This is a genomic window from Arthrobacter sp. MDT2-34-1, assembly GCF_059091365.1.
Genome location: NZ_JBNHGO010000001.1, coordinates 2094124 through 2151247, shown reverse-complemented (window position 1 = coordinate 2151247; position 57124 = coordinate 2094124). Strand labels below are relative to the sequence as shown.

Below are 57124 nucleotides of genomic sequence, written 5' to 3'. Positions count from 1 at the left end.
GGCCGCGACTACCTTGCCCTGACCGACCACTCGCCCAACCTCACGGTCGCCAACGGCCTCAGCGCGGAGCGGCTGGCCAGGCAGCTCGAGCTGGTCGAAGAGCTCAACGCTTCAGCGGACGGCTTCCGGGTGCTGACCGGGATCGAAGCCGACATCCTGGAGAGCGGCGAGCTGGACCAGTCACCGGAGATGCTCGACCGGTTGGACGTGGTGGTCGCCAGCGTGCATTCGAAGCTGCGGTCGGACCGGGGCACCATGACCCGCAGGATGCTCGGCGCCATCGAGAACCCGCGCACCAACGTGCTCGGCCACTGCACCGGGCGGCTGGTCAAGGGATCGCGCGGCACCCGCCCGCAGTCGGAGTTCGACGCCGGGCGAGTGTTCGCAGCCTGCGCGGCGAACAACGTCGCCGTCGAAATCAACTCCCGGCCCGAGCGGCAGGACCCTCCGGACGAGCTCATCCAACTGGCCCTCGACGCCGGCTGCCTGTTCAGCATCGACAGCGACGCCCACGCGCCGGGGCAGCTCGATTTCCTCCACTACGGAGCCGAACGGGCGGCCGCAAACGGCGTCCCGGCCGAACGGATTATCACGACCTGGCCGGTGGAGCGCCTGCTCGAGTGGTGCCGCGAGGGCCGGTAGCCCGCCTGCAGGGGGGACCCGGGCTTCCCCAAAACGCCGCCGGTTTAGCTATGGTCCTGAAGTATGCTGAACAATTTTTCCAAGGCGGCCTTTGCGGTGCTGGTCATGCTGCTGATGACCTCCTGCGGGCTGCAGGTGCCTGCGGACCCGGAAGGGACCTTGGACCGCATCAGCGGCGGAACTCTGAGGGTGGGTGTCTCGCACAACCCGCCCTGGACGGAAATCCGGGACGGCGCGGAGCCCACGGGCTCCGAGGCGGACCTGGTGAGGCAATTCGCGGCGACCCGCGACGCGACCATCGAATGGGCGGCGGCCGGCGAGGAATCCCTGATAGGGCAGCTGGAACGCGGCGAACTTGACCTTGTCATCGGCGGCCTGACGAAAAAGTCGCCCTGGTCGGACAAGGCAGCCCTGACCCAGCCCTACGCCGAGGGCCGGGCCCCCGACGGAGGCAAGGAAGAATACGTCATGGCGTCGAAGATGGGCGAAAATGCCTTCCTGCGGGAACTGGAAAAGTTTCTTCTTGATCGGAAGGAACAGGGATGAATACCAAATTCGGCCGCACCGAGCTGCCCGATGAGCAGGAAAAGGCCCTTCGGCGGGCCATCAAGATCCAGTGGATCACCATCGCGGTCCTGGCCGTGTCGGTCACGCTGGTCTTTTTGGTTATGGGTAATTCGCAGGCGATGAAGGCGGCCTGGATCGAAGACATGCTCTCCCTCGCCCCTCCCATTGCGTTCCTGCTGGCGATGAAGATCATTAACCGGCCCCCCAACCGGAAGTACCCCTACGGGTACCACCGGTCGACCGGGATCGCGCATCTGGTGGCCGCGGTGGCCCTCTGCACCATGGGCGCTTTCCTGGTCGTCGACTCAGGCATGGGCCTGCTGAAGGGGGAGCACCCGCCCATCGGATCGGTCCAGCTGCTCGGCCACACCATCTGGCTCGGCTGGCTCATGATCGCCGTCATGGCAGCGACCGCCGTCCCTCCGGTCCTGCTCGGCCGGGCCAAGGAAAAACTCGCCGAGCAGCTGCATGACAAGGTCCTCTATGCGGATGCGGACATGAACAAGGCGGACTGGAAGACCGCCGCCGGCTCCATCGTCGGGGTCGCCGGCATCGGAATCGGTCTGTGGTGGGCCGATGCCGCCGCCGCGCTGTTCATCGCCGGGGGAATTCTGCGCGACGGCTACAAAAACATGCGGAGCTCCGTCACCGACCTGATGGACACCCGGGCCACCACCTTCGACGACTCGGAGCCCCACCCGCTGATCGAACGCATCGATGATTATCTGCGCCAACTGGAATGGGTAGAAGAAGCGGGCTCGCGTGTCCGCGACCAGGGCCACGTGCTGCACGTTGAGGCCTTCGTCGTCCCCCGCGACGGACGTGTCCCCGCGGTCGATGTCCTCGAAGAGGCGCGGGACGGCTGCATCGATCTGCACTGGATGATCCACGACACGGTTCTGGTGCCGGTCTCCGAACTGCCCGAGGAAGCAGGCGGAGCATCGGAGCGCCAGTCCGAGAGGAACCTCTGAGCGCTCCCCGTGCGGCGCGCCCCACCATATATCGTGCAAGGAGGCCCTGCTGCCAGGGCCTGACAACATCACGACGGCGGTGCACGGCTGCCGCAAGGAGGTACAGATGCGTCTGGGGACAGTACGGCGGAACGGGACCACGCAGGCGTTCCGGCAGGATGGCGGTGCCACCGACTACCTGCCGGCCAGGGATGTCGGCGAACTGATAAGGGGTGGGGACTGGCGGACCCTGCCCGGCGAGCGGGGCCCTGCGCCGGCGGCGTCGGAGCTGGACATGCCGATCCTGCATCCGGGCAAGATCCTCTGCGCCGGCCTGAACTATTACGCGCACGCCGAAGAAGTGGGCCAGGAGGTTCCCAAATACCCCACCATCTTCACCAAGTACCCGAACGCGCTGGTCGGCCCGGTGGACGACGTGGTGCTGCCCGCGGCCAGCACGAAGATCGACTGGGAGGCCGAGCTGACCGTGGTGATCGGTTCCCGGATCCGGTACGCCGACGACGCCGCCGCGCGGGACGCGATCGCCGGCTACACGGTGATGAACGACGTCTCCGTCCGTGACTGGCAAGGCCGCACCTCGGAATGGTTCCAGGGCAAGAACTGGGACCGCATGACTCCGGTGGGCCCCGTCGTCGTCACGGCCGACGAGCTGGATCCGGAGGCGGGGCTGGCGGTGGAATGCGAGCTGGACGGCGTGACCAAGCAGTCGGGCAACACGTCGGACCTGATCTTCTCCTGCGCGCAACTGGTGTCCTACGTCAGCCAGTTCATGACCCTGGAACCCGGTGACCTGCTGGCCACCGGCACCCCGGCCGGCGTGGGACTGGCCCGGAAACCGCGCGAATGGATTCCCGCCGGGGCGCGGCTGGTGACGAGGATCGAGGGAATCGGCGAGCTGCACAACCGCTGCGTGGCCGAAGAGCCGCGCTGAAACGTCGAATTTCTCCCTCCGGCGTCCTAGGATCAAGGAGTGGCACAAACACGGCTGTTTGGGCGTGACCGGGAGGTGGCGCAGTGGCGCGACCTCGCCACTGCCGTGGAATCGGGCCGCAGCATCGAACTGACCGTCAGCGGCCCGTCCGGAATCGGCAAGACATCCCTGCTGGAGACGGTGTGCGCGGAGGCCGCCGCGCGCGGCTGGAAACTGTTGCGGGCGGCCGGTGCCGCCCGCCGTTCGCTGCCCGGATCCATGTTCTGGCAGTGGTTCGCGCCGCTGGCCCAGCAGGTGCCGGACCACGGCCCGCCCTTCGACGGGCAGGGCCGGGTGCTGCATTCCTTCCTGACCTACGCGGGCGGTCCGCTGCACAAGGACGCCCTGACCTATTCCGCCTCCTGGGTCCTGCGTTCGCTGGCCCAGGAGGGACCGGTGGCCGCCGTGGTGGACGACGCCCAGTGGCTCGACGAACTCTCGCTCCAGTCGCTGTCGGACATGGCGGGCCTGCTGATCGACGTCCCTTTGCTGCTGCTGCGCGGGGTGCGAACCGGCCGGGGCGCCGAGCGCGGCGACGGGATCCTGGCGGACTCCTTGCTGCTGGGGGCCGACGACGGCGGTGCCCGGGGCAATGCCTCCCGCGCCGACGGCCGCGTGCACTGGCCGCTGCAACCGCTGGACCGCCAGGCCGTGACCGAGTGGACGGCCAGCCGGAGGCCCGCCGCGGACCACGTCGTGGCGGCACGCATCCATGCGGCGGCCGGGGGAACGCCGTTCTACGTCCACGAGCTCCTGGAGGGCGGCGCGGGGGCAGGTCTCGATGCCGCCGGAACCGGTAAGGCCCAGGCGGAAGCCGCGGTGCTCCAAGACCGCCTCGACCGGCTCTCGGCGGACGAGCGGGCGGTGCTGGACGCCGTCGTCGTCCTCGGGGAGGACGCAAGCCACCAGCTCTTGGCGCGTATGACGGGGCTGCCGCCGGCCGACCTGACCCGGGTGTTGAAACGCCTTGCCGCCGCGCGGTTCTTCAGCGCCCTGCTTCCGCGCCCGCGGATCCAGCATGCCCTGGTGGCCGAAGCGGTGCTCGCCGCGCTGGAGCCCGAACGGCAGGCCGAACTGCACGGCCGGGCGGCTGCCGCCCTGACGGCACAGGGCAGCGAAAGCGCCGTGGTGGCGGGCCACCTTCTGGCCACCAAACCGGGCGCCGACCCTGCCTCGGCCGAAGTCCTGCTTGATGCCGCCGGGGGAGCCCGCCGGATCGGCGCAGCGGAACTCGCCGTCCGGCTCATCGAACGGGCCATGGCGGAGAACGGGCTGGCGCCGGAGCTGCAGCGCCGGATCGCGATTGAAGCGTCGCTGGCCCATCAGGCCGCCGGCCACCTCACGCAGGCGGAGGTGCTGGGACGGCGGGCGCTGGCCATGACCCACGGCACGCAGGCGCGCGTGGAGCTGCTGCTGGAGTTCGCCGAGGCACGGTATTCGATCAACCGGATAGAGGAAAGTTCGCGTTACTACAGCCAGGCCCTGAACGAACTGGACAACGACGGCGACCCGCACACCGAGCTCAGGCGGCGGGTGGTTGCGCTGGCAACAGGGGCGGGGTTCCAGCAGCTGCAGTTCTCGGAGGAGTACCGTCAGGAGCTGGCGAGCATCCTGGCGCAGGACCCGGCCCGGGACGGCCCGAGCGACCGGCTGTTGCTGGTGCAGGAGGCGCTGCGCCTGACCGTGACCGGAACCAATGCCCAGCGCAGCGGGGAACTGGCCCTGCGGGCGTGTGCCGGCGGAAAACTGCTGGCGGAGGTCGGCGCGGAATCCAACATCATTAACTACGCGACCGGTGCGCTCAACGGCTCGGAACAGGACGCCGCGGCCCTCGAGCTGCTGGACGCGGCCATCGCGGAGGCGCGGGCCAACTCCTCGCCGATGGCGAACGCCACCCTGACCTATTGCCGCGGCGCCATCCACTTGAACCGGGGTCGGCTGCGGTTGGCCCAAATGGACCTGGAAACGAGCATGCAGGCGGCAGACACCGGCTGGCGGACGTACCTGGAGGTAGCGTGCGTGACGCTGGCCGAGGTCTACCTTGCCCGGGATGACCTGGCCGCCGCCGACGCCCTGCTCAAACGGGTCCCGCTGGCGGAAGAACGCGTGCCGCTGGTCCAGGCGATGGCGCTCCAGCTGCACGGAGTGGTGGCCGCCGGACACGGCGACCACCAGCTGGCGCTGGAATACTTCGCCACCGCCATGGACCTCGACGCCGGCCTGGGCCCGACATTGAACCTGTGGACGCGCAGCGCCATCGAATCCGCCGCCCGTGCGGGGCAGACCGAATACGCCTCCGCGGTTGCCGCCGACCTGCTTCAAGAGGTCCGTTCCTTCGGCGCTCCGCGCCTGACCGGCACCGTGCTGCGGGCCGCGGCCCTGGCGCAGCCCGGGCCGAGCGCCGTCGTCATGCTGCGCGAAGCCATCTCGCTGCTCGAAGCCCACGAGGGCCGCTACCAGCTGGCGCTGGCCCTGGCCGACCTGGCCGAGATCTGCCTGCAGCCGGCGCGGGGCGACGCGCTGTCGGTGTTCCGGACGGAAGCGCTGGCGGCGGCCCGCAAGGCGCTGGTCCTGGGGAACCGGATCGGGGCCGCCGCGGTGGCCCGGCGCATGACCCGCCTGCTCGCGCAGCAGGATCTTCACCTGCCGCTGATCGCCGAGAACAAGGCCGACCGGCTGACGCCGGCCGAGTACCGGGTCTGCTCCTTGGCGGCCAGGGGACTCACGAACCGCAAGATCGCGGCCGAACTGTTCATCACCATCAAGGCGGTGGAGTGGCACCTGTCCCGGTCGTTCGCCAAGCTCGGGATTGCCTCCCGCAAGGAACTGGCGGCCGTGCTGGACAGGCAGGACTGAGCCGCGCCAGGGTTAGCGCAGCGGCACACCCTAGGTTTTCCTAACTAGGGTGGATTGATCTGGCAAACGGAAGCCGCCGGGACCATGATTGAAGGTGTCAGCAACCGGAACGGGAGACCACACCGGAGGCGGCGGCACCCCGGATCCGAGTTGGGGGGACATGCCTTAGGGCGGTGGATCCGATGCCGCACACGAAATGGCTCGAAGTGAGTTGGCTAATGGGGAGGCCTGACTTTGGGCCATTTCGTATGTCCGCGACCATGACAGACTGGATCCGTGGCCCATCTCGACGTCTCCAACATCGCCTATTTCCTGTCCGACGGCCGCCAGCTGCTCAACGGCGTCGGCTTCAAGGTCGGCGACGGTGCCAAAACCGCGCTGATCGGACCCAACGGCACCGGCAAGACCACCCTGCTGCGGATCATCGCCGGCGACATCGCCCCGGACGAAGGCGCCGTGGCACGCTCCGGCGCCATGGGCATCATGCGGCAGTTCGTCGGCCAGGTCCGGGACGGGACCACGGTACGCGACCTTCTGGTCGGCGCCGCCCCGCCGGCCCTCGCCGCCGCGGCACGGGCAGTGGATGAAGCCGAACTGGCCATGATGGAGCACGACGACGAGCCCACCCAGATGCGGTACGCGCAGGCGCTCGCGGACTGGGGCGACGCCGGCGGCTACGAGCAGGAGACCGTCTGGGACGAGGTCACCACGGCCGCCCTGGGCGTGCCCTTCGACCGCGCGCAGCACCGCACCGCATCGACGCTGTCCGGCGGCGAACAAAAGCGCCTGGTGCTGGAAGCGCTCTTCGCCGGCCCGGACGAGTTGCTGCTGCTGGACGAACCGGACAACTATCTGGACGTGCCCGGCAAGCGCTGGCTGGAGGAGAAGCTGCGGGAATCGCGGAAGTCGGTGCTGTTCGTCAGCCACGACCGTGAACTGCTGGCCAATGCCGCCACCAGGATCGTCACGCTCGAACCCGGCGCCCTTGGCGCCACCGCCTGGGTCCACGGCGGCGGCTTCGAGAGCTACCTGCAGGCCCGGGACGACCGCAACGCCCGCTTCGAAGAACTGCGCAAGCGGTGGGACGAGGAGCACGCCAAGCTCAAGGAGCTGGTGAACATGTACAAGAACAAGGCCGCGTTCCGCTCCGACATGGCCAATCGGTACCACGCCGCCCAGACCCGGCTGGAGAAGTTCCTGGAGGCCGGGCCGCCGGAGGCCGTGCCGATCGAACAGAACGTGCAGATGCGGCTCAAGGGCGGGCGGACGGCCAAACGGGCGGTGGTGGCCACCAAGCTGGAGCTGACCGGCCTGATGAAGCCGTTCAGCACCGAGATCTGGTTCGGCGACCGGGTGGGGGTGCTGGGCTCCAACGGTTCCGGCAAGTCCCACTTCCTGCGCCTGCTCGCCGGCGGCGGCACCGACCCGGAGAAAGAGCACCTGCCGGTCTCCGAGGTCCGGATCGCCCACGTGCCGCACGCCGGCACCGTCAAGCTAGGGGCCAGGATCCGTCCCGGCTTCTTTGCCCAGACCCACATCCGCCCCGACCTGCTGGGCCGTTCCCTGGTGGACATCCTGCACCGCGGCGACGACCACCGCTCCGGCCTGGGACGCGAGGCCGCGGCCGCCGTCCTGGACCGCTACGGCCTGGCCCGGCAGGCGGAACAGCTGTACGACTCGCTCTCCGGCGGGCAGCAGGCCCGGCTGCAGATCCTGTTGCTGGAACTTTCGGGCGCCACCCTGCTGCTGCTCGACGAGCCGACCGACAACCTGGACCTGCATTCCGCGGAAGCGTTGGAGCGGGCCATCGACGCGTTCGAAGGCACGGTGCTGGCCGTCACCCACGACCGCTGGTTCGCGCGCAGCTTCGACCGGTTCCTGGTGTTCGGCTCCGACGGCCGAGTCTACGAGAGCGAAACCCCGGTGTGGGACGAGGAACGCGTTGTCCGGGAGCGCTGAACCGCCCGGCGTCGGGGAGAACGTCGAGGAGGGCGAGGCCGCGAAGCGCCGGCCCGGTGCACCGCGCGGCGAGGCAAGACAGCGCCCGGCCAGCGATCCGACCCGCCCGCTCCGGGCCGCCACCTACGCGACCTTCGCCATCTTCGGGCTCAACGGGCTGGTCTTCGCCAGCTGGGCGGCCCGCATCCCGGCGGCCGCGGCGACGCTGGACATCAGCGCCGGCAGCATCGGCGCGCTGCTGCTGGCCCTCGGCCTCGGCTCGGTCATCTCGCTGCCCCTGGCCGGTCCGCTTGCCGCCAGGATCGGCACGGCCAACAGCGTCCGGGCCGGCGGGCTGATCGCGGCCGTCAGCGCGGCCGGACTCGCCGCCGCGCTGGCGTCCGGCTCCTTTCCCGCCGCCGCCGCGGCGCTGTTCTGCTACGGCGTGGGCGTGGCCTGGTGGGACGTGGCGCAGAACATCGAAGGCGCCGACGTGGAGCGGAAACTGCTGCGCACGATCATGCCGAAGTTCCACGCCGCCTTCAGCCTTGGCGCGTTCGCCGGAGCCATGGTCGGCGCCTGGCTCTCCGTGCTCGGGGTTTCGCTGGCCGCGCATCTGGCGGTGCTCGCGGTCGTGGTCGCGGCCGCCACGTGGGTGGTGCCGCGGGCCTTCCTGCCCCACCGGCCCCAGCATGACGACGACGGCGCGGCCCGCCCCGGCCGCTTCGCCGCCTGGCGGGAACGGCGCACGGTGCTGATCGGCGTCGTCGTCCTCGGGGCCGCCCTGACCGAGGGCGCCGCCAACGACTGGATCGCCCAGGCCACCGTCGTCGGGCTCGGTGCCACCGAGGCGACGGGTGCGGTCATGTTCGGGGTCTTCGTGGCCGCCATGACGCTGCTGCGCCTGGCCGGCGGGCGGTTCATCGACCGCTGGGGACGCGTGGCCGTGCTGCGGGTCAGCCTCGGCACGGCCCTGGCCGGCCTGCTGCTCTTCGTGCTGGCTCCGAACCTTCCGCTGGCCTTCGCCGGGGCCGTGCTCTGGGGCGCCGGCGCGGCGCTGGGCTTTCCCATGGGCATGTCCGCGGCCGCGGACGACCCGGCGCGGGCCGCGGGACGGGTGTCGGTGGTCTCGACCCTGGGCTATGTCGCGTTCCTGGCCGGACCGCCGTTCCTCGGCTTCCTGGGCGAACAGGTGGGCCTCCGCAACGCCCTGCTCGCCGTGGCCGCGGTGATGGTCGCCTCCCTGCTGACCGCCCCGGCCGCCCGCGAACAGCACCGGCCCCGGACCTAGGCGCGGCAGGCAGCGCAGGTTCGGCCAGCGGCCCCGGTGTGCGGATCTTCTACTGGAAATTATTCGAGCCCGGACCCATCCTTGAAGAACCCCAAAACGAGGGCCTCAATCGCAGGAGGCAAGGGCCATGAGCAATCAACCGGACAATTCGGGGATCAAGGCAAAGCACCGGGCCATGTGGGCCCTCGGCGATTATCCCGCCGTCGCCACAGAGGTGATCCCGGCGCTGGGCACCGCACTCGTCAAGGCCAGCGGCATCGGGAAGGGCGACCGTGTTTTGGACATTGCCGCCGGTTCCGGCAACGCGGCCATCCCCGCCGCGCAGGCAGGGGCACAGGTTACCGCGGCCGACCTTACTCCCGAGCTGTTTGAGAGAGGGCGCCGGTTGGCCGAGGAGGCAGGGGTTTCCGTGGACTGGCAGGAGGCCGACGCGGAGAACCTTCCGTTCGGCGATGGTACTTTCGATGCCGCGATCTCCTGTGTGGGGATCATGTTCGCTCCCAACCATCAGGCGAGTGCCGACGAGCTCGTCCGCGTGCTGCGGCCCGGCGGCACGATCGCCCTCGCCAACTGGACTCCGGAAGGCTTCATTGGCCAGATGTTTGCGACCATGAGGCCTTACGCGCCCCCGCCGCCTCCGGGGGCGCAACCACCGCCGCTGTGGGGCAAACAGCAGCACGTGCAGGACCTGCTCGGGGATCGGGCCACCGACGTCGTCGCCCGGCGCGAAAAGCTGACGGTCGAAAGGTTCGCCACCGCCGGGGAGTTCCGCGACTTCTTCAAGGCCACCTACGGTCCCACGATCAACACCTACCGCTACATCGCGGACCAACCCGACCGGGTCCAAGCCCTCGATGAGGAACTCGAAGAACTGGCCAGCCGGTACGATCTCGGCGGCGGTCGGATGGAATGGGAGTATCTGTTGTTCACGGCCCGCAAGAAGTGACCGTGCCGGACTAGCGGCCGGGAAGCAGATCGGGGCCTGAGAACCCGTTTCCGTCCCGGGATGCTGTTCGGAAACCGGTCCGGGTTACTAGACTGAGGCCATGGCTGCTGCATTGGTTCGTCCCCGGAACGGCAAGCTGATTGCCGGTGTCTGCGCCGCCTTGGCCGCCCGTTTCGGCCTGCCGAAAGTGCTGGTGCGTCTCGGGTTCGTGATCTTCGGACTGGTCGGTATCGGGGAACTGGTGTACATCGCGCTGTGGATCATGATCCCCAAGGCCCAGGTGTAGGCTTCGGGCCGCTGCACAGGCCGGGCCTGCCAGTCTTCCTCACCGGGCGGGGCTCCAGATCACCTAGAGTGGGATGGTGTCGCTTCGCTTTCCGTACCAACTTGTTCCGGCCGCTCCCTCCGTCCATGACTACCTCAAGTTGCGGACCGGCAGCGGGCTGTCACGGAGGACCCGCGAGCAGGGAGAAGCCGCGATTGCGGGTTCATGGTCGTTCAGGCATGTCATTGGTCCGGCCGGCGAGCCCGTGGGAATGGGCCGCGTCGTAGGAGACGGCGGCTGGTACTTCGTCATCGCCGACATGGCTACCCTGCCGGAACATCAACAGCGCGGCGTCGGCGGCGCCGTGCTCGATAGCCTGCTCGAAGACATCCGCACGCGCGCGCCACGCGGTGCCTACGTCAGCCTCACCGCAGACCCACCCGGTCGCAGACTCTACGAGTCACGCGGCTTTGCGGACGTCGGAGCCGCTGCCGACGCCATGCACCTCTACACCTGACGAGCGAGTTTCAGCGGGCGAGGGAGGGCGCGATGCCCAAACCGAAGCAGCTTCAGTGAGGACAGACCGCCGGCTTGCTGGCAGGTCAGCGCTACTCGACGAGCTTGCCCGCTAGCGAGTCGTCGACGTCGGCCTCGGCCAGGGACCGGAAGGAGTCCGGGGCAGGGGGCAGGGCCTCGAAGCTGACTCCCTCGGTCGGCGACCAGACGAAGTTGCCCTGCAGTGACGGATCCATCTCTGGGAAGTCCGCACGGTTGTGGCAGCCCCGCGTCTCACGCCGCTCAAGGGCGCATTCGAGCGTGGCCCGGGCCGCGAGGAGCGAGCCCAGCAGATCGTAGGCGTGCGCCAGGTCGTCGAACCCGGCGATGTCCGGGTGCGCGGTGACGTGCCGCGCGCGTTCTTCGAGGGCGGCAAGCCGTTGCAGGCCGTCCTGCAGCCCATGCCCGGTGCGCACGACGCCGGCGTGCTCGGTCATCAGGTTGCGCACTTCGCGCTGCAGCCGCCGGGCTGACTCCGTCCCGCGCTCGCTGAGCAGGGCCTGCATCTCGGCGCGGGCCGACTCGACGGCGGAGGGGTCCCGGCGAACATTGGTGCGGGAGGCCGCGTACTCTGCGGCGTGCTCGCCGGTGATGCGCCCGTAGACGAGCAGCTCGATCAGCGAGTTCCCGCCCAGGCGGTTCGCCCCGTGCAGGCCCGAGGACGCCTCGCCGATCGCGTACAGCCCGTCCACGCCGGTGCCGTGGTCCTCCGGGGCCACCCAGACCCCGCCCATGGAGTAGTGAGCGGTCGGGGCGATCTCCATCTTGGTGGTCGTGATGTCCACCATCTGCAGGTCGATCAAGGTGCGGTAGACCCGGGGCAGCTTCTGCAGGATGACCTCCCGCGGCAGATGGGACACGTCCAGATAGACCCCGCCCTTCTCCGTCCCCCGGCCCGAGGCGATCTCGGTATACCCGGCGAGGGCCACCCGGTCGCGGGTGGACAGCTCCATGCGTTCGGGATCGTAGCGCTCCATGTAGCGCTCACCGAGCGCGTTGGTGAGGATGCCGCCTTCGCCGCGTGCTGCCTCGGAGACGAGGGTGCCGGCAGCGTCGTCGGGCTCCAGCAGTCCGGAAGGGTGGAACTGGACCAGCTCGGCGTCACGGATCCGGGCTCCGGCCAGGGCCGCCAGGCGGAAGGAGTCGCCGGTGTTCTCGTCCCGCCGGGAGGAGGTGTGGCGCCAGATGCGGGTGTGCCCACCGGCGGCCAGGATCACCGCGTCGGCGTGGATCTGCACGGGCGTGCCGTCCACGACGTCGAACCCGTACGCGCCGAAGATGGTGCCGTCCGCCACCAACAGGCGGGTGATGTAGATGCTGTCGATGATTTGCACGTTCAGTTCGGCGGCGCGGCGTATCAGGGTGCGCTGGATCTCCAGGCCGGTGTAGTCGCCGGCGTAGGCAGTGCGGCGGTACTTATGGGCGCCGAAGAAGCGCTGGGAAATCCGCCCGTCTTCCTCCCGGGCGAAGGGCATTCCCCACCTCTCCAGGTCCTCGATGCCGCCGGCCGCATTGCGCGCCACGGTTTCCACAATGGCCGGATCGGCCAGGAAATAGGACTCGCGCAAGGTGTCGGCGGCGTGCTGCTGCCAGCTGTCCTCGGGATCCATGGTGGCCAGCGCCGCGTTGATGCCGCCGGCCGCCAGCGTGGTGTGGGCGTCGTGCTTGCGCCGCTTGCCCACCGCCAGCACCTGGACCCCGCGCTGTGCCAGTTCGATCGAGGCGCGCAATCCGGCACCACCGGTGCCGATGACGAGGACAGAGGTGGACATCAGCCGCTCGGCGGCGTGCTTTGGGGTCATATCTCCATGCTAGGAACGCGGGTATGATGAGTCCAATACATTATCTGAGTGAACCTGATGCAAAAAGGCTATGATGAAGCTCGAGCAGTTGTCCTCCTTTGAGGCCGTGGCCCGGAACGGCCACTTCACCCGTGCCGCCGAGGAGCTCTTCCTCGCCCAACCGTCCCTGAGCCGGCAAATCGCCGCGTTGGAGGCCGACCTGGGCACCAAGCTGTTCCGCCGCGGACCGGCCGGGGTGACACTGACCGACGCAGGCGACGTGCTGTTGCCCATCGCGCGGCGGATGCTGGGTGACGCGCGGTTCGCCCGCGAGCAGATGGACGAACTGGCCGGGCTTCGCCGCGGCCACGTCCGGCTCGGCGCCCCGCCGACCCTGTGCGTCTCACTGGTTGCCGACGTGCTGGCGGCGTTCCGGGCCGCGCACCCCGGAGTGGACCTGCACATCACGGAGGGCGGTTCGCGCTCCCTGGTGGAAGCTCTGAACGAGAACGCACTGGACCTTGCCCTGATGGTCACCCGCGGTGCCGAACCATCCGTACCCGGCACCGAGCTGATTCCCCTGCTTTCCGAGGAACTGGTGGTGATCTCAGCCGCGGGCTCCCCGTTGGCAGGACACAAGCAGGAGCAACGGGGCGGACGCGCGACCCGGGCCGAGCTCACCCTGGCGGAGCTGGCGGAGATCCCCCAAGTCGCGTTCAACCGCAGCTACGACCTGCGCGTGGCCACCGACGCGGCCTTTTCCGCCGCAGGACTTACCCCGACGATCGCCGTCGAGGGTGCGGAGATGGACGCAGTGCTCCGATTCGTGGAACGGGGGCTGGGAGTTGCCGTGGTTCCGGCCATGGTGGTCATCGACCGCCCCTCGCTGGACAGCACCCGCCTGGTGAGCCCCCAGCTGACCCGAACCGTCAACTTGGCCCGGCGGACCGACGTACCACCTTCGGCCGCGGCAGCGGCCATGCAACAGTTCGTCTTTGAAACCGTGGAGCGACTCGCCGCCCCGGGCACCGACCTCGCGCGACTCGTGACCGTGACCCCGCGTCGCGGATGAGCTCCTATCAGGCAGCAAAGCGGACTCGCTCAACGGACTCCTTCTGCTGTCCGGTGGAGCGGGCAAAGCTCCGTACGCCGGTCGAACACGGCAGAAAGCCCAAGCGCTAGCACGGCGGGCCGCCGCTGCACCGTAGGATACTAAGGGTGCTGTTAAACAGGCAGCCGGGAAGCAGGAGACGTTGGCGCCTCATTTAGATCGATCCGGAATGCTGCTCGACGGGCGCTACCTGCTCAAGGAGTTGGCAGGTACCGGAGCGAACGCCAAGGTTTACCGGGCTCGGGATGAGGTTTTGGGGCGGGAGGTAGCCGTCAAGGTTATTCAGCGGCCCACGATGAACGAGGAAGAATTCCAGCGCGACAACGCGGAGATCAAGCTTTTGGCCCGGCTAAACCACCCGAATCTGGTGACCCTGCTGGACGCAGGCATCGACAAGATGGAAGCCGGACATCCGCAAATTTATCTGGTGATGGAACTGATTGAAGGCGCCGACCTGAGGGTGCGGCTGGCCGAAGGTGCCCTCCCGCCCCGCCACGTTGCCCAAATCGGCCGCGAATTGGCCGAGGGACTGGCCTACATCCACAACACCTCGGTGGTCCACCGCGACGTAAAACCGGGCAACATCATGCTCTTTAATTACGACGACGACGGGTCGCGCCTGCGCGCCAAGCTCGCCGATTTCGGAGTCGCCGTGGTGGTTTCCGATGATGCCCATGTTCCGGGGGTCTACGGGACGGCTGCCTACCTCAGCCCGGAGCAAGCGAGGGGCGAACCGATAGGCCCGCCCAGCGACATTTATTCGCTGGGCCTGGTTCTGCTGGAATGCCTTACCGGCCAGGCTGCCTTTCCCGGCCCGCCGCTGGAGTCGGCTGTTGCCCGTTTGCTGCGTGATCCGGACGTCCCCGCCGGATTCGGGCCGGAGTGGGCAGGGTTGCTGACCGCCATGATGGCACGTGAACCAGGGGAACGGCCCACGGGGCGGGAGGTGGCACTGGCATTGGCTGATGTGGGGCTCGCACTCCGGGGCCGGCACAGGGTGGACGCATCCATAATCCCCGTAGACGAAGCTCAACGTATGGAAGCGGTTCGACGCTACGAGATCCTGAACACCCCGCCGGACGGAGCGTACGACCGCATCACCGCACTGGCCTCCCGCCTTCTCGCCGCCCCGATTGCCATTGTCAGCGTGGTGGACCACGATCGCATCTGGTTCAAGTCACACCACGGCCTGGACGTCGAGCAGATCGACCGGGAACCCGGACTCTGCGCCTCGGCCATCCTGCAGCACGGACCCTGGGTCATCAATAATGCGCCCGCGGATCCCCGGGCGTTTGCCAACCCGCTGGTGGCCAGCGACTTCGGGTTGAAGTTTTATGCCGGCGTCCCGCTGAGAACCCGGGACGGATTCAACCTGGGCACCCTCTGCGTACTGGACTTCGAAGCGCGCGACTTCAGCGACGAAGATACTCAGACGTTGGAGGACTTGGCGGCCCTGGTCATGGACGACTTGGAGTTGCGCTTGGAAAGCCGCCGGTACCAGTCGCCCCCTGCCGCTGTGGCGGTCTGAGCACTCCGTGGCGAGGCCCGCTTAGGTGCGCAGCAGGTGTGGTTTCAGGTCCGCGATAGTCGCTGCGCCGATGAGCTGCATTGTCACCTCGATCTCTTTCGCGAGCAGGGTGATCACCCGCTCGACGCCCTCGCGCCCGCCGGCCATGAGCCCGTACAAGTAGGCGCGCCCGATGAGGGTGAAGTCGGCGCCCGCGCACAGCGCAGCGACGATGTCCGCCCCGGACATGATGCCGGAATCGAGGATGATCTCCACCCCTTCCCCGGCTTCGGCCCGCACTTCGGGCAGCGCGCGGAGCGAGACCGGCGCGCGGTCGAGTTGCCGCCCCCCGTGGTTTGAGACGATGAGTCCGTCTGCTCCGGCGTCGAGCGCACGGCGCGTGTCCTCGGCCGTCAGCACGCCCTTGACGAACAGCTTCCCGCCCCACTCCGACCGGATCCATTCAAGGTCCTCGATCGAGAGCGACGGATCGAACATCGAGTTGATCAGCGTGGGCAGGTCCTGGCTGGTCCCGGACAGCGACGCGAACGTGAGCGGGTCGGTGGTGAGGAAGTTGAACCACCACTCGGGCCGGTAGGAGGCATCGAGCACGGTCTTGAGCGTGAGTCTGGGCGGCATTGTCATGCCGTTTCGGGCGTCCCGGAGACGCTGCCCGGCGACCGGTGTGTCCACGGTGACGAGCAGCGTGTCGAAGCCCGAGGCCTCCGCGCGGCCCAGGAGGTCCAGCGATTTCTGCCGGTCCTTCCACAGGTACAACTGGAACCAGCGCCGGCATTCGGGGGCGGTGGCGGCAACCTCCTCGATCGAGCGCGTGCCCATGGTGGACAGCGAGAACGGGATGCCCGCCCCAGCGGCAGCAGCCGCGCCCCCGTCCTCGCCTTCGGCGTGCATGAGCCGGGTAAAGCCGGTCGGCGCAATCCCGAACGGCAGCGATGAAGTCCTGCCCGCGATCGAGGTCGAGAGGTCCACGTTCGCGGTGCCGTGCAGGATGCGGGGGAGAAGCTCGACGGCGTCGAACGCCTCGCGCGTGCGTCTCGCCGTGAGCTCCCGCTGGGCCGCGCCGTCCACGTAGTCGAACGCGGCCGTGGGCGTGCGGCGCTGTGCGATCGCGCGAAGATCCCACACATCCGCGGCGTGCGCGAGCCGCGCAGTCCGGCGATCCAGGGTCGGCAGGTCGAACTTCAGCAGCGGGCGAAGTTCGCTCACACGGGGGAATCTGCGCTTCATGGTGCTACCTCCAAGGTTGTGGAAATCACGGTGCGGTGGTGCCGCGGCCGCGGGCCAGCAGCACAGCGATCACCGAGGACGCGCAGCAGGCCGCAAGGAACAGTGCCGCCGGCCACGTACTGCCCTGCGCAGCGGCGATGAGCGCGCCTGCGATGAGGGGGCTCAGGCCCGCCACGATCGCGCCATTGAGTTCGCGCGCGAGCCCGACGCCGGAGAAGCGTCGCTCGGGCGGGAAAAGGTTGGTGAGGAATGCGCCCTGGGCGCCGCTGGTCATCGCGACGACGACGCCGTACCCCACTCCGATCGTGGCCGTCGCAACAGCGACCGACCCGCTCGCCAGGGCGGCGAACAGCGGGAACGCGAACAGCGCGCCGGCCGCGGAACCGATCGCGAGAATCCGGCCAGCTCCGAAGCGGTCGGAAACCCATCCGCCCGCGGGTGTCGCGACCACGCCCGCCAGCGATCCGATCGTGACGGCCAGCAGCGCCTCGGGACGGCTCATCCCGACGGCGGGGGAGGCCATGAAACCGATCGCAAACACCGCCATGATGTAGTTCAGCGCATTGTGGCCAGTGATGGAGAAGAACCCGATCACCACGGCCATCGGGTCCTTGCGCAGGAGTTCGACCACGGGCCGCCTGCGCTTGCGGGCCTCGTCGGCGTGCTCGCTCGCCTGGCGGTATTCCGGCGTCTCCTCGAGTTTGGAGCGGATGAACAGCGCCACGAAGAACAGGACGGCGGAGGCGAGGAACGGGATGCGCCAGGCCCAATCGAGCAGCGCGGCGTCGCCTGCGGAAGAGGCCCAGAGGAAGGCGACGGTCGCGAGGGCGATGCCGGCGGGTGGCGTCGCCAGCACGATGGCAGTGAAGTAGCCGCGCCGTTTGGCGGGGGCGAACTCGGCGACGAGCGTCATGGCCCCCGCGAGCTCGGCGCCCGCGCCGAGGCCCTGCAGGAGCCGGAACACGACGAGAAGGAGGGGTGCAGCAGCCCCGATGGCGGCCGCGGTCGGCAGCAGGCCGATGCCCACGGTCGCGGCACCCATGAGCAGGATCGTCAGGAGCATCGCCGGTCGGCGGCCGTGCCGGTCGCCCAGATGCCCGATCAACACCCCGCCCAAAGGCCGGGCCACGAAGCCCACGGCAAAGGTCGCAAACGCCGCCAGCGACGCCCCGGACCCGGTCTCCGCGAAGAAGAGCGGCCCGATGACGAGGCCGGCCGCTGCGCCGTACAGTGCGTAGTCATACCACTCGATGAGCGTGCCGAGGGTCGCGGCGAAGAGCGCGCGACGAGCGCCCGGGGTAAGCCTTGCGGGACTGCTGGCAACGGCGGTGTTGCTAGTCATGGTTCCTCCTAAGGGCGGACGCGAGCAATGGTATATCTGAAAGATATTTCTAGCACGCAGTGATATGCTTCACAAGAATGTTTCTTGAGGGGGTTCCGTGGCCGAGTCGATGACCGATCGGGTCGCCGGCGCCTTGCGCCGGCAGATCCTTGCGGGGAACCTGGCCCCGGGATCCCTCGTGGTCGAGCCACGGCTCGCCGAGGAGTTCGGCGTCTCGAAAACCCCTGTGCGGGAGGCGCTGCGCCTGCTCACCACGGAGGGACTCCTGACAGTGCTCCCCAAAAAGGGCTACCTGGTGATGACCATGAGCTCGCATGACGTCGCCGAGGTCCTCGACCTCCGCATGCTCCTGGAGCCGCATGCCTGCGCGAGTGCCGCCGACTATGCCGACCACGCCCTGCTGGCCACGCTGCGGGACCTTTTGGACAATCAGCGCGAGAAGGCCGCTGCTGAACCGCTCGTGAGCATGGAGCACGCCTACTCGTTCCACCGGGCCTTGGCGCGTGGCGGCCGGAACCGCCGGCTTGACGAGTTCCTGGCCCGTTGCCTCGACGAGACCTCCCGCGCCTACCGCGTGCTGCCCGGCCTGCACGCCCACCTGGCGGCCGAGCAGGAACTCGTGGAACACGAGGCCATCTTTACGGCCGTGGCCGCCGGCGACGCCGCGGGTGCGGCCGACGCAATGCGCAGCCACCTGCGCAGCGTACGGTCCGCGATGGCCCGCCAGTTCGAGCGGCCCAGCGACCTCTGGGCTTAGTGCTGGCACCTTTTCCGGTACACAGCAGCGTTCCGGGAACGGTCAGGGGCCGCTCAGGGCTTCCCCCGGTAACGCCCGCCTGCCCGCGGCACGTAGCGTCATCCGTAAGGACGACCCGGCCGGACGCGAAGATCATCCCGCAGTGCGGTGTGCGGCCGGCCGGCACTCCGTAACGTATTCATTGGCCCCGGGAATCCGGGCGCTACTCCAATCCACGAAGGACGGTTCAGATGATCGAGGCACAGGGCCTGGTCAAGGTCTACGGAAACAAACCGGCAGTGCAGGGCGTCTCCTTCACCGTGCAGCCGGGCCGGGTGACCGGTTTCCTAGGTCCGAACGGCGCCGGCAAGTCCACCACCATGCGCATGATCATGGGCCTGGACCGTCCCACCTCCGGTGACGTCCTGGTCAACGGCAAGCACTACGCCAAGCACCGGGCCCCGCTCCGGGAAGTCGGCGCCCTGCTCGACGCCAAGGCGGTGCACACCTCCCGGACCGCGTACAACCACCTCCGGGCCATGGCCGCGACCCACAGCATCCCCACCAAGCGGGTGCGCGACGTGATCGAGCTGACCGGACTCGGCGCGGTGGCCAAGAAACGTGTCGGCGGATTCTCGCTCGGCATGGGGCAGCGGCTGGGCATCGCGGCCGCCCTGCTCGGCGATCCGCAGACCGTCATCCTGGACGAACCGGTGAACGGGCTGGACCCGGAAGGCGTCCTCTGGGTGCGCAACCTGGTCAAGGCACTTGCGGCAGAGGGTCGGACCGTGTTCCTCTCCTCGCACCTGATGAGCGAAATGTCGGTCACCGCAGACCACCTGATCGTCATCGGGCGCGGCCGGATCATCGCCGATGCGCCCATCCAGGACATCCTCAACAACCGGGCGCAGCGGGTGCGCGTACGCACCGACCGGCCCGACATCCTCACCCGCGCGCTGGCCGGGGAGGGGGTCACCGTCGAAGCCCGCGAACCGGAACTGCTGGAGGTCAGCGGCGTCCCGGCGCGGGACATCGCCGAGACGGCCCTCGCCCAGCAGGTGCTCGTCTATGAGTTGACCCCGTTGCAGGCGTCCCTGGAGGAGGCCTACATGGACCTGACCAAGGACGAAGTTGAATACCATTCCGGCCCGGTGGCCGATGTACACGACAACGCCGGCAGTGCAGGCTCGGGACGGCATGCTGCCGTCGCCGCCGGCGTCGGCCAGGAAGGAAAGTGACCATGAGCGCTGCAACCCTGACCCCGCAGGCGGGCCGTGTCACCGGCCCCGGCGTGAGCTTCCCCCGGACCTTGAAGAGCGAGTGGATCAAGTTCACCACGCTGCGTTCCACCTGGGTCCTGCTGGCCACCACCGTCGTGGTGATGGTCGGCATCGGGCTGCTCGGCGGCTGGGGCGTGGCCACCGGGATGGAGCAGATGGAGGCAGCCGGCCAGGATCCGGCGGCCGCCGGCATGGATGAGTCCATCCTGTACCTCATGACCAGCGGCGGGATCGACTTCGGCCAGCTGATCATCGGGTCACTGGGCGTGCTGCTGATCGCCTCCGAATACTCCACCGGCATGATCCGCTCCACCATGACGGCCGTGCCGTCCCGGCTGTCGCCGCTGTTCGCCAAGGCGCTGGTCGTCGCCGTCGTCGCAGCCGTCGTCGGAATCGCGTCCAGCTTTGCCACCTATTTCCTGCTGCAGCCGATCCTGGCCAATTACGGCAAAGAATTCGGGCTCGACGTGGAAAACCTCGTCCAGTCCATGTTGCTGTCCGGCCTCTACCTGGCGGTGGTGGCGTTGATGGCGCTGGCGCTCGGATCCTTGCTGCGCAACAGCGCCGGCGGCATCGTCACGCTGGTCGTGCTGCTGCTGGTGCTGCCCATCGTCGCCCAGATCATCCCCTTCGACTGGGTCCAGGACGGCGTGATGCCCTACTTGCCCTCCAACGCGGGACGCCAAATGCTCATGCTCGAAACGGCCGAGGGCGACTTTACCCAGTGGCAGGGCGGGCTGGTCATGGCGGCCTGGGCGGCAGTACTGCTGACCGGGGCGGCCGTGACCACCAAGACACGGGACGTCTAGGCGCAGCCGGGACTAACGCGTGAATCAAGAAGCCTCGGTGAAGGAGGCGGCGGAACGAACGGCCGCCGTCTCCTTCACCGAAATATCGTCCAGGCGCCGGGGACCGATCCGGCGCTACTTCCACACCCACCCCGTGGTGATGGACTGGGTGCTGGTCGGCATCCACGTGCTGTTCGGCCTGCCTAATGCCCTGATCACGGCGGTCGCCGGCGAATGGCCGCCGTTGCTTTTGCTGCTGGCCGGCGGCGCCGCGCTGATCTGGCGGCGCCGGTCACCGCTGCTGGTGCTGGCCGCCATCGCCCTGGTGGACTTTCTGATCGTGGTGCTGACCAGTACCGGCAGCGGATCCTTTGCCATGTGGTTCGCCGTCTACACGGTCGCCACCGCCCGGCCGGCGGTCCAGGCCATCATCGCAGCGGTCCTCGCCGCCGTGCCCATGTTGGTGGGGATGGGCGTCCGGATGCCGCCGGAGATCGTCAAGCAGATTGCCCTCGGACAGGTCCCGAGCTACGTCGGACTGGTCACCGGCCTGGTGCTGGTCCTGGCCAACGTCATCGCCGCGGGCATCGGGGTCACGGTGCGCCGGGACCGGCTCCACGACGCCGAACTCCAGCGCTGGGCCACTGACAACGCCCGCCTGGCGTCGGCGACCGAACGCACCCGGATCGCCCGGGAGATGCACGACGTCGTGGCACACTCGCTCTCGGTGATGATCGCGCTCTCGGATGGCGCCGCCGTCGTCGCGCGCAAGGACCCGGAACGCGCCGGCCAGGTCCTGGACCGGCTGTCGGCGACCGGCCGGTCGGCGCTGGCCGACATGCGCAGGGTGCTGGGGGTGTTGCGCAGCGAAAACGGATCCGACGCGGCCCCGCTGGCGCCGGCGCCGTCCGGGGACCAGTTGACCGGGCTGCTGGACGGCTTCCGGGCCGCGGGCTTGCCGCTCCGCACGGTCATGGCAGGACCAGCGTTGCCCGAGGACCAGAATTTCCGGCTCACCGTGTTCCGCATCGTGCAGGAGTCGTTGACCAACGTGCTGCGCTACGCCAAGGACGCGTCCAGGGTGGACGTTGCCCTGATCCGCGACGGCGACGCCGTGCACATCACGGTGGCCGACGACGGCCGGCCGGACGGGCCGGCCGATTCACTCGGCGCGGGGCAGGGCCTGCACGGCATGCGGGAGCGGACCGCCATCTACGGCGGCCGCGTTGCCGCCGGTCCGCGGTCCGGCGGTGGTTGGATGGTGGAGGCAACCCTGTATTGGCCCGGAGAGGAAAACACGAGTGTCTGAGAGCGCGGACGGCAGCGAGGCCGGGCCGGTAAAAGTGCTGCTGGTGGACGACCAGCCGCTGCTGCGGATGGGGTTCAAGCTCATCCTGGAGGGCGAAGACGACGTCGCGGTGGTGGGGGAGGCGTCCGACGGCGGGGAGGCCCTGCGGCTGGCGCATGACCTTGCGCCCGACGTGGTGCTGATGGACGTGCGGATGCCGGTCATGGACGGCATCGAGGCCACCCGGCAGATCGTGGCTGCCGGCTTGTGCGCGCGGGTGATCATCCTGACCACCTTCGATCTGGACGAGTATGCCTTTGCCGGGCTGCAGGCCGGGGCCAGCGCCTTCCTGCTCAAGGATGTGGCACCAGCGGAACTGGTCCAGGCGGTGCGCCTGGTCGCCACCGGCGACGCCGTGGTGGCGCCGCGGGTGACGGCGCGCCTGCTGGAGACCTATGTGCGCGGCCTGGCCCCGGGCGGCAGCCCGGCCGCGCCGCCGCAGCGCGACCCGTTGCTGGATGACCTGACCCCGCGCGAACTGGAAGTGCTGCGGACCATCGCCGAGGGTCTTTCCAACGCGGAGATCGCCCACCGGTTCTTCCTCTCGGAGGCGACCGTCAAGACGCACGTCCGGCGGATCCTCGCCAAGCTGCACCTGCGCGACCGGGTGCAGGCCGTGGTGTACGCCTACGAGACCGGGCTGGTGGTGCCCAGCCTGGGGCTGGACTACTGACACCGCCGATCCCCGGGGCGGGGCGCTCGGGAGCCTTGTGCCGCAAGGTGCTGGCTCCCGGCCTGTGGAGGACGGCGCTCCCGGCCTGCCGCCCTGTGGAGGACGGCGCTCCCGGCCTCCCGCCCTGTGGAGGACAGGTCCGGCCGGCGGATTCACGAGCCCGGACCGCCGTCCGGTACCATTGGTAAGTCTGTGCTGTCGGCGCCGGCCGGTATTTCCTGTGACAATAGCCAAAACACACGGAAGTCGCCGCGCGGTGGCAGGCAGGCAACGCAACAGAACCTCCTGTTACGGAAAGACCGTGACCGCTTAGCCCGAAGGAGGTGGGTTCACAATGCGTGCTTATGAACTGATGGTAATCATCGACCCCGAGGTCGAAGAGCGTACCGTAGAGTCCTCGCTCGACAAGTTCCTCAACGTTGTCCGCAACGATGGTGGAACCATCGACAAGGTGGACATCTGGGGACGCCGCCGGCTCGCCTACGACATCAAGAAGAAGTCCGAAGGCATCTACGCGGTGGTCAATTTCACCGCCACTCCCGCCACTGCTGCTGAGCTTGACCGCCAGCTTGGTCTGAACGAGACCATCCTGCGCACCAAGATCATCCGCCCGGAGGAGCAGAAGATCTCCGCTGAGTAATCAGCTGTGATCGCCGCCCCCTTTCCGGGAGCGGCATTGACGAAGACATTCCCGCGCGCCGCCGGCAACCGGGACCAGGACATCAGGAGGCAACATGGCAGGCGAAACCGTTATCACGCTCGTCGGTAATCTCACCAACGATCCCGAGCTGCGGTTTACCCCGTCCGGGTCCGCGGTAGCGAACTTCACCGTTGCATCCACGCCGCGGACCTTCGACCGCCAGTCCAACGAATGGAAGGACGGGGAAACCCTGTTCCTCCGGGCGTCGGTGTGGCGCGAAGCTGCCGAGAACGTCGCCGAAACCCTGACCAAGGGCATGCGCGTGATCGTTCAGGGCCGGCTGAAGTCCCGTTCGTATGAAACCAAAGAGGGCGAAAAGCGTACCGTCTTGGAGCTTGAGGTCGACGAAATCGGCCCCTCGCTGCGCTACGCCTCTGCCAAGGTCACCCGTACCCAGCGCTCCGGCGGTGGCCAGGGCGGCTTCGGCGGCGGCCAAGGCGGCGGCTTTGGCGGCGGTGGCTTCGGCGGCGGCCAGAACCAGGGCGGCTGGGGCGGACAGCAGTCCGGCCAGCAGCCCGCACCCCAGGACGACCCCTGGGGAGCACCGGCCGGCGGCACCTCCGGCGGCTGGGGCAACGGTCCGGACTCCAACGAACCGCCCTTCTAAAACAAACCCCATCCCGTGGAAAAGATCCACGGGCTCCACAAGATAAAGGAGCTCCACGATGGCTAAGGCTGAAATTCGTAAGCCCAAACCAAAGTCCAATCCCTTGAAGGCCGCTGACGTCACCGTCATCGACTACAAGGACGTAGCTTTGCTGCGCAAGTTCATCTCTGACCGCGGAAAGATCCGCGCCCGCCGCGTGACTGGCGTCACCGTGCAGGAGCAGCGCAAGATCGCACTGGCAATCAAGAATGCCCGCGAAGTTGCCCTGCTGCCCTACTCCGGCGCTGGCCGCGGCTAAGCGAAGCGAAGAGGAGAGAGTACTGACATGGCAAAGCTCATTCTGACCCACGAAGTGACCGGTCTCGGCACTGCTGGCGATGTCGTCGAGGTAAAGAACGGTTACGCCCGTAACTACCTTCTGCCCCGCGGCTTCGCCCTGACCTGGACCAAGGGCGGCGAGAAGCAGGTGGAGTCCATCAAGGCTGCACGTGCCGCTCGCGAGATCGCATCCCTGGAAGACGCGCAGCAGCTGGCTGCCCAGCTGTCCGCCAAGCCGGTCACGCTGACCGTCAAGGCCGGCGAGTCGGGACGCCTGTTCGGCACCGTCAAGCAGGCCGACGTTGCTTCCGCTGTCGAGGCCGCCGGCCTCGGCGCCATCGACAAGCGCAAGGTCGAACTGACCGAGCACATCAAGTCGGTGGGCGACTACCAGGCCACCGTGCGTCTGCACGAAGAGGTCTCCGCCGTCATCGACCTGAAGGTCGTTGCAGGCTAACAGCCTAGCTGTCGCTGCAGGCCGGGTCCGTCCAGGACCCGGCCTGCAGCGTTTAACGCCCGGTACGCTGGAGGACGTGAGCACACATCAGTTCAGCCAGGTAGACGTCTTCGCCACCGGCCCCTGCACGGGCAATCCGCTGGCGGTCGTCTCGGGTGCCGGCGGCCTCAGCGAAGAGCAGATGCAGCGCTTTGCCAACTGGACCAACCTTTCCGAGACAACCTTCCTCCTGCCGCCCGAAAACGCTGCAGCCGACTATCTGGTCCGGATCTTCACGCCCAGCGGCGAGCTGCCCTTCGCGGGCCACCCGACGCTGGGCACGGCCTACGTCTGGCTCGCCGCCGGCGGGCAGCCGGAGGCGGTCGGAGAGATTGTGCAGGAATGCGGCGCCGGCTTGGTCAAGGTCAAGCACGACGGCGGACGGCTGGCTTTCGCTGCGCCGCCCCGGCGGCGGACCGGGCCGCTTCCCGAGGAGAACGTCGCGAAGATCTGTGCCGCGCTGGGGATTGGACGCGACGACGTGATCCGCCACCAGTGGGCGGACAACGGCCCCGAGTGGCAGGCCCTGCAGTTGCGGGACGCCCAGGCCGTCCTCGACGTCGTGCCCGACTATGCCGCCCTGTCACCGTTCGGCGTCGGACTGATCGGCGCCCATCCCGGCGGCTCCGCCGTCGACTTCGAAGTCCGCGGGCTCATGGGCTTCGAAGACCTGCCGGCGGAGGATCCGGCGACCGGCAGCCTGAATGCCGCGCTGGCGCAGTGGCTGATCGACGAGGGAGCGGCACCCGCTGCGTACACCGTTCGGCAGGGAACGGCGCTCGGCCGGGACGCCCGGGTCTACATCGACTCCGACGGCGGGGAGGTCTGGGTCGGCGGGACGGTAGAGACCGTGATCAGCGGGACAGTGGAGCTCTGACCCGCCCGCCCTAACGCTGGCCCTGCAGGGACTCGTGGTCGGTGGTGGTCATGTGCCTGTAGCCGAGCTGGACCAGTTCCCTCAGCACGTCGAGGTCGATGTCAGCGAGCTTGTTAATGTACAGGCACGCGGCGCCGGTTTTGTGCTTGCCCAGGCGCTCCAGCAGCGGCGCGGAGCCGGGCGCGTACGTCAGGCCGTAGAGGGCCAGATTGGCCTTCCGCGGCGAGAAGCCCACGGCGGCGGCGTCACCCTCGCGGCCGCTGGCATATTTGTAGTGGTAGCTGCCGAAGCCGATGATCGAGGGGCCCCACATGACCGGCTCCTCTCCGGTCACCTCCCGCATGAGGCGCAACACGGTCTCGCCGTCCCGGCGCCGCACGGGGTGTTCTACCGACGCAAGGAACACGTCGACGGGTACATCCGTGGGTGCAGTCTTGTTCTCGGCCATGGCTGAAGTGTTCCAGAAAGCCCTGCCCGCTGCCAGCACCGCCAGGGGTCCGGGATCGTTGCGGCGCCGCTAGGGGTTGGGTGCGGGCCTGTAGCTAGGGCTCCTCGTCGGGCTCGATCAAATCCACGAATTCATGGGCCTCCGCCTCGGTCGCCTCCGAGTGCTCTAATAGCAGACGGACGGCGCCGTCGCGATCGCCGCCCAGGGCAGCGGTGCGGATGCGCTGGAACACGGCGTCGTTCAGGCGGGTGCTGGCCACCTCCCTGATGGTGTCGCCCTTGGACACGATGGCCCGGTACCGGTATCCGGCCGGCTCGGGAAGCGGTGCGGGAGCGGTATCCGCCGGCGGCACGACCTTGTCCGCGGGGTATGCGGGGGCCGTCGCTCGTGGCTCCTCGTCCTCCGGCAGGTCCGCAGCGGCTGCCTGACGCGGTGCCTCGTCCTCCGGGTGAGCCGGGTGCGCCTCCAGGTGCCCCTCGTCCTCCGGGCGCGCCGGGTGCGCCTCCAGGTGCCCCTCGTCCTCCGGGCGGAGTGTAGGGGCGGCATCCTGGCGGGGTGCCGTGTAGGGCTGCGGGTGCGCGGACATCTGCGCGACGGCGGAGGTAGCCTCCCGGAGCCCGGCACCGGTGGCGGTGCGGTATTCCCGGATCGCAGCAAAAGCCTGCCCCTGCGCGATCAGCGCGTAGACGGCTGTGTGTTGCTGCTGGTTCAAGCGCCCGCTGGCCGCCGCGGCGGCCTCCCGGGTCGTGGCAGCTGCCGGCCTCGCCGACGAGCCGCTCCCCGGGCGGGGCCCGCGGGCTTTGTTACGCGCAAGCAACCGCATAATTACCAGGCCGATCACGACCACCAGTACGGCGATGAGCAACGGCACCACAAATTCCATACTTGAATCGTACGTCCCGGACCATGGCCCGCGCGCCAACAGCCTTCGAAAGAGGGCATCACAGCCCTGTAATTCCAGGCTGTGGATAACCCGTGGATAACTTTTGCCTTACGCGTCTATTCCGAATCTGTCAACCGCAAAAATGGCGGGGAAATCAACAGCAAACTTCTTTTTGTCCACAGCCCGTGGATAGCGTTTTCGCAGGTCAGAGTGGGGTTACTCGCGAGTCAACTATTGTTTCCACAGCTCTGCGCACAGCCTGTGCACAAGACACGCCCACTGATCCACATTTTATCCACAGGGGGAGTGGATAACTCGCTTGGTGGGAAGGGGGAAGGGGGTTACCGTTGCGGAGTATCCCACTCGCGGCCCGCGCGCTGAATTGGAGTCTGCGCGCCCTTGGCGGTCCGACGAAATCGTCCGATCCGGCTGGTAGTTCTAAATCTGAGGGGGATGCGGTATCCGGTTCGAGGAGCAAAGAAAGCAGGCAGCGGTGTCGTTAGCGCACGCGGATTCGGCAACAGGTCGGGACTCCGAATTCGGCCGCACGCCGCCGCAAGACCTCGTGGCCGAGCAATCGGTCCTGGGCGGCATGATGCTCTCCAAAGACGCCATCGCCGACTGCGTTGAAGTGCTCCGCGGCGTGGACTTCTACCGCCCCGCCCACGAAAGCGTCTACGAGGCCATCATCGACCTCTACGGCCGCGGCGAACCGGCCGACGCCGTCACCGTTTCCGACCTGTTGACCAAGCGCGGCGAGATTTCCCGCATCGGCGGACCCGCCTATCTGCATACCCTGATCCAGTCCGTGCCCACGGCCGCCAACGCAGGCTTCTACGCGGAGATCGTCCGGGAACGTGCCGTGCTCCGCCGCCTGGTCGACGCCGGCACCAAGATCGTTCAGCTGGGTTACTCGCAGGACGGCGAAGTCGACGCCATCGTCAACCAGGCCCAGGCCGAGATCTACGCCGTCGCCGAGCGCCGCACCGCTGAAGACTACGTCCCGCTCAAGGACATCATCGAAGGCACCGTCGACGAGATCGAATCCGCCGGACACCGCGGCGAAGGCATGACCGGCGTGCCCACCGGCTTCTATGAACTCGACGAGCTCACCCAGGGCCTGCACGGCGGGCAGATGATCGTCATCGCGGCCCGGCCGGCCGTTGGCAAATCCACCTTCGCACTGGATTTTGCGCGGTCTGCCGCGATCAAGAACAACATGACCACGGTCTTCTTCTCCCTGGAAATGGGCCGGAACGAAATCGCCATGCGCCTCCTCTCCGCGGAAGCCACCATCGGCCTGCAGGACCTGCGCAAGGGCACCATCAAGGACGAGCAATGGGGCAAGATTGCCACCACCATGGGCCGGATGAATGACGCGCCCCTGTTCATCGACGACAGCCCCAACATGTCGCTGATGGAAATCCGCGCCAAGTGCCGGCGGCTCAAGCAGCGGCACGACCTGAAGCTGGTGGTGCTCGACTACCTCCAGCTGATGTCCTCCGGCAAGCGCGTCGAATCCCGCCAGCAGGAAGTCTCGGAGTTCTCCCGTGCCCTCAAGCTGCTCGCCAAGGAACTCGAAGTCCCCGTCATCGCGCTCTCCCAGCTGAACCGTGGCTCCGAGCAGCGTACGGACAAGAAGCCGATGGTTTCCGACCTTCGCGAATCCGGTTCGATCGAGCAGGACGCCGACATGGTCATCCTGCTCCACCGCGAGGACATCTACGACAAGGAATCCCCGCGCGCCGGCGAAGCCGACGTCATTGTGGCCAAGCACCGTAACGGCCCGACCAAGACCATCGTGGTCGGCTTCCAGGGCCACTACTCACGCTTCGCCAACATGGCGGTCGAGCACGGCTAGCAGCCGTAGGGTCTCAGCCCACTTGCCGTTTGCGACCTTTGGGGAGGGGTTCTATCGGTGCCCGCTGGCTTGAGGGCGCGGTGGTCGTGGGCCAGGCGGGTGGCGGCGTGGGTGATCGCCTCGGTCATCAGGCTGAGCACCTTCAGATCGACGTTGCTGAGGTCGTCGCCTGGCCGGTGATAGTTCGGATCGCAGGGCCGCTTGGCGGTGCCGCCGAAAAGGCGGGCCTGTTTGGTGGTTTTCTTCTCGTCGTCTCCGGTGTACAGCCCGCCCACGGCGACACCCTTTTTGACGAAAGACAACTGATCCGAGTCCATGTCCCAATCGGTGGCGACCCAGGGCTGGTCCCGGGTGTCGAAGTAGTCAGTGAAGACGTCCATGATCTCGGTCGAACCTTCGGGCACCTCGTGATGGTGCTTGGCGTCCCGTGCGTCATAGACGCCGATGATGGGGTTGGGCGAGGCGATCATGTCGAAGTTCAAGTAGGCGGCGATCCTGTCGAGTGCCTCGCTGTCGCGCTTGGCCAGCTGCTTGACGTAGTGCCGTGACCCGTATTCCTTCTTGTACTCCTCGGCGCCCCACCAGGCGAAACGCACCTTGTTGCTGAGGCCCTCCTGCCGCCCGAGTGCTTTGGCGGCCTCCAGCACGGCCGCCACCCCGGAGCCGTTGTCATTGATCGCCGGACAGCCGGGCACCCCGTCGAGGTGGGCCCCGAGCATGATCACGTTCTCGTCGCTGCCGGATGCGGTCTCGGCGAGGACATTGAAGGTCTCGATCTGCTCGCCGCGGTGTTTGAAGGTGAAGTACTGGCGCGTGCTGCGGTAGCCGGCACTCGCGAGTTGGCGTTCGACGTACTGGGCCGCGGCCTCGTACCCGGAGGTGCCGGTCGCGCGGTCGCCGTGCTCCTCGGCCAGAACCTGGAACTCCTCTAGATGCTCGTAGGCGGCGGGAACCTTGCCCGGTGGGATCACGAGGCCTGATCTCAAGCGCCGGCTCAGCTTCATATCGTCCTATCCAGTACGACCCGGAGACGGCAGTCTACCCTCCTCTCCGTGATGCACAACATAATTTCACTTGACACGCTGTAAAGATAACGGGCAGACTGTGTTCCACGCCTCACTGCCGAGGCGCGGCTCTCGAAGCTAGGCGTCCGCATCGTCCGCTTCCGAACCCGCACCCAGGACGATCAAAAGGAGCACACCGTGACCACACCGATCGAAGCAGACATCGACATCTGGGACGATGACGTCCTCGTCGACCCGTACCCCACCTACGCCGCCCTGCGCGAACAGGCCGGCGTCGTCCGCCTGCCGAAGAATGACCTCTACGTCCTGACCCGCTACGACATCATCCGCGACGCACTCGCCGATCCAGAGACGTTCTCCTCCACCAGCCTTGGCTTTAACCCGATGGTGAACGAGGCGCTGCAGGGCACCTCGCTCGCCTCGGACCCGCCGACGCACACGCAGCTGCGCGCGACCCTGTCGGAGAACCTCACGCCGCGCGCCCTGCGCGGACTGAAGGTCACCATTGACGAAAAAGCGGACAAGCTCGTCGCCGAGCTCGTCGCCAGCGGCAGCTTCGAAGCCATCGACTCGCTGGCACGTGCCTTCCCGCTCGAAATCGTCGCCGACCTCATCGGCTTCAGCGGCCATGTCAAGGACAACATGCTTCGCTGGGGGCAGGCCGCGATGCAGGTCCTCGGACCGATGAACCACCGCACCCAGGAGAACTTCCCGATCGCCGGCGAGCTCTACGGCTGGTGCTCCTCGGTCACCGCCGAGGACCTTGTACCGGGGTCGATCGGTCGCGGCATCTTCGACGCCGAGACCCGCGGCGACATCCCGCAAGGAGCCGCCGGGCACATCATCCACCAGTACCTGGGCGCCGGCGTCGACACCACGATCGCCTCCATCGGGAACATCGTCGCACTCTTCGGCCGCTACCCTGAGCAGCTGGAACTCGTCCGCCAGAACCCGGAGCTCGTGCCCGCAGCGTTCGCCGAGGTGCTGCGCTACTGGCCCCCGATCCACATCTGGGGCCGGACGGCGACCCGCGACGTCGAGATCGATGGAGCAACCGTTCCCGCAGGAGCCCAGCTGGGCATCCTGTTCGGTGCCGGCAACCGCGACCCGCGGCACTATGAGAATCCCGACGTCTTCGACGTCACGCGCAACCCGGTGGACCATCTCAGCTTCGGCTACGGGCCGCACGGGTGCGCCGGCCAAGGCCTGGCGAAGCTTGAGGCCCACGCGATCATCGAGGCCCTGGCCCGCCGGGCGAAGGTGTTGGAGATTGGAGACGAGGTCCGCGTGCCCAGCAACATCACGCGCAGCCACGAACGCCTCGACGTCGTGAAGGCGGTGGCAGTGTGAGGATCGAGCTTGACCGCCCCCGCTGCGAAGGACACGGACTCTGCGAGGAAGCCGCGCCCCAACTCATGCACCTCGACGACGACGGCGAATTGGTGATCGACGTCCCCATGGTCGACGAGGCGGAGCTGGCCGCTGCGAAAGCCGCGGTACGGGTGTGCCCGGTGGCCGCGCTGCGGTTGGCGGAAAAATGACCCTGCGGCGGATCGTCGTCGTCGGCAACGGCATCGCCGGGCTCACCGCGTGCGACTCGCTGCGTTCGAATGGGTTCGACGGCGAGTTGACCGTCGTCGGGGCCGAGCCGCGCCACCCGTACAGCCGCCCGGCCCTCTCAAAGGCGCTGCTGCACGGCGACGGCGGGCTGCAAGCCCACGAGCTGCCCGAGCCAACCCACGAAGCGACAGACCTCCTCGGGGTCAGCGCCACAGGCATCGACCCGGAGGCGAAAGTCGTCCGGACCGACGGCGGCGATGAGCTGCCCTACGACGGCCTGGTCATCGCCTCCGGTTCACGGGCCAAGCGGCTTAGCCCGAGTCCGCTGTCAGAGGGCGCTCCCCGGGAGCTCACCCTGCGCACGCTCGAGGACGCGGTGGCGCTCAAACAGTGGGTCTCGGGCCGCCCCTCGGTGATCGTGGTCGGCGGCGGACCCTTGGGCATGGAGATCGCGTCCGGCTGCCTGCACGTCGGCTGCGACGTCAAGCTGGTCTCCGACGTGCAGCCCCTCTCGCGGCAACTCGGGGACCACCTGTCCGGGATCTTCACTGCCGCCGCCGCCCGGCGCGGGCTGCGGTTCGTCAGCGGCAGCAGGGCGCGACTCATTGACTCCGGCTCGGGGGCGCGGGTTGCCCTTGCCGACGGCACTCGGCTTGAGGCGGACCTCGTCGTCACGGCCATCGGCGACGAACCGAACATCGAGTGGCTGACCGGTTCGGGTCTCCTTGTCGACGGGGCGCTGCGCGTCGATTCACGCGGTCGGGTCCGGCCGGACGTCGTTGCCGCCGGCGATGTGGCGTACTTCCCGACCGGCCGCGGCGTGGGGCGGGTGCCGTTGTGGACCAGCGCCATCGATCAGGCCAAGGTCGCGGCTGCCGGCCTGCTCAACGGCGACGCGGCGCCGGAGCTCGACTTCCAACCGTACTTCTGGACCGAAGGATTCGGACTGTCCCTCAAGGCGATCGGCTTCACACCCGTGACCGGGGCGCCGGACTACTTGGAGCCGGGCGGCGAACCCGACTCGATGCTGCTGCGCTGGGACAACGCGGACGGCGGCCCCGGAACCGCGGCGGCGATCAACTACCGCATCCCCATTCCCAAATTGCGCCGCCTCGCCAATGTAGGTTCGTCGGCGCTGCAACCGGCTACGCCGGCGAAGTCTTGATGCCGTCGCTGCGCGAAGCCCAGAAACAGCTGACCCGCGACCGTATCGTCGAACGGGCGCTCGAACTCTTCATCGACAAGGGATACGCCGCCACGACGATCGACGATATCGCCGCCGCTGCCGGCACCACCCGGGTGACCTTCTACGCGTACTACCCCTCGCGGAGCGATCTGATGAGGGACTTCATGGCCCGGGTGAATGCGGTCCTTGACCGCGCCGCCGGACCTGACCACGCATCGACGGCCCCCGAGCTCGTGGACGTAATCCGCGTGGGCGAGCCAGCGGGCATCCTCGACTGGCTCGAGTCGCGCGCGGCACTTTGGCCCGTCTTCCGCCCCTACCTGGATGTCCTCGACGAGGCTGCCGCCGTCGACCGCGAAGTGCGGGCCCTGGTCATGGGCTGGCGTGAGGAAGTAGTCTCCGACCTCGTCCGCGGCATGCAGCAGGCCGGCCGCTTCTCGGAGGAGACGCACCACGTCCGCGGAACGCTCGCGTTCACCCAGCTCAACTACGTCTCCACGCTCTGGACGAGCCGCGCCTCAGAACCAAACCGTGGCCAGGCGCTCGGGGTCCTCGCCGAAAGCTGGTACCACCTGCTCGGCGACGCAGGCTGAGTAAAGACTTTTCAGATCGACGGCATTGGATTAGGGTGTGACGCACGGGAGAACCGTAAGCACCCTTACTATTTTCTGAGAGGCCTACATCATGAAGGCACAGACTCTTCTCATTGCCCCTGCCGTCGCGATTGGCGCGATGGCTTTCGCGGCCGGGCCGGCCGTAGCCCAGGACGGCGTGTGGCAGGCTGACCTTGCGCCGGCCAACAACAGCGGAACCGCCGGACAGGCGATGATCGAGATACACGGTCAGCAGGCAACGGTCAGCATGAACGTCTCGGGCGCCGCGGAAATCTGGATGAACGCGCCGTTCCCGCACGGCCAGCATATTCACATCGGCGGCCAGGGGTTGTGCCCCGGGCCGGCAGCAGACACCGACGGCGACGGCGTCGTCAGTTCACCCGAGGGCGAACCTTATGCCGGTGCCGTCAGTACCTCGCTGACAGTCCAGGGGGACACCAGCCCGGCCTCGATGGTGGCAACCGACCGCTTCCCCGCCGGCGGAGCCTACACCTATGAACGGACCCTGACCCTGGATCCGGCAACAATACAGGCGATCCAGGCCGGAACTGCAACGGTGGAGGTCCACGGCGTAGACCCGAACAGGCTCCCTCCGGCTGCCCAGCAACAAATGAGCCCTGAAGCCCCCGGGCTGCCGCTGGCCGCCACACTTTCCGCGGCCTGCGGAACCTTGGTTGCTTCCCAGATGACCGGGCCGATGCCAGGCGGTGCCCCCGACACAGGCGTCGAGACCCCCGCGCAAACAGACGGAAGCGCGATGTCCCTCGCCGCAGGTCTGGGGGTTCTGCTTGCTGCAGGCGCTTCGGTGGCCGTCGCACGCAGGCGTTCCGCTCCCAAGGACTGACCGGCGTGAAGACGGCACGGACAGGGCCACCCTTCTTCGCCGGGCTGGCCCTTGTCCTGGCCATGAATGCGGGGTGCGCTGCACCCTCCGCTACCGGGTCACCACCCCCACCCTCCGCACCCTCGGCCTCAGCACCCTCGACCTCCGCACCCTCGGGCGCCGCCGTCGAGCAGGCCCCCCGCCCGGCCCAAGGGCGTGACCCGGGGGAAAAGCCGGAACAGGCTGACAAGAAAACAGCCGCGCCCCAAGCCGCGGTTCCCGCTGCCGGCGGCGATTCCCTCGTGATGGAGAAAGCCAGGCCTACAGCGTTGAGCATTCCCCGGATCGGGCTTAGCAGCAACATCATCGACCTCGCACAGCAGGAGGATCGCACCTTGGAGGTGCCGCCCGAAGAGGCCGGTTCCCCGGCAGGGTGGTACATCAATTCCCCGACGCCGGGGGAAAGGGGGCCCTCGATCCTCCTGGGTCACGTCAACGCCTTGGGCGGGGGCCCGGGCGTTTTCGCCAGACTGCAGGAACTGGTACCCGGAGACGAAGTCAGGGTGGAGCGCGAGGATGGCACGACGGCGGTCTTCCGACTGACGGTCATCAAGCGATATGCCAAAGACAACTTCCCGGCCCTGCAGGTGTACGGGAATACCAAGCAGGCAGAGATCCGGCTCATCACCTGCGACGGGTACAACCCGCAAAGCGGCAGGTTCGAGGACAACCTTGTTGCCTACGGGAAACTCATCGCCGCCATCCCAGACGCGGGGGACAAGGGCTGAACGTGCTGGCAACTGCCCGCCACCGTTCCGACCCATCACCGAAGACCAGCCTTGACCGAACGCCCGCCCCTTCCGCCTGCGGCTTTTCAACACACACTTGAATCGCGGTCCTCGCCCTGAGTTCCGCGTCGAGGCGGCCGCCTGCCGATGCGAGGGTGAACTTAAGGGATCCGCGTTCCTGGTCCACCGGAACCAAGGTAGCGCCGGGCAAGCGTGCTGGTGAGCTTTCCGGCGGCGGTGAGGACGAGCAGGGTGGCGCCTGTCCTGCGCAGCGCGGTTTTTCTTCTTCCGTGCCAGCCGCCTCCCGTTGCTGGCTTTGGGTGCGAGGGCTGCGGCGAGTAGAGGTTTCCCGCGGTCGTGGGCGCCGGCTCGCTGCGCGAAAGATGTGTCCTGTTAACCTGGGCCGCCATGGCGCCTTCCATCAAGCGCGGGGTGAGCCTGTGCTGCAAGGCCATGACCCGTCCAAGCGGTCCGACGACGGCTTCCGCGCGAGGGGAGACCGCCAGCGCGGTGATGGCTTTGGCAACCCGTTCCGCCGTGTACACCGGCGGCATGGCCAGGGCCTTGCGGCCGGTGTAGTTACCGGCGTGCTGGAAGAACGGGGTGTCGATGGTTGCCGGCAGAAGCGTGCAGACCCTGAGGTTTTTCCTGCCGGTGAGCCGCAGTTCCGAGCGCAGGCTAACGCCCAGGGCGCGGATGGCGGCCTTGGACATCGAATAGGCGGAGGTGTAAGGCTGGGCGATTTCCCCCACGACGGAGGAAACGTTGATGACCACGCCCGCGCCCTGCTGCTGCATCTGCGCTAGCGCGGCCCGGCACCCGTGCACGTAGCCCATCACGTTGACGTCGATGAGGCGCCGGAAGTCCTCGACAGGTGCCTTCAGGAATGGAGCGAAAAAGCTAACCGCGGCGTTATTGACCCAGACGTCGATTCTGCCGAAGCGTGCTACCGCGCGGTCCGCGAGTTCCTGCACGGCGGTTGCGTCGCTGACATCGGTCGGCACTGCCAGTGCTTGCGCCCCGCGACGTTCGCATTCGGCGGCAAGCGTTTCCAAAGCCTGAGTCCGGCGGGCCGCGAGCACGACGCGGGCGCCCTTCCGGGCGAAACGCAGGGCAGCGGCGCGGCCTATTCCGCTTGACGCGCCGGTAATCACAACGACGGAATCCTTGATGCGCATCGAAGCTCCTCCTCGATGTAGGCCCGATGCCCACTATGGGCAACTCTGGGTTCCAAAGCCTGTGTTTATAAGTATGCTTACGGTTTCGGTAACTCGCTAGCCATGGCTTTCGCGGTCCGCAGGGGAGGCCCTGATTATCGGACTTTTGGTGTGGCCCGCGGCGGGGTCATGGCAAGGGTGGCGGAAGCCCCTTGAGGGCCGGGCGTGGTGTGATGCTGGCTGCCTCTTGTTGCGCTTCCACGGGAAGGGGCAGACCAGCAACGGCAATCTGCGGGGTCCGCCAACCAAGAGGGTCGCCGGCTCCAGGCGCACCGTCTAAGCTGAGGCCATGCCGGGCCAGAGCAGGCATGGCCCAGCCCTGACAATTTTTTGCCCATTCGGCGAAGAGAAGCCTGGAGGACACCAATGGCCGCCTCGCACCGATTCAGTGACATCTGCCGCGCGGCCGGCACCGGTGCTTTGGCCGGACTCATCGGAGCGGGGGTGATGACGGTAGGAGAGAAGGTTGAGCAGGCGATCACCGGCCGTCGGAACTCCTACGTACCTGCCCGCGCCCTGCTGACCCTGCTCGGACAACGGCCCGCCAACGATGCCAAGCCCTTCCTGTGGAACCACCTGATGCATTACTGCACCGGTGCCAGCCTCGGCGCCCTGAGAGGAGTGTGGGCCGCCACGGGCATTCGCGGACTGCACGCCAATATATGGCACACCGTGATGCGACTGGGCCTTGACCAAACAATTGAGAACGCCACCGGTGCCGGGTCACCACCAAAGACCTGGCCCGCCGAGGAGAAAGCCGTGGACGTCCTCCACAAAACGCTATTTTCAATGGTGACCGGAATGGTGGCCGACCGAATGCTGCCCCCGACGTTGGCCTCATCCCGCGGGCGCACCAGTCACTGAATTGCGTTGCCCTGGAACTGTTGCCCTAAGCCTATTCCGCCCATACTCTGAGCTCAACGACAGGAGACAAGTATGGAATTCGCCATCATTGTTGGCATCCTTTGTGCGGCATGTATCGCCTGGGTGGTATTGGGTGCCCGCGCCGACCGCCGACCAGTAAAGGGTGCCCGGGCTCCTGCTAGCACGGATGCAGCCAGCACGGGGGCTTTCGGAGCCACTGCCTACGGCGGAGATGTCGGGGGCGGTGGCGGCGACTGCGGCTGACAGGAAGGTCAGGCTGCCGCCCTTTGCCGAGGCAGCCTGAATTTACGCGTCTAGTCGCCGCGTCCGGCTTCAGTACTGATGCATAGCCGGTTGCCTTGGGCATCAGTGGCAACTACCCACATGGGCGCATGTTCATCATCGAGTGTTGCACCAACGCTTACCAGGGCATCCAGAGTCGAGCTGCTTTCGCTGAAGGGGACGGTGACGTCCAGGTGAAAACGATTCACGCTCGGACGCTGGGACTCCTGGAACCAAATGGCCGGACCCCTGCCATAGGGATCGATCAGGCTTCCGTCTTCGTGCCTCTTGTAGCCCAGTGCCGTCCGCCAGACTTCCGAAATGGCTTCCGGGGCATCTGTGTCTATGGCTATCTCCACTGTTCGCAAGAGTTCCGGGAGGGGCGTGACGCCAGTGGCTTGGGCCTGCTGCGATATTGAACGGGCCAGCGTTACGTCACGCGCCGTCACCCTGTCGCCGGCATCATGCGAAGTGAGCGTGATGAACAATGTGTCGTACCGCCAGTCCACATCAGGGTGGTGGTCGGATTCCTGTGCCAGCCGGCCAATGGCGGAAAGCAAGTCCAAGGCAGCTGCGGATGATTCGCATCTCACTGCGGTCCGCAAAGCACCCAAACCATAGCGCCATTCGGGCAACTGGAGCAGATTTGCTTGGATTTGCTCCTGGCTTAGGACATCTCTTGCTGGCATGATTTTTCCTCCGCGTTTCGAGTTAGAGCGTGAGACCATCCAAGGTATCTGGAATGCCGGAGGGCGCGCTTTCCAAATCTGCTTGGGTGCCGTTCTGACCTCGTCACCGGGTTTGCTGTGTAACGATATTCGGAGCCCGTCGTTAGGTTAAGGTGGCCCATTCAGGTCATATTCTCCTTTATGCAGATGGTTGGTTACTCGCTTTGGGCAAGCGCGTCGTTGACGAGTTTGATGAGTTCGTCCTGTGCTTCTTCCTCGATGTCGACTCCGATTTTCACTGCGGTGGCCGCGAGGGATCCTTGCGTTCCAGCTACGGACATGACCTTCTGGCTTTGCCCGTTCGGCAACTTCTGGGTGGTGATGGAGCCGAGGGACTGCTCACCGTCTGTGATCACGTCCAGTGGGGTGATCTTGCTGCTGATTTTCTGTCCTTCCGCTTCGATTTCGAAGTCGGCGCACTGCTGCATGGATTCTTGTGCTTGTTCGAGCTGCTCGGCGACGACTTGCGGGTCTTTGACGGCGACGAGGGTGATGACGGTCTGAGACTTTTCTTCGGCTGAGTGGCTGGCTCCGGCGGCGTAGGTGCTGCCATCGGGTATCCGGGTCTGTTCGGTCGCGAACATGGAACAGGCTTCAGGGGTAATGGTCGCGTTCGCCAGCAATTCCTTCGCGGCCGTGAGTCCCTGATCCATTTGTGCCGCCGGAACGACTGAAAGTTGTTGGCCCTGCGCGTCTTCCAGACCCGCGATCACTTCCTTGAGGTCGTCGTTGGTGTATGTTTTGGCCGCCGAGGTGGTCTGCGGTGATTGGGCGGTCGGGGACGTGGCCGGCTCGGCGGTCCCTTCCGGGGCTGCTTCACCTCCGCAGGCTGTGAGCATCAGCATTGCGGACAGGAGCACTGCGTAAACCCCGGTTGTGCGTGCCATTCTTACCGTCTCCCTCGGTTCGCCGGTCACACCGGCCGTGGACGTGCCGGCATGATGCGCGGCGTAGGGCGTATTCTCCGCTGGCCCTCTTATAAAAAGCTTGTTCCAGCATTCACCCCGTCCAAAGGGAAGCCTGCGGAGGCCAGCGGGACTTGCTGGATGCTGCGCCGAGAAAGCTATTCCACATACAGGCAACAGTTACGCGGAGGCACCATCGGCCAACCAGCGTGCCGCAGTTGCGCAAAGACGCCGGATGGTGCGATTCGGCTCGGCCGGAATCCTACCCCTGGCCATCGTGTTCGGCCGGCATTTCGTCTGCCAGTGCCGAGGAGGGATCGGGCAGGGTTTGGGCGTTGTAGTCGACGACCTGCCACCCGCGGTCCGGGTGCTTTTCCAGCACCGTCCAGGCGCAGTTTGCCATGCCGGCAAACATGTCGCGCATGTGGGCCGGTGCATCGAAGAAGGCCAACAGCCCGCTTCGGAGCGCGGCACCGTGCCCCACCAGGACGCCCGTGCCGCCCCGGGCAAGCTCCGCGGCGGCGTCCTGCAAGACCGACTTCATCCGCCCGTTGACTTCGGAGGGCAGCTCGGCTCCGGGAACCCGGTAGTTCTCCTCGCTGAAAAACTTCTCGTAGATGCTCGGATGCTGTTCCCGGAACTCCGCAAAGGTGGTGCCTTGCCTGATGCCCACATGGTACTCACGCAGCCGCTTGTCCAGCACCGGTTCCAGCCCGGTTAACGCGGCCAGCTCTGCAGCAGTGTGACGGGCGCGTTCCAGGTCGCTGGACCAGATGAAATCGGGTTGGAACGTTGCCAGCAGCCGGGCAGCCTGCTTGGCCTGGACCCGGCCGGTCGCATTGAGCGGGATGTCGGCATGGCCCTGGGCCTTTTCCAACACGTTCCAGTCGGTCTGGCCGTGCCGCCACAGCACCAGGCGGGGTCGATGGACACGGCCGCCGGCGGGGACCTGCTGCTGCATCAATTCTCCTCACTGCCGCTGCCTCGCGCAGACTTTGCGGACCCGTCTGCACCGGCATCCGCAGCCCTTTCCGGGGGCCGGCCGTCCCTGCCAATCTCGCGGAAACTATTCACAGGGCAGGATCCGGACCCGTAGGCTTCGACTTGATCCTACCGACAGCCGGCCTTGGGGGATGAACCGGCGCTCGATGAGAGGAAGCCGGAATGCGGGCAGACGTTCTGGAGTGGTTCTCCGCGAAAAATTATCAAGGCAAAAGCTTCGACCGGCACGACCTCGTGAAGCGCAAGGCCGGCCAGCGGATCAGCGTGGTGCTTCCGGCCAAGAACGAGTCGGCGACGGTCGGGTCGATCGTGACCGCTTTGCGCAGGGAACTTGTCGAGGCGGTACCGCTGCTGGACGAGATCATCGTGATCGACTCCAACTCCACCGACGACACCTCCGCCGTGGCCGCGGCCGCCGGCGCGAAGGTTGCCCACCAGGACCTGATTCTGCCCGGCACCGGATGCACTCCGGGCAAGGGCGAAGCCTTGTGGAAATCCCTGGCCATCTCCAGCGGCGACCTCTTGGTGTTCATGGACTCGGACCTGCGCCGGTTCGATGCACAGTTTGCCGTCGGATTGATCGGCCCCCTGCTAACCGATCCGCGGACCCACTTCGTCAAGAGCTACTATGACCGGCCGCTCGACGACGGGGTCAAAATCATGCCGGCGGGCGGAGGCCGGGTCACGGAACTGGTGGCACGCCCCCTGCTGAACCTGTACTGGCCCGAACTGGCCGGGATCGTCCAGCCGCTGGCCGGCGAATATGCCGGCCGGCGCAGCCTGCTCGAACGCATACCCTTCGTCTCCGGCTACGGGGTGGAAACCGGCATGCTGATCGACGTGTTGGAAGCCGTGGGCCTGGACGGGATGGCCCAGGTGGACCTGGGCGAGCGCTGCCACCGCAACTCCACAGACGCCGAGCTGGCCCGGATGGCCCTGCAGATCCAGCTCACCGTGCAGGCCCGGCTGCACCGCCGAGGCCTGGCCCCGGCTGCCCCTCCCGCCGTCGAACTGACACAGTTCATGCGCCAGGGGGAGGACTACGTCGGGCAAACCTGCACCGTTGAAGTGTCCGAACGTCCGGCGATGCTGGACTTGGGCCAGTACCGGCTCGCGACCGGGCACGTGGCCTAAGCCGTGCGGATCCTCATCAACGCCGGCCCCTGGTTGCCTGTTCCGCCCCACGGGTACGGGGGCATCGAAACGGTGGTCGCCACCCTGATTCCGGAGTTGCGCCGCGCCGGGGTGCATGTCACCCTCGCCACGGTGGGTCCGAGCACCATCGAGGCCGACGCCTACCTGTGCCCGCTCGACGAACCCCAGTTCGCCTCGATCGCCCTGCCCTATAACCAGGTCTCGGGCATCGCCCACGCGCATATGCACGGCGTTGTGCAGGCCATGTACGACGGCGGCGCCTGGGACCTGGTGCACGACCACCTCGAGGTGGTGGGACCGGCTGTGTTCGCCGCCATGGGATCGGCTGCGCCGCCGGTGCTGCAGACCCTGCACTGGGATCTGGCCAAGCACAGCGCGTTCTATTCGTCCTTTAACGGCCGCGGCCGCATCCGGTTCGCGGCGGTCTCGCAGTCCCAACTGGAGCGCGCACCACTAGCGCTGCGACGCCAGACGATCGGCGTCGTCCCGCTGGCCGCTCCGCCCGCCATGGATGTCCACGCACAGAAAGCCGGGCACGCCCTGGTGCTGGCCCGCATCACCCGCGACAAGGGGCAGGACACCGCACTCAGGATCTGCCGCCTGGCCGGCCTGCCGCTGGTACTCGCCGGCCCGGTCGCCGGAATCAACGACCCGGCCGAGCTGGACCGCCGGCTGGCCGCAGGGGACCCGCACCTGGCCTCCCACCCGGACGCCAGGTACTTCCGGGAGGAGGTCCGTCCGCTGCTCGACGGCGGCCGGTACCGCTGGATCGGCGGGGTCGAAGGGGAGGCGAAGGAACACGTCCTTCGCTCGGCCCGGGTGCTGCTGGCCCCCAACCGGTGGGCCGAACCCGGAGCCACCGGGGTAGTGGAAGCCCTCTCCCGCGGCATACCCGTGGTGGGGACGCCGCTGGGAGTGTTGCCCTCGCTGGTGGACCACGGCCGCACCGGTTTCCTCGCCGCCGATGAGCAGGACATGGCCCGGTTCCTGCAGGAACTGGACAATATCCGCCCACAGGACTGCATCGACGCGGCAGCGGCATGGACACCCGAGGCGATGGCTGCCAGTTACCTGCGCCTGTACGACCAACTCATCCAGGAGGCCACATGATCGTGAAAGTAGCCTTGATCGGGGCCGGCTCCGTCGGGCGGCGGCACGTCGGCGTCCTGCAGGAGCTTGGCGCCCGGATCACCAGCGTCACCGACGCGCATGCGGCTGCGGCGGAGAAGCTGGGGCGTGAAGTGGACGCCCCGGCCTTCACCGACCCCGAGACGGCCCTCGACCACACGGAAGCGGACGCCGTCTACGTGTGCGTTCCGCCGTTCGCGCACGGGCCCGGTGAACGGGCCGCGCTTTCCAGGGGACTGCCGCTGTTCGTGGAAAAGCCGGTGGGCCTGGGCCGGGAAACCGCGGAGGAAATTGGAGCGCTCGTGGAAGCGGCCGGCGTCGTCACCGGCACCGGCTACCACTGGCGCTGCATGGACGCCGTCGGACATGCCCGTGGCCTGCTTGCGGAGGCCCCGGCCCTGCTGGCCAACGGCTACTGGCTGGACAAACGGCCGCCGGTCCCGTGGTGGGGGCGCATGGACCGCTCCGGCGGTCAGGTGGTCGAGCAGCTCACCCACGTCCTGGACACCGCGCGCTTCCTGCTCGGCGAAGCCGTGGAGGTCTACGCCGCCGGGGTGCGCGGGACGGAGACCGGGCATCCGCCGGTCGACGGATCTGGGCCGGAGCCGGACGACGTCGACGACGCCACCGCGGCCACCGTCCGCTTTGCCAGCGGGACCGTGGCCACGCTGGCGGCGACCTCGGTGCTGGCCGCCAAACACCGCGCGGCTCTGCACATCGTGAGCCGAGGCCTGTACCTTGAGCTGTCCGAGGCCGGCTTGAGCAGTTTCGACGGCACGTCGCGCACGGACCTGGGCTGTGCCGAGGACCCCCGCATCGCGGTCGACCGGGAATTCATCCAGGCAGTCCGCGGCGAACGGGAAAGCACCCGCGCACCCTATGCCGAGGCCCTGCGCAGCCACCGGCTCGGCTGTGCCATTGCCGAATCGGCCCGCACGGGGCTGCCGGTGAAGCTGCCCGAAGAGCGGCCGGCCACGGCAGGGGCAGCGCGATGAGGAACCGGCGCAATCTCGTCATTCCTGCGGCAGGAGCCTTGGAGATTGTGGAGGAGCAGCTGCCCGAAGTCCCCGACGGCGGGCTGCTGCTCGAAACCCTCGTCACCGGCCTGTCGGCCGGCACGGAACTGGCCTTCGTCAAGGGCGACCACCCCGGGTTGCGGTCCCGCCTGGATCACGAGCTCGGCCTGTTCCTGCAGGACTCGGCCGAGGCCGCCTATCCAATCCGCCGGCTGGGCTACATGGAAGTCGCCCGGGTCGCCCAATCGCGCACTCCGGCCTTCGCCGAAGGGGACATCCTCGCCACCGCCTATGGCCACGCCACCGCGCATGTGGCCGACCCGCTGCGCGAGCATCTGGTGCCGCTGCCCGACGACCTTGACCCGCTGCTGGGCGTCTTCGTCGCACACTTCGGGCCCATCTGTGCCAACGGCGTGCTGCACGCGGCGGCAGATGAAACCGGCGGCCAGGTCCGCGCGCTCGGCGACGGCGTGGACGGCCGGCTGGTGCTCGTCACCGGCGCCGGGCCCATCGGGCTGGTCACCGCCCTGTTCGCCCGGTCTCTCGGCGCGCGCGAAGTCGCCGTCGCTGACTCCGACCCCCGCCGCCGGCAGCTGGCCGAAGAGCTGGGCTTCCTGGCCCTCGACCTGAATGACGACCCCGGCAAAATCTTGAAAACACGATGGCGCCACGGTCCCGGGGACCGTGGCGCCGACGTCGTCTTTCAATGCCGGGGTCGCCCCGAAGCGCTCCACGCCGCCCTCCGCGCGGCCCGCCCGCAGGGAAGCATCATCGACCTGGCCTTCTACACCAGCGGGGCCGACGCCGTGCGGCTGGGCGAGGAATTCCACCACAACGGGCTCAACCTGCGCTGCGCGCAGATCGGCAGGGTGCCGCGCGGACTCACGGGACAGTGGGACCGGGCGCGGCTCTCGGCCGAAACCATCAAGCTGCTCGGCACCCACGGTGACACAATCCGCAAGCACCTGATCTCCGACGTCGTACCCTACGAAGACGCGCCGCTGCTAATGCACGACGTCTCCCGCCGCCGACGGCACGTCCTGACCGCCGTCTTCGCCGTGGCCCCCGCGTTCCTGTGAGCACGGCTGGCAGGCACCCGCGGGACTAGCGCAAGCGGCATTCAAACTATCACCACACGACGTCCTCGCCGAAGGTGTCCAGCCGGAAGCTCTGCTGTGGCCGTTCGTCGACGACCTCGAAGGCGAGGGTCTCGGTGTGTTTGTTGCCGTAGCGGTCGGTCCAGACCACCTCGGCCAGGTGCATGCCGTTCTCGAGGTCGGCCGAAAGCGGGATGCGCCACAGGTGCGGGGACCCATCGGCGAGGTTGCCTTCCACCGGGCGCGGTGCGGAGGGTCCGTAGACCTGGCCGTTGTACAGGTGCAGGCCCTGGGCCGCCGGGTTCCCCGAGGTCGACTGGTAGGACATCCGGGCGCTGGTGAGCTGGCGGATCAGCGCGGACGGGTCGGACCACTCGACGCCGCGCCGGACCTCTTCACCCGCCGCGGGCTGGGTGATCTCCGCGGTGACGGGTTCGGCACCGTCGATCGAGACGGTGACGGTGGAGTCGGTGGTGCCGGCCCAGACGTTGGCGGTCAGGTAGGTGCCTCCGTCAAGGTCCTCTCGGGTGATCATGTTCTGGTCCCCGAGATCTCCCAGGGTGAGCGGGGGCACCGCGTCCTTGTGCTTGTTCTCCCATGTGACCGGGTGTTCGTCGCGCCAGTCGATCAGGGTCTGTGCCCAGTCGCGGTAGTGCGGGGAGCTCAAGCCCAGGCCCATCTGGTCGCCGTCGCGGCCGGTGGCGTGGAAGGCGTGCCGATAGTCTGTGCCGGAGAAGTCGAAGGTCCAGAAGCCCGGAAGCGCGCCGTCGCCCTGGAAGCTCATCGGCTGGCCGTCGACGTCGTAGTCCCCGGCGTACCAGTCGCCCGACACGGCGCCGGCGACGATGTGGTCGAACGGCACGGCCTTCACTCCCACGGCCTCCTCCCACGCCCCGAGGGAATCACCTTCGGCCATCGACTCGACCCAGTGCGAATGACCGGACAGGGACAAAGCCTCGCGTCCTTCGAGGAGTTCGTAGAGTGTGCGCACGTCGTCGGTCTGGTGCTGGGCACTGTCCGCGCCGGAGTGGGACACCAGCGGGATGTGCGTGGCGACCACGACGCGCTTGTCCTTGGGCACGGTGGCCAGATCCTTCTTGATCCAGGCCAGGGTATCTTCCCCGAGGCGGCCGTTGTACGCCGGGGCGCCGGCCGGGTCCTCGCAGGCCGGCCGCTTGCCGTCGGCGTTGTCGTCCTCGGGCGTGCACGGGTATTTCACGTTGTTCAGCGCCAGCACGTGCACCTCACCGACATCGTAGGAGTAGTTCTCCGGTCCCCAGTGCTGCCGGTAGGTATCGAACGACCACCGGGCGTCCGTGGCATCAAAGTCCAGGTCGTGGTTGCCGGGGATCGCGCGCACGGGCATGCCCATCAGGCCCAACGCCTCCTTCGCCCGGTCATACATGCCCAGGTCATCGCCGGCGATATCGCCCAGCAACAGGGCGCCACAGTCGGCGGCATCATAGGCCGCGGCCTCGCGCAGGGCGCCGTTGCGCGCATGGGAGATCTCCTGGTTGGAGTAGGCCTGCGGGTCGGCCAGCACCAGGCACCGAATGTCCGCGCCGGCCGAGGAGGGATTCTTGGTCAGCGGAAAGTTCACCGCGGCGGGCAGTTCCCCGGTGGGCTCCAGGCCGCCGAAGCGCAACTCCTGCTCCGTGGTGCCCTTGGGGGCGTGGGTGTAGGAGAACTGCGCGACGTTGTTCTCATCAACCGGGGTGTCCCAGCCGGCGGGCTTGGTGACGAAGAAGATGTCCTTGTCCTGCGCCGGCAGCTCGTAGCGGCCCTTGGCATCGGTCTGGACCACCTCGCGGCCGTTGGACACCGTCACCCCCTCGATGCCCTTCTCGCCCTTATCCCGGACCGAGTTCCGGTTGGCGTCATCGAAGACCACACCATCCAGGACATCCCGTCCGGTCTCGCCCTCGGTGACGACTTCGGGACCGCCGACGTACGTCGTGGGGTCCACCCCATCATCAACGGGCTTGTCCCCGCGGCCCTTGGCAGCGGCATGAGCCGACGGGCTGCCCTCCGCGCTCGAGTGCTTCGGCGGATCCGCCGCAGCGATCTGCATGCCGAAAAACGCCAGCGGTGCCAGCAAGGCCAGGGCGGTGCCGCCCGTCAGGGCACGACGACGCCGGGAGACAGGGGAAGACATACAGGTTCCTTTCGCCAGGGTGATTGCTGTTGGAAGCAATCCCTCAAGCTAGGACTTCTGTATGACGGACCGGTCCCTGTTCCGCCACGCCCGGGTGAACGGGCGGCGAAGCCTGGCCTGCACAGGTGCGCACCGGGGCGGAGAATTAGCCCCCGCAGCACCGCTTTCGCTCGTTGGTTCAGTAACGCCCTCATTGGCCTGTGCGGCCCTGTCTCGCACTGCTGTGTTCCGTACCTGATCGTTCCGCCGCACAGCTGAGGCCCACACCCAGGTCACCCGCCGAACGCGCCGTACGTCGTCTGCGGGTTTGGGGGAAGACAAGCTCACTGCCGCCTGGACGAGTTGCCCGCCAAATAACAACCATCCCTGTGCAGTCTTACCGCTGAATTGCATCACACTTGTGGCTGCGGCCCCGTTCCGCCGCGCAAGAGTCGGCTCTTCGTGCGCGCGGTGGAATGCCACTGTGCGGTCACCCCAACGAACATATGCGCTGTTATCGGTGTTTCCTTATGCGTTCTTGGGCAGGGTAGGACTGTCGTTGTTTTGGCGTGCAGAGTATTCGGTGAGACTTTTTGCTGCATGGATCTTGCCATCGCAACCGTGACACGGAGGCGCCCGCGACTCCAGAAACATGTGCGTTCTTGTTTCATGCCATTCTGCGAGGGCCGTTTCAGCATGTCCATACCGGGTGTCCAGTAGGCGGAACCGTTACCGGACACAGAAGCGGCTCTGCGACTACAGTGAGGGGTCCCCTAACACAACCCTCAGGGCGCGCTGAGCGAAAGCCTTGACCTCGTCGGCGTCGGGTTCCGGCAAATCTATGTCCGACTCTGTGTCGTGGTGGTAGCGCATGCCGAACTCGTTGATTTCCGTCAGTTCCGAAACAAGGCCCTTTGCATAAGAAAGAACGTCGCCCTGCGTTGCAGAGTTGATAAGAACAATGACTGAGCCCAGGGTCTTGTTCTCTTGAGGTATGCGCCCAGGGAATCGCCGGTGAAGGTAGGATTCGACCAACGGCCGAATGGCTTCGCCCGCGGCAGTGTGACTGATCAAAGCGCCGTCTATTGCTTCATCCGCCACGAATGCCCGAATTCGGCGGTGGTTACGGAAGTACTTGCTCTCGCATTCTCGATCAAGGTCGTGCTTGTCGAGAGACGTATCCCCACTACCGTTGCGGTAAAGTTTCAGCTCAGTGGGTGGCCGCAGATCACCATGATTATCAACTTGTTTCCGCCCAAACTTCTCACGGACTTCACGGAGATAGGTCGCGTCATGAGCCAAAATAATCACCTGGGCGCCTCGCATGGAAAATTCGTTGAGCGTGTTGGTCGTGTGCGTTCGGCGATGCTTATCCAAGCTGGTGACGGGGTCGTCGACGACAATGACCTGCCCACGCAGGTCCTGCTCTGTCAGCACTGTTGCGCAGAAGAAAGCAAATGCAAGGGCTCTCTTATCTCCCTCGCTGAGCGCAATGCGGAAGGGCGGTTTTCCGCCGGTAATGCTAATCGACGTTTCCCGCAGCCTTAAGCCATAGTTTGCCCGACTTGTTCCACCCGTATATGTGGGGAGGACTTTTTCAATACGAAATTGAGCTTCCATCTTTTTCAGGTGAGCATTGATGGTATCCTCAAAAGCGGCAAGCGTCGCATTCATGGCGGCTTTGCTGGCGGTCCTAGCTGCGGCTGCCTCTGCCTCTTTATTTGTTATCTCAGTTTTCGCTTCTGTCCATGCAGCAAAAAGGTCCTGTACTTCAGTTTTTCCTCTTAACTGTGCCAACCGGGCTGCGACAAGCTTTGTTCCGAGCTCAGGCACACTCGACACCGATAGTGAGTTTTTGTAGGCGTCGATGTCACTGACTGCTTTCCGAATGGTCACGTTCACTTCCTCAACCAGAACAGTAAGGGCGAGCGTGGATTCTTCAAGAGCATAGCGATCAGGTCCTGCATCGACAGAATTCCCAAAACGATTCATCTTCTGAGCGAGTAGAGAATCAAAGACCTTGCCGAAATCTTTCAGTTTCTCCGTGACGGGCGTCAACTTGGGCAGTTCAGGCACGTCCACATGGGTTTTCCACGCGGCCATGAACGTAGCGGCACGCTCATATTCGTTGGTCAAACGGGTCTGAAGAAGCTCTCGTGCTGCGTTCCCAAGACGATCTTTCAACCGATCGAGCCGGCCGCGAAGATCGTCGTATGCGGAGTCAAAGAACTCGGCGTACATGTCGACAAGATCGATGCCCTTCGTGCTCTGCCCGCAGAACGGACATTCATCTTCAAGAGCATGGTCAACTCCCGCGCTCAACCACGCTTCGACTCCGCTCTCCGAGGACTCCGCTCCTAGGTGACTGATATGTTCCGCCACCCGAAGCCGGGCCTCACCATGGAGGTCAGACAATGCCTCGCCCAGCGCCTCGAATAAGCCAGAAAGGTCTAGATTGATGGGTTTCAACTCGGCCGGCAGTGGCAGGGCAAAGATTCCGGATACATTTTTACCGTCATTAAGTGAGGTTTCAGCCTGGCTCACTAGCGAGTCAGCCTCCTCAGGGACTCGTAGCTGTTGGAACGTCGAGAATGAGCAGGTCCGATCCACTGCATGGGCCATTGCGAGGACTTCGGCCTCAATACGCGTTTTCTCGGCTTTTGCCGCAGCCACCAGTTCCTGAGCGGCTTCTAGCTTCTCTTGCTGATTGACTGCCGTGGCTCCGATGGCTATGGCGAGTAGGCCTTGCCGGTGTGAGGGGCCGACTTCCCCACCAGTATGGACATTCTGATCCACAAACTGAGTATCAAATACACGAGTTCGGAGGGGGCCACCCGTCCACGACCCACTGTTCAGCACTCGCTTAGATGCTCCAAAAGGTTGTAATCTGACATGTGCAGGACCGGACGTACCCAGGGACTGACGCTCACTAAGAGAATCAGCATCGCCAGAACCAGCGGCCGCGAGTACAGCAGCGAGCGTAGATTTGCCCCTCCCATTTCCTGCGTAAATCAGTGACAGTCTGGTGAGAGGATGCTCTGAGCCATCGAAACCATTCAGCACTCCTACGCGATCAATCTTCTCGATGACCTGAATCATTACTCTCCCAATCTCATGCGCTTCGTAGCGCCCAAGAACCCATAATGGCCTAGGAACGTGATACTTCCCCAGCAGACGCGCGGGCAGGAGATTATGTGTACTTCGTCTTGGCCGATATGCGGTGGCCATATCGACCATACGTCAGCTAGAAGGCGCGCTTGGAGCAATCCTGCCGCGGATAGTTGGTAGCCTTGCTTATGATTTTCTTTGTCCAACAAATGGGACTCGCTGCGCTCGATGACGCAGCGCGACGACTTGGACAGGGAGACTCGGGCCAAGTTTCGTAATTTCTTTGTGAGCTTCCGCGATTTTTTGAGAAACCTATCAGACGACAGTTACGGGACCGACACTGCGGAGGGGTGTCTATCGGCTGGCTCGGGCGGAAGGTTTGAGACCGGTTCCGTGGTTGCTCGAGGCTAGAACACGTCCGGTGAAGGTCCCTCACGGAACAGTGCCAACGGACGCCTTAAGGTGGCTCGATCCCATAGACGCGCCCAACTTGAGAAGATTCCACGGGATTAAGGCAACAAATAAGTCCGGTGTCTGAAGGCGGCGCACACATCACGCGTAATAGATGATGTGTGCGGATATCCGCCCACTGTAGCGTTCAGGCTACCTTCGCCGGGCTTTTTTGTGGGCTGGATATACGCGATTCCAAGAAGTCAGTACCTGTATGGGATTTTTGCCGGCAAGGAAGCGGCCCATAAGTGGTGCGCTGGGGGACGGGCTAATGGGACAGGAAGGCTGCGGCTTCCCCTTCCCCCGCCTGTTCCGGAATGTCGGAAGGGGGGAGCCGTAGCCATAATCGGCTAAATCAAGCTAGTGCCCCTTGTGGGTGAGGCGCTGCCTGTCGGCAACCAAGTCGAACTCCATGAGATCCTGGCCGACGGTGAGCCTGCCCTGGTAATCGCGGCGCACTTCGCTGGCCCACATCTGGTCGGTGACATCGGCGGCGCCCGGCGCCAGGTGCGACAGGACCAAGTGGCGGGTCCCGGAACGCAGAGCCACCAGCCCCGTCTCCGCAGCGGTGGTGTGGCTGCTTAGCATATGGTCCACGAACTGGGGCGCGTTACCGTTGGCCATCGTGTGCAGCTTTTCCGGATAGATGGCTTCATGGACCAGCACGTCGCAGTCTTGAGCCAGAGCAACCAGTGACTCTGAATAGGTGGTATCACCCGAGAACACTGCGCTGCCCTCGTCGCTGTCGAAGCGGAAGGCCAGCGCAGCCATGGGCTTGTGGTCCACCGCCGTGGCGGTGACCCTAACCCGGTCGTCCTCGTAAACGTCGAAGATCCCCGGCACCTCGACGAGGTCTGTCGCCTCGACCATCCGGCGAATGTCCTTGCGGCCGGTGGTGGCAATACGTGCCTCGATCTCCGTGGCGAACACCTGGAAGCTGAGGTCAATGATCTCCTGAGTGGGGGCGGGGCCGAAAACCTTGATCCCGCGGCTGAGTCCATCCGTCCAGGCCAGCACCGGAAGCGAGCCCAGACTGGCGGTGTGGTCGATGTGGTGGTGGCTGATGAACAACGCATGGATATCTTTCGCGTGGTGCCCGGACAAGGCCAACTGCCGGGCGGCGCCGTCACCGCAGTCCACGATGTAGATGCGGCCGCCGACGACGACGGCGTTGGCTGGCGCGGCACGATTCGGGTTGGGGCGCGGGCCGCCGTTAGTGCCCAGGAGTATGACCTTCATGCTTACTCAGTCCTTCGTCAGGTAGTGGGTTCAGATGACCCGGGTGACTGGTGGTATTCCCAGCGGTTGTTCTTTAAGATGTCTTCGATCCGGTCGCGCCCCCTAGCCAGCCTGCGGATGCAGGCCTGCAAAGTGGCGCCCTCCCGGGTAGCAAGGCCGCGCAGGGACAATGCCCCGAACACCATCCCCACCGCATCCCGGATCGGCAGAGCCAGGTCGAAGACGTTACGGGTCCGGGGTTCATGCGCGTAGCCCTGGAGGCGGATCTGGTCTAGGGCCAGACGTGTCTTGCCGGGCGGGACCGGCGGCGTTCTAGGATCGGTCAGTACGCGGTCCAGGTAGTCCTGGTCCATCTGAGCCAGCACCGCCATACCGCCAGCGGTGCCAGCCATGGGCAGTTCGCGCCCCTGCAGGCTGCCTTCGGCCATCTCCCGCCCGGAGAGGACCGACTGCACCACCCGGACGAACGGAATGCTGGCCACCTGCAGGTGCACCGTTGCACCGCAATGGTTCACGGTGTCTTGCATGGCCGGAGCCGCCAGACGCACCAGTTCACGGGTCGAGGCACCGGTCAGTGCCAGTTCGCGCAGCAGTTGACCAGCCACGTACTGCTTGTTGCCCCCACGTTCGACGAACCCTTCTTCGACCAGCTGCCTGAGTAGCCGCAGGGTGCTGCTTTTCGGAACGGCTAGGCGCGAAGCGATCTCAGCCAAGCTCATCTGTCCCTCCTGCTGGAGCAAGATGGGGATCGCCAGAGCGCGGTCCACTGACTGCAACGGGTAGGCGGCGCCGCTTGCCGAGCGGGTACCGACGTCTTGGGTGGCGGCCATGGGACGGTTCACTGGCTGGTGTAGCCGCCATCGGCGCTGAACACGCTGCCGGTGGTAAATGAGGCCGCTGGCGAGATGAGGAAGTACGCCAGTTCTGCGATTTCACCGGGGGTGCCCAGACGTCCCATCGGGTGCTTGGCCAAGACACCGTCGAGGGAATCGGTTCCCGAGGCAATCTGCAGGAACGGCGTATTGATGTGCCCAGGGGCGATGGCGTTTATGCGTACCCCGTGGTCAGCGTAGTCCAGGGCAGCGGCCTTAGTCAGGCCGACTACGCCGTGCTTGGCGGCCACGTAGGCGGAAGAATGCCGGGCACCAACCAAGCCGAGGGTGGACGCCAGCATCACGGCGGCTCCCTGTGTCCTGACCAGGTGCGGAATCATTGCGCGCATTGCGAAGAAGGTGCCGGAGAGGTTTGTATGGATGACGCTGTTCCACCGCTCCAGCGGGTACTCCACTACTGACGTGCGTTCACCTTTGATCCCTGCGCAATGCACAAAACCGTCGATCCCGCCATGTTCGGCTGAGATGCCAGCGAAGGCGGCCTCCATACCGGCGACATCGGTGACGTCCAGATCTAATGCACGAATATTGCCGGCTCCGTCCAGCGCCGACTTCGGGGCCTGGAGATCCGCGGCATAGACGGTGCAGTCCGGCTCGCGGGCAAAACGCTCTACACACGCCCGCCCGATGCCGGAGGCACCGCCGCTGACAACTACTACTCGATTACCCTCTCTGCCTGTCGCGTTCACAGCGCAGTCACATTCAAGGTACGGGTCTGCAGGTATTCGTTCAGGCCCCAGACACCGCGTTCCCGGCCCAGGCCGCTTTGCTTCCAGCCGCCGAAGGGGGCGTCGAGCTCATTGACGGTGTGCTGGTTTACCCAGACAGTTCCTGCCTCAATCCGCTCGGCCAAGCGGCGGGCGAGGCCTAAGTCGTTGCTCCAGACGGATGAACCGAGCCCGAACGGACCTTCGTTGGCGAGCATGACGGCTTCATCGAGGGAATCGTAGGCAACTACCGGAAGCACCGGGCCGAACTGCTCCTCGGCCACCAGACGCGCCTGCGGGTCGATGTCGGTCACAATGGTCGGTTCCATGAAGTAGCCGGGCAGCTCGCTGCCCTTGCCGCCGCCGCAGGCGACCCGGGCGCCGGAGCGGACGGCTTCCTCCAGCAGGCCGCCGACGAAGTCCCGCTGGCCGGCGGTGTGCAGCGGACCCATGTCCGTGCCTTCCTCGATGCCGTGCCCAACCTGCATTTGCTGCACGACCGAGGCCATGGCGTCGACCACCTCCCGAGCAATGCTGCGCGGGACGAAGACGCGCTTGACGGCGATGCATGTCTGGCCCGCATTCCGGAACGCCGAGCGGACGATGCGTTCGGCGGCGACCGGAATATTCACGTCTTCAGTGACCAGCGCAGGGTCGTTGCCGCCCAGTTCCAAGGTCAGCCGCTTCAGGGTGTCAGCCCCGCGGCGCATGATCTGCTGCCCGGCCGGACCGGACCCAGTAAAGGAAACCTTCGCGACACCGGGGTGATAGCTGAGGGCGTGGCCAGCTCCGGTGTTGGAGGTGACGCACTGCATGACGCCAGCCGGAAGCACCTCGTTCATCAGGTCGACCAGGGCAACAGTGCAGAGCGCCGTCGACGACGCGGGTTTAGCAATCACCGCATTACCGGCAACGAGGGCCGGAGCGACCTTGGGCGCCAGCAGCGAGAGCGGATAGTTCCAGGGGGTGATAGCAGCGACAACACCGTAGGGTCTTAGCTGCACACTCACCGAACGGCCGTCGCGGTCCGGCAACTGCTGGTCGCCCCAGTCGAGCGAAGAGTAATACTCGAATAGGTCTGCGGTCATGCCCACCTCGACTCGGGCCAGGGCGAGGTTCTTGCCCTGTTCCCGGCTGACCAAGCCGGCGAAATAGTCGCTGCGTGCACGGATCCGACGGCTGATTTCCAGCACTGCTTCCCGACGCCCCGGCAAATCCGCCGCCCAACCTGCTTGGGCTTCACGTGCCACCGAAACTGCCTGGTTGACTTCCGCCTCAGTAAAGTTGCGAACGTCCCCGATTGATTCCAGCAGCGCCGGATCCATTGCCTGATAGGTCATCATCTGATTGTCCTTGCGTCGTGCTTCAGTGGGAGATCATGCCCAGGACTCGGCCCCGGAGCTCTGCGAAACGGTGGTCGTCCTTGGTTTCGATTTGGTTCCTGACGTTGCCAAACGGCACTTCGACGATGTCTAGGATGACCGTCGGGGACTTTGATAGCACTACTACCTGGTCGGCCAGATAGACGGCTTCATCGATGTCGTGGGTTACTAGCAGTACGGTCACGTCAAACTGGTCCCGCAGTCTCAGGACGAGGTCCTCGAGCTCCATCCGGGTTTGCGCGTCCACTGCCGCGAACGGTTCGTCCATCAGCAGCACATCCGGTTTGTACGCCAGTCCTCGGGCAATGGCTACGCGCTGTTGCATTCCACCGGAGAGCTGCCAAGGGTACTTCTTGAACGCGGCGCCCAGGCCCACTGCCTCCAGTGTGTCGTGTGCGGTCTTGAGCGCCTCCCTTTTGGACATGCCGCGAGCGAGGAGAGGCTGGGCAACGTTGGCGTCGATCTTCATCCATGGCAGGAGCGAGCGGTGGTAGTCCTGGAAGACCATAGCGAGCGTTGGCGGAGGCGAGACCACCTGAACGCCATCCACCAGCACCTTGCCTGATGTGGGCGTCAGTAGTCCGGCGATGCACTTAAGCAGGGTGGTTTTGCCTGCACCTGAGGGTCCGACAACACAGGTGAACTGTCCGTGTCGTACTTGGAAGGTGGCGTCCTCGACGGCGGTGAAGGAGTCGTTGCCTTTCCCATAGACCTTCTTAACATGCTGGATGTCCAGCACGACCTTTTCTGATGTCATGGTCGCTGTTCCCTAATCTTTCCTAGATGAGCTGTGGTTATGCGGCTGTGGACTTGATGTGCCAGTGGAGGATTCGGGATTCCAAGGCGGCAAAGACCGCTGTCAGGAGCACGCCGATAATGGCCAGCAGGAGCATCCCAGCCCACATCTCCGGGATAGCGAAAGTCCGTTGGGATTGGAGAGTGAAGAATCCGATCCCCTGAGTGGAAGCCACCATCTCGCTGACGACCATGAGCAGGACCCCGAGGCTAAGACTGGTTCGGCAGCCTGCCATAATTTGGGGACTGGCAGCCGGCAGCCAGACTTTGAAAAGCTTCATGTGTTTAGGAAAGCGGTAGACTTCGGTCATTTCCCGCATGGTCACATCCAGCCCCCGGATCCCGTCGATGGTGTTCAGCAGCACGGGGAAAAGCACGCCGAAGGCAATTACGCCCATTTTCATCTCCGGCCCGACGCCGAGCAGGAGGATGGCGAAAGGCAGCAGGGCAGGCGGGGGCATCGCCCTGCCAAAGTCCAGCAGCGGTTGCAGCAGTGCGTCGATGGTAGAGGACATCCCCAAAGCCACACCAAGTACTACGCCGGCTACCACCCCCAGGACATATCCCACTGCCAAGTTGGACAGGCTTGGAAGGATGTGTGTCTGGAGGCCAGCACCAAGGAAGGCCTCCAGAAAGGCCTCCCAGATGCGTGCCGGGGTTGGGAAGAACATGTTCGGGCTTGACGAGGTCCACGCGGCCCAGGCGATAACTGCTGCCACGGGCAGAAGGAGCTGCCAACCGGTCCAAGCAATTTTCTTCACGGCTATTTCTCTCTCCCGCGATGTGTCGGGTGCCAGAAGAGAAGCTTTGCTTCCAGCTTCTGAAAAACGAAGTTGACGGCGACGCCGAGGATTCCCGCTATGAGAATGAGTGCGTACATTAAGGTCTGGTTGTTGTTCGCCTGGGCCTGGAGAATGTCTCGGCCCAGCCCTGGGGCGCCGCCGACCATTTCGGCGACGATCGTGACGACGAGGGCGATGGTCGCGGCGATCCGCATTCCGGTGGCAATGTACGGGGATGCGGACATAAGGCGAATGCCGAAAACTTGAGTTTGCCTTAGCCGATAGGAGCGGGTCATTTCGGCTGTCACCTTGTCCAGCGCTCTGGCCCCGGCGATGGTCTGGACCAGCAGTGGCCAGAGGGCGCCGTAGACCACCAAGACAATTTTCAGCTGCTGGTTGACACCAAAGAGCAGAATGGCCAACGGGATCAGAACCACCGGAGGGATTGGACGCAGCAGTTCGATGCCGAGCCGGAAGAATTCGTTGACGTAGCGGTTGGAGCCGCATAGGACCCCCAGAACCAGCGCAATGGAAATAGCAATGATGAGTCCGAGAAACCATCCTTGGATTGTCTGCAACATCGAAGTCCAGAACGTCCCATCGCCCATTTGGCTGGCGGCGACTACCAGGACCTCCGAAGCGGGAGGGAAATACCGGCGGGGAAGAATGTCAGCGCGGCTGAATAGTTCCCAGGCCGCCAGCGCGGCCAGAACACCTGTTGCCCCGAGAACGGGAATCCTCCAGCTGAAGCGGCGTGAGGAACCGCTGCGCTCTGGTTGCCGCGGAGGGCCGCCAGCCGGTTTCCGGCGACTCTGCACGGTTGCGGTGGTGACGGTCATTACTCGAAGAATCCTTGAACCGATTCCGACGACTCGAGGATCTCGAACTTAGTCATCAGTTCGATGAACTCGTCCCAGACGGCGTCGGGGGTTTCGTAGGAGTTCTTATAGAGGTTGATGTCCTCGGGGGCGGTCGCGCCCTTCGTCAGCTCGGACATCTGTGTCCTGAGCAAGTCGGGGTTTTCCTCTGCGAAGTCAATAGACTCCTTCAAACCGGCTGTGAACTTTTCCATGAGTTCGGGATTCTGGTTCTTGGCTGAATCGCTCGTGAAGAAGATGCCGAAAGGTGAATTTTCCGGCAGACCCTCGACACAGGCATCGCCGATCTTTTCTAGACCGGCCTCCTGGGCCGCGCTGCCGAACGGCTCGAAGAGCACGGCAGCGTCGATTTGGCCCTGCT

General features: G+C 66.1%; 54 protein-coding genes (2 of these 54 running past the window's edge). 34 read left to right on the top strand and 20 right to left on the bottom strand.

Features of this window, described 5'->3' with window-relative positions; translation table 11 throughout:
* From AC5RVV_RS10090 to AC5RVV_RS10045, 10 genes are all read left to right on the top strand, one after another.
* On the top strand, window positions 1-642 hold the 3' portion of the coding sequence (locus AC5RVV_RS10090; RefSeq protein ID WP_494001176.1) for a PHP domain-containing protein. 378 nt of this gene lie to the left of the window's left edge; 642 of the gene's 1020 nt are visible here — the last part of the coding sequence; the start codon falls outside the window, past its left edge; the stop codon is at window positions 640-642.
* Between the two features lie 63 nt (window positions 643-705).
* On the top strand, window positions 706-1188 hold the full coding sequence (locus AC5RVV_RS10085; RefSeq protein ID WP_494001175.1) for a transporter substrate-binding domain-containing protein: 483 nt from the start codon (window positions 706-708) through the stop codon (window positions 1186-1188).
* Window positions 1185-2180, top strand: a complete 996-nt coding sequence (locus AC5RVV_RS10080; RefSeq protein WP_494001174.1) for a cation diffusion facilitator family transporter — start codon at window positions 1185-1187, stop codon at window positions 2178-2180. Before AC5RVV_RS10085 ends, AC5RVV_RS10080 begins: the two co-directional genes overlap by 4 nt.
* A 106-nt stretch (window positions 2181-2286) precedes the next feature.
* Complete coding sequence (locus tag AC5RVV_RS10075; RefSeq protein WP_494001173.1) at window positions 2287-3111, top strand: fumarylacetoacetate hydrolase family protein; 825 nt, start codon at window positions 2287-2289, stop codon at window positions 3109-3111.
* A 39-nt stretch (window positions 3112-3150) separates the two neighbouring features.
* Entirely contained in the window at window positions 3151-6006 is a 2856-nt protein-coding gene (locus AC5RVV_RS10070) for a helix-turn-helix transcriptional regulator (RefSeq protein WP_494001172.1), read from the top strand.
* 276 nt (window positions 6007-6282) lie between these two features.
* Entirely contained in the window at window positions 6283-7965 is a 1683-nt protein-coding gene (locus tag AC5RVV_RS10065; RefSeq protein ID WP_494001171.1) for an ABC-F family ATP-binding cassette domain-containing protein, read from the top strand.
* Between the two features lie 139 nt (window positions 7966-8104).
* The gene (locus AC5RVV_RS10060; protein ID WP_494001326.1) at window positions 8105-9235 is read left to right on the top strand and encodes an MFS transporter; all 1131 of its coding nucleotides are present in this window, start codon (window positions 8105-8107) and stop codon (window positions 9233-9235) included.
* Between the two features lie 127 nt (window positions 9236-9362).
* Window positions 9363-10181: a class I SAM-dependent methyltransferase gene (locus AC5RVV_RS10055; protein ID WP_494001170.1), complete on the top strand. Its 819-nt coding sequence runs from the start codon at window positions 9363-9365 to the stop codon at window positions 10179-10181.
* Window positions 10182-10281: 100 nt separating this feature from the next.
* Window positions 10282-10467, top strand: coding sequence for a PspC domain-containing protein (locus AC5RVV_RS10050; RefSeq protein WP_494001169.1), 186 nt, complete (start codon window positions 10282-10284; stop codon window positions 10465-10467).
* A gap of 73 nt (window positions 10468-10540) precedes the next feature.
* The gene (locus AC5RVV_RS10045; RefSeq protein ID WP_494001168.1) at window positions 10541-10963 is read left to right on the top strand and encodes a GNAT family N-acetyltransferase; all 423 of its coding nucleotides are present in this window, start codon (window positions 10541-10543) and stop codon (window positions 10961-10963) included.
* Between the two features lie 91 nt (window positions 10964-11054).
* Here AC5RVV_RS10045 and AC5RVV_RS10040 read toward each other — a convergent pair whose 3' ends face one another.
* Entirely contained in the window at window positions 11055-12803 is a 1749-nt protein-coding gene (locus AC5RVV_RS10040) for an L-aspartate oxidase (protein WP_494001167.1), read from the bottom strand.
* A 73-nt stretch (window positions 12804-12876) separates the two neighbouring features.
* On the opposite strand from AC5RVV_RS10040, the gene AC5RVV_RS10035 reads away from it, so the two are divergent.
* Together AC5RVV_RS10035 and AC5RVV_RS10030 are read left to right on the top strand one after the other, a co-directional pair.
* Window positions 12877-13854 carry a LysR family transcriptional regulator gene (locus AC5RVV_RS10035; protein ID WP_494001325.1) on the top strand — a complete coding sequence of 326 codons (978 nt, stop codon included), beginning with the start codon at window positions 12877-12879 and terminating at the stop codon, window positions 13852-13854.
* Between the two features lie 208 nt (window positions 13855-14062).
* Complete coding sequence (locus AC5RVV_RS10030) at window positions 14063-15421, top strand: protein kinase domain-containing protein (RefSeq protein WP_494001166.1); 1359 nt, start codon at window positions 14063-14065, stop codon at window positions 15419-15421.
* A gap of 21 nt (window positions 15422-15442) precedes the next feature.
* On the opposite strand, the gene AC5RVV_RS10025 is transcribed toward AC5RVV_RS10030, so the two are convergent.
* The gene (locus tag AC5RVV_RS10025; RefSeq protein ID WP_494001165.1) at window positions 15443-16648 is read right to left on the bottom strand and encodes an alpha-hydroxy acid oxidase; all 1206 of its coding nucleotides are present in this window, start codon (window positions 16646-16648) and stop codon (window positions 15443-15445) included.
* A 25-nt stretch (window positions 16649-16673) separates the two neighbouring features.
* Window positions 16674-17990 (bottom strand): MFS transporter, encoded by a 1317-nt coding sequence (locus tag AC5RVV_RS10020; RefSeq protein ID WP_494001164.1) that lies wholly within the window; start codon window positions 17988-17990, stop codon window positions 16674-16676.
* A gap of 97 nt (window positions 17991-18087) precedes the next feature.
* Between AC5RVV_RS10020 and AC5RVV_RS10015 the strand changes: the two genes are divergently transcribed.
* The 10 genes from AC5RVV_RS10015 to AC5RVV_RS09970 all read left to right on the top strand — a co-directional run bounded on the left by AC5RVV_RS10015 (window position 18088) and on the right by AC5RVV_RS09970 (window position 25813).
* A complete protein-coding gene (locus AC5RVV_RS10015) occupies window positions 18088-18747 on the top strand; it encodes a GntR family transcriptional regulator (RefSeq protein WP_494001163.1) in 660 nt (219 codons plus the stop codon).
* A gap of 230 nt (window positions 18748-18977) precedes the next feature.
* On the top strand, window positions 18978-19964 hold the full coding sequence (locus tag AC5RVV_RS10010) for an ABC transporter ATP-binding protein (RefSeq protein ID WP_494001162.1): 987 nt from the start codon (window positions 18978-18980) through the stop codon (window positions 19962-19964).
* 2 nt (window positions 19965-19966) lie between these two features.
* The gene (locus AC5RVV_RS10005) at window positions 19967-20815 is read left to right on the top strand and encodes an ABC transporter permease (protein WP_494001161.1); all 849 of its coding nucleotides are present in this window, start codon (window positions 19967-19969) and stop codon (window positions 20813-20815) included.
* Between the two features lie 19 nt (window positions 20816-20834).
* Window positions 20835-22103: a sensor histidine kinase gene (locus tag AC5RVV_RS10000; protein ID WP_494001160.1), complete on the top strand. Its 1269-nt coding sequence runs from the start codon at window positions 20835-20837 to the stop codon at window positions 22101-22103.
* On the top strand, window positions 22096-22815 hold the full coding sequence (locus AC5RVV_RS09995) for a response regulator (RefSeq protein ID WP_494001159.1): 720 nt from the start codon (window positions 22096-22098) through the stop codon (window positions 22813-22815). Before AC5RVV_RS10000 ends, AC5RVV_RS09995 begins: the two co-directional genes overlap by 8 nt.
* A gap of 334 nt (window positions 22816-23149) precedes the next feature.
* On the top strand, window positions 23150-23455 hold the full coding sequence (gene rpsF / locus AC5RVV_RS09990; RefSeq protein ID WP_136787676.1) for a 30S ribosomal protein S6: 306 nt from the start codon (window positions 23150-23152) through the stop codon (window positions 23453-23455).
* A 94-nt stretch (window positions 23456-23549) separates the two neighbouring features.
* Window positions 23550-24122 (top strand): single-stranded DNA-binding protein, encoded by a 573-nt coding sequence (locus AC5RVV_RS09985; protein WP_494001158.1) that lies wholly within the window; start codon window positions 23550-23552, stop codon window positions 24120-24122.
* Window positions 24123-24180: 58 nt separating this feature from the next.
* Complete coding sequence (rpsR, locus tag AC5RVV_RS09980; RefSeq protein ID WP_136787674.1) at window positions 24181-24420, top strand: 30S ribosomal protein S18; 240 nt, start codon at window positions 24181-24183, stop codon at window positions 24418-24420.
* Window positions 24421-24447: 27 nt separating this feature from the next.
* Window positions 24448-24897 (top strand): 50S ribosomal protein L9, encoded by a 450-nt coding sequence (gene rplI, locus AC5RVV_RS09975; protein ID WP_493988326.1) that lies wholly within the window; start codon window positions 24448-24450, stop codon window positions 24895-24897.
* Between the two features lie 76 nt (window positions 24898-24973).
* On the top strand, window positions 24974-25813 hold the full coding sequence (locus AC5RVV_RS09970) for a PhzF family phenazine biosynthesis protein (RefSeq protein WP_494001157.1): 840 nt from the start codon (window positions 24974-24976) through the stop codon (window positions 25811-25813).
* Window positions 25814-25823: 10 nt separating this feature from the next.
* Here the strand turns inward: AC5RVV_RS09970 and AC5RVV_RS09965 are convergent, their stop codons facing one another.
* Both AC5RVV_RS09965 and AC5RVV_RS09960 read right to left on the bottom strand, forming a co-directional pair.
* The gene (locus AC5RVV_RS09965) at window positions 25824-26261 is read right to left on the bottom strand and encodes a DUF1801 domain-containing protein (protein WP_494001156.1); all 438 of its coding nucleotides are present in this window, start codon (window positions 26259-26261) and stop codon (window positions 25824-25826) included.
* 94 nt (window positions 26262-26355) lie between these two features.
* Window positions 26356-27144 (bottom strand): hypothetical protein, encoded by a 789-nt coding sequence (locus AC5RVV_RS09960; RefSeq protein ID WP_494001155.1) that lies wholly within the window; start codon window positions 27142-27144, stop codon window positions 26356-26358.
* A gap of 493 nt (window positions 27145-27637) precedes the next feature.
* Here AC5RVV_RS09960 and dnaB point away from each other — a divergent pair, with 493 nt between their 5' ends.
* Window positions 27638-29005 carry a replicative DNA helicase gene (gene dnaB / locus AC5RVV_RS09955; protein ID WP_494001154.1) on the top strand — a complete coding sequence of 456 codons (1368 nt, stop codon included), beginning with the start codon at window positions 27638-27640 and terminating at the stop codon, window positions 29003-29005.
* Here dnaB and AC5RVV_RS09950 read toward each other — a convergent pair.
* Window positions 29002-30009: a M20/M25/M40 family metallo-hydrolase gene (locus AC5RVV_RS09950; protein WP_494001153.1), complete on the bottom strand. Its 1008-nt coding sequence runs from the start codon at window positions 30007-30009 to the stop codon at window positions 29002-29004. The genes dnaB and AC5RVV_RS09950 overlap by 4 nt on opposite strands.
* 198 nt (window positions 30010-30207) lie before the next feature.
* Between AC5RVV_RS09950 and AC5RVV_RS09945 the strand changes: the two genes are divergently transcribed.
* The 6 genes from AC5RVV_RS09945 to AC5RVV_RS09920 all read left to right on the top strand — a co-directional run bounded on the left by AC5RVV_RS09945 (window position 30208) and on the right by AC5RVV_RS09920 (window position 35001).
* Window positions 30208-31380: a cytochrome P450 gene (locus AC5RVV_RS09945; protein WP_494001152.1), complete on the top strand. Its 1173-nt coding sequence runs from the start codon at window positions 30208-30210 to the stop codon at window positions 31378-31380.
* Window positions 31377-31571 carry a ferredoxin gene (locus AC5RVV_RS09940; protein ID WP_494001151.1) on the top strand — a complete coding sequence of 65 codons (195 nt, stop codon included), beginning with the start codon at window positions 31377-31379 and terminating at the stop codon, window positions 31569-31571. The genes AC5RVV_RS09945 and AC5RVV_RS09940 overlap by 4 nt, the downstream gene beginning before the upstream one ends.
* Window positions 31568-32755 (top strand): NAD(P)/FAD-dependent oxidoreductase, encoded by a 1188-nt coding sequence (locus AC5RVV_RS09935; RefSeq protein ID WP_494001150.1) that lies wholly within the window; start codon window positions 31568-31570, stop codon window positions 32753-32755. The genes AC5RVV_RS09940 and AC5RVV_RS09935 overlap by 4 nt, the downstream gene beginning before the upstream one ends.
* Window positions 32755-33369, top strand: a complete 615-nt coding sequence (locus AC5RVV_RS09930) for a TetR/AcrR family transcriptional regulator (RefSeq protein WP_494001149.1) — start codon at window positions 32755-32757, stop codon at window positions 33367-33369. The genes AC5RVV_RS09935 and AC5RVV_RS09930 overlap by 1 nt, the downstream gene beginning before the upstream one ends.
* A gap of 91 nt (window positions 33370-33460) precedes the next feature.
* Window positions 33461-34234, top strand: a complete 774-nt coding sequence (locus tag AC5RVV_RS09925) for a hypothetical protein (protein WP_494001148.1) — start codon at window positions 33461-33463, stop codon at window positions 34232-34234.
* 284 nt (window positions 34235-34518) lie between these two features.
* Entirely contained in the window at window positions 34519-35001 is a 483-nt protein-coding gene (locus AC5RVV_RS09920; protein WP_494001324.1) for a class F sortase, read from the top strand.
* Window positions 35002-35162: 161 nt separating this feature from the next.
* On the opposite strand, the gene AC5RVV_RS09915 is transcribed toward AC5RVV_RS09920, so the two are convergent.
* Window positions 35163-36179: an SDR family oxidoreductase gene (locus AC5RVV_RS09915; RefSeq protein ID WP_494001147.1), complete on the bottom strand. Its 1017-nt coding sequence runs from the start codon at window positions 36177-36179 to the stop codon at window positions 35163-35165.
* Between the two features lie 405 nt (window positions 36180-36584).
* Between AC5RVV_RS09915 and AC5RVV_RS09910 the strand changes: the two genes are divergently transcribed.
* Entirely contained in the window at window positions 36585-37082 is a 498-nt protein-coding gene (locus AC5RVV_RS09910; protein ID WP_494001146.1) for a hypothetical protein, read from the top strand.
* Window positions 37083-37396: 314 nt separating this feature from the next.
* Here the strand turns inward: AC5RVV_RS09910 and AC5RVV_RS09905 are convergent, their stop codons facing one another.
* The 3 genes from AC5RVV_RS09905 to AC5RVV_RS09895 all read right to left on the bottom strand — a co-directional run bounded on the left by AC5RVV_RS09905 (window position 37397) and on the right by AC5RVV_RS09895 (window position 39958).
* Window positions 37397-38053 (bottom strand): 4a-hydroxytetrahydrobiopterin dehydratase, encoded by a 657-nt coding sequence (locus AC5RVV_RS09905; protein WP_494001145.1) that lies wholly within the window; start codon window positions 38051-38053, stop codon window positions 37397-37399.
* Window positions 38054-38247: 194 nt separating this feature from the next.
* Window positions 38248-38979: a hypothetical protein gene (locus AC5RVV_RS09900; RefSeq protein ID WP_494001144.1), complete on the bottom strand. Its 732-nt coding sequence runs from the start codon at window positions 38977-38979 to the stop codon at window positions 38248-38250.
* A gap of 280 nt (window positions 38980-39259) precedes the next feature.
* Window positions 39260-39958, bottom strand: coding sequence for a histidine phosphatase family protein (locus AC5RVV_RS09895; protein WP_494001143.1), 699 nt, complete (start codon window positions 39956-39958; stop codon window positions 39260-39262).
* Between the two features lie 203 nt (window positions 39959-40161).
* Between AC5RVV_RS09895 and AC5RVV_RS09890 the strand changes: the two genes are divergently transcribed.
* The 4 genes from AC5RVV_RS09890 to AC5RVV_RS09875 are packed head-to-tail and all read left to right on the top strand — an operon-like array spanning window position 40162 to window position 44377.
* Window positions 40162-41133, top strand: a complete 972-nt coding sequence (locus AC5RVV_RS09890) for a glucosyl-3-phosphoglycerate synthase (RefSeq protein WP_494001142.1) — start codon at window positions 40162-40164, stop codon at window positions 41131-41133.
* A gap of 3 nt (window positions 41134-41136) precedes the next feature.
* The gene (locus tag AC5RVV_RS09885) at window positions 41137-42264 is read left to right on the top strand and encodes a glycosyltransferase (protein WP_494001141.1); all 1128 of its coding nucleotides are present in this window, start codon (window positions 41137-41139) and stop codon (window positions 42262-42264) included.
* Entirely contained in the window at window positions 42261-43277 is a 1017-nt protein-coding gene (locus AC5RVV_RS09880; protein WP_494001140.1) for a Gfo/Idh/MocA family protein, read from the top strand. Before AC5RVV_RS09885 ends, AC5RVV_RS09880 begins: the two co-directional genes overlap by 4 nt.
* A 47-nt stretch (window positions 43278-43324) precedes the next feature.
* On the top strand, window positions 43325-44377 hold the full coding sequence (locus AC5RVV_RS09875; RefSeq protein WP_494001323.1) for a zinc-binding dehydrogenase: 1053 nt from the start codon (window positions 43325-43327) through the stop codon (window positions 44375-44377).
* Between the two features lie 49 nt (window positions 44378-44426).
* On the opposite strand, the gene AC5RVV_RS09870 is transcribed toward AC5RVV_RS09875, so the two are convergent.
* From AC5RVV_RS09870 to AC5RVV_RS09825, 10 genes are all read right to left on the bottom strand, one after another.
* A complete protein-coding gene (locus AC5RVV_RS09870; protein WP_494001139.1) occupies window positions 44427-46550 on the bottom strand; it encodes a calcineurin-like phosphoesterase C-terminal domain-containing protein in 2124 nt (707 codons plus the stop codon).
* Between the two features lie 735 nt (window positions 46551-47285).
* Entirely contained in the window at window positions 47286-49325 is a 2040-nt protein-coding gene (locus AC5RVV_RS09865; RefSeq protein ID WP_494001138.1) for an AAA family ATPase, read from the bottom strand.
* A 1122-nt stretch (window positions 49326-50447) separates the two neighbouring features.
* Window positions 50448-51326 (bottom strand): MBL fold metallo-hydrolase, encoded by an 879-nt coding sequence (locus tag AC5RVV_RS09860; RefSeq protein WP_494001137.1) that lies wholly within the window; start codon window positions 51324-51326, stop codon window positions 50448-50450.
* Between the two features lie 17 nt (window positions 51327-51343).
* Window positions 51344-52156 (bottom strand): IclR family transcriptional regulator, encoded by an 813-nt coding sequence (locus tag AC5RVV_RS09855; protein WP_494001136.1) that lies wholly within the window; start codon window positions 52154-52156, stop codon window positions 51344-51346.
* 8 nt (window positions 52157-52164) lie between these two features.
* Window positions 52165-52908 carry an SDR family NAD(P)-dependent oxidoreductase gene (locus AC5RVV_RS09850; protein ID WP_494001135.1) on the bottom strand — a complete coding sequence of 248 codons (744 nt, stop codon included), beginning with the start codon at window positions 52906-52908 and terminating at the stop codon, window positions 52165-52167.
* Window positions 52905-54269, bottom strand: coding sequence for an aldehyde dehydrogenase family protein (locus AC5RVV_RS09845; protein WP_494001134.1), 1365 nt, complete (start codon window positions 54267-54269; stop codon window positions 52905-52907). Before AC5RVV_RS09845 ends, AC5RVV_RS09850 begins: the two co-directional genes overlap by 4 nt.
* Before the next feature lie 22 nt (window positions 54270-54291).
* Window positions 54292-55065, bottom strand: coding sequence for an ABC transporter ATP-binding protein (locus AC5RVV_RS09840; protein ID WP_494001133.1), 774 nt, complete (start codon window positions 55063-55065; stop codon window positions 54292-54294).
* 37 nt (window positions 55066-55102) lie between these two features.
* Window positions 55103-55864: an ABC transporter permease gene (locus tag AC5RVV_RS09835; RefSeq protein ID WP_494001132.1), complete on the bottom strand. Its 762-nt coding sequence runs from the start codon at window positions 55862-55864 to the stop codon at window positions 55103-55105.
* 2 nt (window positions 55865-55866) lie between these two features.
* The gene (locus AC5RVV_RS09830) at window positions 55867-56724 is read right to left on the bottom strand and encodes an ABC transporter permease (protein WP_494001131.1); all 858 of its coding nucleotides are present in this window, start codon (window positions 56722-56724) and stop codon (window positions 55867-55869) included.
* Window positions 56724-57124, bottom strand: the final stretch of a protein-coding gene (locus tag AC5RVV_RS09825) for an ABC transporter substrate-binding protein (RefSeq protein ID WP_494001130.1). Its footprint extends 562 nt past the window's final position; 401 of the gene's 963 nt are visible here — the last part of the coding sequence; the start codon falls outside the window, past its right edge — the gene reads right to left on this strand; the stop codon is at window positions 56724-56726. Before AC5RVV_RS09825 ends, AC5RVV_RS09830 begins: the two co-directional genes overlap by 1 nt.

Bases quoted from the DNA above. Each gene is read 5' to 3' on its own strand.
- AC5RVV_RS09900 (WP_494001144.1), bottom strand. From the start codon at position 38,979: ATGGCACGCACAACCGGGGTTTACGCAGTGCTCCTGTCCGCAATGCTG.
- AC5RVV_RS09830 (WP_494001131.1), bottom strand. From the start codon at position 56,724: ATGACCGTCACCACCGCAACCGTGCAGAGTCGCCGGAAACCGGCTGGC.
- AC5RVV_RS09920 (WP_494001324.1), top strand. From the start codon at position 34,519: ATGGAGAAAGCCAGGCCTACAGCGTTGAGCATTCCCCGGATCGGGCTT.
- AC5RVV_RS10085 (WP_494001175.1), top strand. From the start codon at position 706: ATGCTGAACAATTTTTCCAAGGCGGCCTTTGCGGTGCTGGTCATGCTG.
- AC5RVV_RS09860 (WP_494001137.1), bottom strand. From the start codon at position 51,326: ATGAAGGTCATACTCCTGGGCACTAACGGCGGCCCGCGCCCCAACCCG.
- AC5RVV_RS10030 (WP_494001166.1), top strand. From the start codon at position 14,063: ATGCTGCTCGACGGGCGCTACCTGCTCAAGGAGTTGGCAGGTACCGGA.
- AC5RVV_RS10055 (WP_494001170.1), top strand. From the start codon at position 9,363: ATGAGCAATCAACCGGACAATTCGGGGATCAAGGCAAAGCACCGGGCC.
- AC5RVV_RS09890 (WP_494001142.1), top strand. From the start codon at position 40,162: ATGCGGGCAGACGTTCTGGAGTGGTTCTCCGCGAAAAATTATCAAGGC.
- rpsR (WP_136787674.1), top strand. From the start codon at position 24,181: ATGGCTAAGGCTGAAATTCGTAAGCCCAAACCAAAGTCCAATCCCTTG.
- AC5RVV_RS10045 (WP_494001168.1), top strand. From the start codon at position 10,541: ATGGTGTCGCTTCGCTTTCCGTACCAACTTGTTCCGGCCGCTCCCTCC.
- AC5RVV_RS09855 (WP_494001136.1), bottom strand. From the start codon at position 52,156: ATGGCCGCCACCCAAGACGTCGGTACCCGCTCGGCAAGCGGCGCCGCC.
- AC5RVV_RS10040 (WP_494001167.1), bottom strand. From the start codon at position 12,803: ATGACCCCAAAGCACGCCGCCGAGCGGCTGATGTCCACCTCTGTCCTC.
- AC5RVV_RS09915 (WP_494001147.1), bottom strand. From the start codon at position 36,179: ATGCGCATCAAGGATTCCGTCGTTGTGATTACCGGCGCGTCAAGCGGA.
- AC5RVV_RS10050 (WP_494001169.1), top strand. From the start codon at position 10,282: ATGGCTGCTGCATTGGTTCGTCCCCGGAACGGCAAGCTGATTGCCGGT.
- AC5RVV_RS09950 (WP_494001153.1), bottom strand. From the start codon at position 30,009: ATGAAGCTGAGCCGGCGCTTGAGATCAGGCCTCGTGATCCCACCGGGC.
- AC5RVV_RS10035 (WP_494001325.1), top strand. From the start codon at position 12,877: ATGAAGCTCGAGCAGTTGTCCTCCTTTGAGGCCGTGGCCCGGAACGGC.
- rplI (WP_493988326.1), top strand. From the start codon at position 24,448: ATGGCAAAGCTCATTCTGACCCACGAAGTGACCGGTCTCGGCACTGCT.
- AC5RVV_RS09840 (WP_494001133.1), bottom strand. From the start codon at position 55,065: ATGACATCAGAAAAGGTCGTGCTGGACATCCAGCATGTTAAGAAGGTC.
- AC5RVV_RS09960 (WP_494001155.1), bottom strand. From the start codon at position 27,144: ATGGAATTTGTGGTGCCGTTGCTCATCGCCGTACTGGTGGTCGTGATC.
- AC5RVV_RS10080 (WP_494001174.1), top strand. From the start codon at position 1,185: ATGAATACCAAATTCGGCCGCACCGAGCTGCCCGATGAGCAGGAAAAG.
- AC5RVV_RS09910 (WP_494001146.1), top strand. From the start codon at position 36,585: ATGGCCGCCTCGCACCGATTCAGTGACATCTGCCGCGCGGCCGGCACC.
- rpsF (WP_136787676.1), top strand. From the start codon at position 23,150: ATGCGTGCTTATGAACTGATGGTAATCATCGACCCCGAGGTCGAAGAG.
- AC5RVV_RS10020 (WP_494001164.1), bottom strand. From the start codon at position 17,990: ATGACTAGCAACACCGCCGTTGCCAGCAGTCCCGCAAGGCTTACCCCG.
- AC5RVV_RS09925 (WP_494001148.1), top strand. From the start codon at position 33,461: ATGAAGGCACAGACTCTTCTCATTGCCCCTGCCGTCGCGATTGGCGCG.
- AC5RVV_RS09930 (WP_494001149.1), top strand. From the start codon at position 32,755: ATGCCGTCGCTGCGCGAAGCCCAGAAACAGCTGACCCGCGACCGTATC.
- AC5RVV_RS09965 (WP_494001156.1), bottom strand. From the start codon at position 26,261: ATGGCCGAGAACAAGACTGCACCCACGGATGTACCCGTCGACGTGTTC.
- AC5RVV_RS09870 (WP_494001139.1), bottom strand. From the start codon at position 46,550: ATGTCTTCCCCTGTCTCCCGGCGTCGTCGTGCCCTGACGGGCGGCACC.
- AC5RVV_RS10075 (WP_494001173.1), top strand. From the start codon at position 2,287: ATGCGTCTGGGGACAGTACGGCGGAACGGGACCACGCAGGCGTTCCGG.
- AC5RVV_RS10025 (WP_494001165.1), bottom strand. From the start codon at position 16,648: ATGAAGCGCAGATTCCCCCGTGTGAGCGAACTTCGCCCGCTGCTGAAG.
- AC5RVV_RS10010 (WP_494001162.1), top strand. From the start codon at position 18,978: ATGATCGAGGCACAGGGCCTGGTCAAGGTCTACGGAAACAAACCGGCA.
- AC5RVV_RS09905 (WP_494001145.1), bottom strand. From the start codon at position 38,053: ATGCCAGCAAGAGATGTCCTAAGCCAGGAGCAAATCCAAGCAAATCTG.
- AC5RVV_RS09935 (WP_494001150.1), top strand. From the start codon at position 31,568: ATGACCCTGCGGCGGATCGTCGTCGTCGGCAACGGCATCGCCGGGCTC.
- AC5RVV_RS10005 (WP_494001161.1), top strand. From the start codon at position 19,967: ATGAGCGCTGCAACCCTGACCCCGCAGGCGGGCCGTGTCACCGGCCCC.
- AC5RVV_RS09985 (WP_494001158.1), top strand. From the start codon at position 23,550: ATGGCAGGCGAAACCGTTATCACGCTCGTCGGTAATCTCACCAACGAT.
- AC5RVV_RS09895 (WP_494001143.1), bottom strand. From the start codon at position 39,958: ATGCAGCAGCAGGTCCCCGCCGGCGGCCGTGTCCATCGACCCCGCCTG.
- AC5RVV_RS09845 (WP_494001134.1), bottom strand. From the start codon at position 54,269: ATGATGACCTATCAGGCAATGGATCCGGCGCTGCTGGAATCAATCGGG.
- AC5RVV_RS09880 (WP_494001140.1), top strand. From the start codon at position 42,261: ATGATCGTGAAAGTAGCCTTGATCGGGGCCGGCTCCGTCGGGCGGCGG.